Source organism: Pseudofrankia asymbiotica, from assembly GCF_001983105.1.
Classification (GTDB): Bacteria; Actinomycetota; Actinomycetes; order Frankiales; family Frankiaceae; genus Pseudofrankia; species Pseudofrankia asymbiotica.
In genome coordinates, this window is record NZ_MOMC01000066.1 from 1 (window position 1) to 56,448 (window position 56,448).

Sequence of the window (56,448 nt, forward strand, 5' to 3'; positions counted from 1 at the left end):
GCGTCGCGGATGTCGTTCTTCACCCGCCGATAGGAATACGCCTTCACCCCCAGCGGATGGGCCAGATGCACCCGGGCATCGAGGTCGCCCAGCGCGTCGACCGCCCAGTACCAGCCGTAGGTCGCCTCCAACACCACCTCGGCGTGCGCACCCGCCTTCGCGACCTCCGCCGCCAACGTCTCCGGATCGTTGGCGATCCGGACCGTCGAGAGCGGAACACCTTCCGGCGTCATCCGCACCACCACACTCCGGCGACGATGCAGATCAATACCGACTACCTGCGAACCCTCGTACCCTTGAGTCACAGGGGCCTCCTCGTCCAGTGACGATGGCAACAACCCCCGGCCTACCCGGGGGCCGTCACCAAGGAGCGGAGGCCCCGCTCCTTCATCGCATCAGATGGGGTGTGGGGGTAACCGGGGGTGTAACTCGTGGGTTACACCCCCGGCTGGCGGTTACCCCCCGCCGCCGCTGGTCCGGCGCTGGTGGGCGTCTCGGATCGCGGCGACGCGGGCACCCTTTTGGACCTGTCCGTCACGGCGGACGGCGACGCTCGGGACACCGAGGGCGCGTAGCTGGGCGCTGATCGCGTCGGCGGTCACGTCGCGGTAGTGCTCCGGGTAGGCGGTCGCGAGCCGGGCGGCAAGGTCGGGCCAGTGCAGCCCGACAGCGCCGTCCGCGAACACGGACACCGCGTCCGCCAGTACGTCCCGCTCGTCGCGGCGGATCGTCTGGCCGGCGGCCTGCCCGGTGAGCGTCCCGGCGTGGTGGCGCAACGTCCGCCCAAGGGCGGTCAGGTGCTCGGTGTCCTGTGCGTCCGCGAGGAACGTCCRCACGGTCGGGCTTTCCTCCGTCGCCCCGCGTAGGATTCCCACACCCTTGTGGTCGGCGGTCAGGGTGGAGGAGTCGAGCCCTTCACTGAAAGCACCCGCGCCGAGAACGAGGTCTGAGACCTGCCACGAACCCGTGCGCAGAGAGAACCGCACGATGTGGTTGTCGCGGTAGTCCGTGAACTTCTTCGCGACCTCGCCGCTCCCGATCCCGGACGGCCGTTGCGTGGCGCTTCCGATGATGACACCGGCCGCCGGGGCAACCCGGATGAGATAGACAAGTAGCGTCGCGATCTCGGTATCCGCCGCCGCCGTCCCGGTCGCGAAGAACTCTTGGAACTCGTCCAAAAGAACCATGCGGACAGGCATCCGGTAACGCGGGTCGCGGGCGATGTCGCGGGTGAGCTTCCCCTCGGGGACCAGCTCGGTGGGCAGGTCCGACAGGGTCAGGTACCGGGCCTGCACGTCGTCGCGGATCTCCCGCAACGTGTCGATGAGAATCTCGATCGGATCACCGTCGCGGCTCGGCGCCAGACCGAACACCGTCCGATCGGCGATGGCGCGGAACGGACGCCAGTCGGGCTTACCGCCCCCATCCGCAACAGTGATCTTCACGTAGGGGTCGAGTGCGGCGAACAACCCCAACGAGCGGAGGGAGAACGTCTTTCCCTGCCGTGGCTGGGCACCCACCAGGATCGATTGCCACAGAAGGTCGAAGGTGACAAGCCGTCCGCGTTCGTCCAGCCCGAAAGGGGCAGGCGTCCAAATATCAGTAGGCTGACCGCGTAGGAGCGGGGTACGTCCGGCGGGGATGGCGAGCGGGTCACGGTCGGCCACCCAGAGAACGTGTCGGCGGTGCGAGGTGGGGTCGCGGGTGAGAAAGACCTGACTGACCGCCACGTCAAGGCCGGACGCGATCGCGCCGTGCGCCTTCACCGCGTCGGTGAAGCCCTTCCCGTAGGGAAGATCCACCGCGACGCGGGAACCGTCGCCGTCGCGGGCCATCGGCGAGCCGAACGTGACGCGCTGGTCGTCCTTGTCCGCGCCCAGCTTCGCCGCGTAGTAGGCCCGGAGCACGACGTCTGCCGACAGCTTGCGAAACCGGGGCGCCACGACCGCCGCGCCGATCAGGGGACGCCCCACCGGCCGACCCGCATAGGCGAGCCCTGCCACGAGCGGCAGCCACACCAGCAGCCACCCCGGGCGCGTCGGTGGACCGAACGCCGCGCCAAGCACGGCCACGGCGGTCAGCGCGCCGGCGCCGGCGCCGAGGGCGATCAGGGAGCGGGTGCGCCGGGTGGCCCGAACCTCGCGGTCCAGACGTAGCCAGACGGCGGTGTCGCGGCTTTCTGCGGCGGCCTGGCGGACGGGGGCGGACTCGGCGTGCGTCCACCACCGGGCGAACCACACCGCGACCCGTCCGGCACCGATCACGGCCGCCTGTGCGATCACCACGAGGTAGAAGGGGACGCGGACGGCGTGATAGGCGCTGGCATGCGCCCACCGGCCGCCCACGTGCCGCGCGGTCGCGGCGAGCTGCCCCCGGCGCAAGGTCGGCGGGATCACCGGGCGCCGGGCGACGTCGGCCGCGCCGGGTGGGGCGGGATCGACGGCTACCGGCGCACCGTCCGGGGTCGGATCGAGTGCCCATTCAAAGCTACGGTCACGCCCGGCCAGGGTGTCGAGTTCGGCGAGTACGGCGGGAATGTCGGGCACCCAACCCGACCGTTCGGCGGGCACGGGAAGGCGGTCATCGGACGTCGGGGATGGGTCTTCGGGCATGGCGGAACTCCGCAGCAAAAGAAGGGGGGTGGGGCGCGCCCCACCGTGCGGGGACACGGCGGGGCGCGCACGCCAGCGAAACAGCGGGTATTAGCTCCAGTGGATGGGCAGCGACTGGAAGAAATCCCGGATAGCCGTCCCGACGTCGGTAAGGGTGGGGACGAACCCGGAGCCGGCCCAGAACCAGCCGAGGAGAATGCACACGAGCGGCACGAGGCTACGAGCGCGTAGCCGGGGCGCGAGCAGAGAAACCACGAGCAGAAGCCCGAGAAGAATGACAATCGTCGTCTGCATAACGGTTTAGACCTCACTCTCGGCGTCGTCGGTGTCGTCGGCTTCGGGGGTGGTCTCGGTCATCTCCGGCGGGATCTCGAACCCGGCGGCCGTGGCCCACGCGCGGTAGGCCGAGCGCCATTCCGTGTAGGTCTTCTCGCGGTACTCGCGGATGAAGCGGCACGCCGCGTCGACGAGGTCGTGAGCTTCCTCGTCGTAGGCCGGCATGGACATGAATGCCTCGTGCAGAACCGTCGCGGCCGTGTAGGTCGCGAGGTGCTCGGCGTGGGCCTTGTCGGACCGCAACGCCAGGTCACCCACGGTCAGCGGCCCGAGATCGACGGCCGGACGCGGATCGCTCGTGAAGGACATGACTTTCCTTTCAAAGCACTGAGAAAGCAGAGAGATGGTTAGTGGGTGGTCAGGGTGAGAATCTGCGGCGTGAACCGCGCGACCGAGGCGAGAACCCACACCACGACGAGCCACACGACCGTGCCGACCCCGCGCGGCTTCACGCGCGGCCAGGAAAGACCGAGTACCAACGCGGTCTCCAGCAGCCACCACGCGACATCCGGGAACAGCAGAACCCACCCCGAATGCGACCCGGTCGTGGCGCCCGTGAAGAACGGGTCAAGCCCAATGGCGAACATCACCGGCCCCGGCCCCGGCGCACCACGAAAACCGCGCCATAGATCAGTCCGGCGACGACCAGAAACGGTCCGAAGTGGCTGAACAGATACGACAGGAAATACAGGGTCAGATACAGCGCGGCGACCGCCGCGGACCAGCGGAAAATCGTCCACAGCAGCGACGGGCGGTACACGTACCGAGGCATAGCAAACTCCCGACATGCGAAGAGGAAAGAAACAKGCTCGGCGTCGGCTCCGGGGGCTTCCCGGGCAGCGTCGCCACGACCACTTTCCCCAACCCGCCAGAAAAAGTCACGGGAAATAGCTCGGCGAATTCACGGCGTCATTTCGGCGTGAATATGAAACAAAAGCGGCGCMCATTCGGCGCGGTCACGGCGCGGACACGGTGCCCACTCGGCGCCCGGCACCCGCCCGGCGCGAACTCGGTGCGGACTCGGCGTGGACACGGTGCGGGCTCGGTGCGGACGCGGGCCGCTACGGGCTCGGCGCCCACTCGGTGCGGACTCGGCGTGGACTCGGTGCCGACACGGCGGCCCGGCGCGGCGAGGCGGCCAGCGCAGGCAAACGGAGGCAAACTGCGTCTACGGACGCAAAACCATCTGTACAGGGGGCAACCTCATGAGCGACGATGCAGATCAGCCGCACACGCGACGATCACCAGACCCACTAGCCCAGGAGGCGCAGCAGCCAACCATGATCACGATCCTGTCCCTCAGCCCCCGGATCGTGGACGAACTCGTCGGCCTGATCCGATTCGGCGAGGCAAGCCCCACCCAACTCGCCCGCCGAGCCCCGGCACTCGTCGTCAGCCTCGCCGGCCGACGCGCCCCCACGGCCGCGACCGACGCGCACGCCAAGCTCGTCGACGCGGTGGACTCCCTGACCGGCGACGCCAAGTACGCGGCCCGCGTGCTTCTCGCGCTTGAGGGGAAGCCCCGAACCACCCTCACCAGCCGACGCGCCCTTATCGCGAAGCGCTACGGCATCAGCATCGACCGCTTCGCCCGCACCCGCGAAAAGGACGTGATCATCGAACTCGCACTTGCACTCGCCGAACGCACCGACCCTGACGCCACCCTCCCCGCGACCTACGCACCCACCCGCCGACCCCCGGCCCTACGCACCTTCCGACGGCACGCACCCTCGGACATACATGAGGCCCTCCGCACCATGGCCAACCAGACCATGCGCGCGGAGGGCCTCACCTATGCCCGACCGGCGCGCCGCCCCCGCACACACCGACGCACCCCACGACAGCCCTAACCAGCGCTAGCAGGCTGCTTGCAAACGCAAGCGGCAACACGGAACGGCGATAGCCATCTCTGGCGGGCGCTTGCAGGCCGCTTGCAAAAACAAGCGAATCGTAACCGAGAGGCGCCTACACGGCGATCTTCATCTCGGACGCGAGATCGGCAAGGCCAGAGTTGCGAGCCCACCGCACTCCGCGCGAGTCCAGAAGATCACGAACCAGGCTGCGTGCCAGACGCTGATTAATCAGCCACTCGGACGCGAGATCTCTCGCACCATTGAGGGTTTCGAGTGCACCCTGAAAATCCCGTAGCGACAATTGCGCTTCCGCCAGCGTTAGCAGGTGCCGCTTTCCAGAGGTACCGGCAAGCCGTACTGTGCGGCCAACTCGCAACGCCGTCTCAGGATCTCCGACTACGATCGCATTCTCGGACTCGGCCATGGCGACGCGAGCGGAGCCAAACTTTGAGGAGTAAAGATCACCACCCCCGAGTCTCCCGGCTACCGCCCGAGCCACCGAGATATGTTCCTCCGCAAYGCGGAGATTGTTGTCTCTGCTGGCTGCCGCAGAAGCCTGTACACGCAGACGGCCGTAGGTGTCTAGTAGCTGACGATCGGTGGCGGCAAACGACGGTTCAATGGTCCCGGCAAGGTGTGATGCGGTGGCTTCGGCGTCGACAAAACGACCATGAAGCATCATGATCCACGAAAAATTCTCGCCGCATCGTGCATAGAGAACGGGATCGCTCGCGCCTTGTGCGCTCACTAGGGAACGACGTACGGCTTCCTGTGCTAGATCGTCATGACGAGTCTGAATTAGAGTCTCAGCGAGTGCCTTGTAAGCGAGGCTGGCAAAGCGTTCCATCTCTGTCGATGTGGCCGAGGCAAGGGCAACCTCAATGGCGGGGAGAAGCTCCGAAAGTTCGCCGAGCGTGGCGCGGTAAGCTCCGCGTGCATAGGCGGCCCGTATGTTGTTGACGCTTCCCCGTATTATTTCTACGTCGGTAGCGGGCCGATCGGGGTGTCGATCTCCCATTGACGGGAAGAGAAACCTCCGGATGTCAAGCAAAAGTGCCTTGTCGCCATTCTCTGGCGGGTCAAGATCGACGTCGGGCGTCAAAAGCTCAGACGTCCGTACCTCTAGGGCGCGCGCCAGCGCATTTAACGTGGATAGCTTCGCCCCGCTTCGCCTGCCTTGTTCCAGTTTGCGGACGACGTCCGCGCTTATTCCAGCCCTGCTGGCTAGTTCTTCTTGGGTCATGCTCCGCCGCCGTCGGAGCTGCCCGATCCGGTCACCTAGCGTTGAGTCGGACACCGGCACACCTCCCGGGCAGAGCGTACAGCCCGACTAGGGCACGCTGTCCCACCTGGCGTCTGGAGCCACCTCAAAGGTGGGGCCGTGCGCCCATTCACCGCGTGGACGCTGATTGACAGGCTCGCCGTCAGACCCTCCGACCGGTGGGCGCCGTACCCACCGGTTCGGGGTGGYGGTCCGTTTCGATGAGTAGGAGCGGCGCGATGATCGTCGAGCTGAGCATGGCGGAGGATGGGACGTGATCGTGAGACTCACGGATGCCCGGGGGAACGATTCGGAGGTGGCGGTCAGTACGTCGCCGTATCCGAACCTGACCCCTCACGATCTCGCCACGGCGATCATGGCTGGACTACCCGAGGTAGCGCGTATCCGGGTATGGGACATGGGACGCTCGTTCCTAGACCCACCCGACGCTGACCTAAACCGCGCGGAGATGCCGGTGGTAGTCATGTCACCCGATCTCATCGACATCGCTACCGCCGTGAAGCTGCGTACCGGTGAAGGCTTGGACGGCATACCGAATCACGCGATCTCTGGTCCTGTGGCGGTCGCGGAGCGGCGGGAGTCGTCACGCGACTTCCAAGCGCCGGTATGAACGGCCGCCGATGACGGCCATCGGTCCGCCCGGTACTCCGGCCGTCACGCGCCTTCCCCCGACGCGCGCAGCGGTCCCGGTGGTGCGCAAGCGGACGGTTCAGACTCTCCGGTACTGGTCGGTTGCCCCGGAAGCCATCGAGACGGCGGAGCTGATCGTGTCGGAGCTGGTGACCAACGCTGTCAAGATCAGCCGGCCGGATGACGAGTTCATCGCTGTCCGACTTTCCGCGACCGGCGACACCGTCGTGGTGGAGGTTTGGAGCCGGCCGGACGCCACTGAGCTGCACGCGATTCACCCCGCTGACGACGTTGAGAGCGGTCGCGGCCTTTCGATTGTTGAAGCTCTCGCTACCCGGTGGGACGCCTACCGGGCCGAGTCCGGCGGAGTGGTCGTGTGGGCTCGGTTTCCCGGCGCGATCGTTCCCGCCGCACGTGCCGACCGTGACGCCACGCCGCTACCCACACGGGAGGCCCGACCCGTGCCCGAACCTCTGTGGCCCGCACCCGACCCGCAGCTTCCCTCCGACCTGCCGTTGATCGAATTCAGCACCGATCCGGCGGTGGTGGCGCGCGTCGCGGAACGGTTGCGTGCGCTGTTCCCCTGGCACGAACGTCACGCCACCGATGCCCACGATGCCGCGCGGATGGTCGCGGCACTGCACAAACCCCACGGCGCGACCGATCGTCAGCGCCTACCGACTGGCAGGGATTGATAGTAGTGGCGCTACAACCGCGATGGGTCGTGATCGGCGAAAAGGCGGATGGTCTCGGAATCGTCCCCCCGGTCTGAGGCGCCGTGATCGGTCGTGAGCTAATGGAATGGCATGTAGAGGGTCCGGGTTACCCGTCCATTGAGATCGTCGATGAGGAACCGCCGGAATGGTTCCGTGCGGCCGTTGCGGAGGAACGGGCCGAACTCGACGCGAGCCGATCGCTTCGAGAGCACGGCGAGAACCCCGAGACTCAGACGGCGGGCTGATGCAACCGAACGGGACAAGGGATGATCGTACGCATTGACTACGACTTGGGTATTCAGGTGGAGGCGACCGGGCCGGAGCCGGACGGAGTCATGACCTATGAGGAACTGGTCTTCGGCCTACTCATGATCTTTCCTAATGTCAACAGGGTTCGACTCTGGGAGCGTGGCCGGACCGTCGATGACCGRCCGTCGGCTGACGCCTTTCGGATGTGGCCGAACCCGGATGATGCGGCCCTAGGTAAGGACCTATCGGATGCACACGCGGATTTCCTCGCCGACCTGGCAAGCGTGCTGGACCTGGATTCGGGACTGGCGAGAATCGTGCATGATAAACCTGACTGGGACGAGGAATTACGCGATGGTCCGAACATCGTCCCGCCGGTGTAGCCGTGGAATCAGCAGAGACACCCCCGGACGAGGAATACCCGTGGCCCGATGGGGGAATCGCGGACGAGTCGCACCGACTACCCGAGGGTAGACGCCTGTTCGCGCACTATCTGATCACCGAGCAGTACGCGACGCGACAGCGCGCCCTGCCGTCCGGGAGCGACGGCGACGGCGACGGCGACGGCGAATCGCCGTTCGCGGACGTCTCCATAGGAGACGGCGGCGCGTGGGAAGCCTGACGCCGAGCTGGTGGCCGGGAAGCCGGTGACGCTCGGCGGGCAGGGTAACCGCCGGCCGAGGGTGTAACCCGCTGGTTACACCCCCGGTTACCCTCCGCACCCCTACCGACCTGCATTAACGCGGTGCGGTAACGGGTAACCGCCGATCGGCCCGAGGGCCCGGAATCGGCCCGGAACGTGGCTTCGGGGGTCGGGCGCGTGGTTACCCGTTACTCCTGTCGGCGGCCACGCCACCGACGAGGCGACAACGATGGTTGTCGCCGTGGGGTGCGGGCTGTGYGGCGACGGTCGGTGTCGGGTGGCTTCCCCCACGGGTCACAGCGGACGTGGCACGACCGAGGCTCGCCCGCACCGCGCGGGGTCGGTAGCGCACGCTGACGGCCGCTTGCAGTTGCGCGCACGCTGCAAGCGCAGGTCGTGCGCTGTCTAAGTGCGGGGAGCATCTGGTGGCCGGACGTGGCGGCGGCCGGTAACCCTGGTGGGTTACCGGCCGCCGGATTGGGTGCCGTCTAGCGCGGTGGGTCACTCATGGCAGGTGCAGCGGCCGTGGCGAGCCGCGTGCAGCATCTGCCCCAACGCGACCACGGCGGCGGGGTGCGCGTGGGTGACCAGGTCGAGGATGCGGGTACCCGTGGCCACGTCGGGCGCCGCTGTGATGAGGTCGTACATGGCCATCTGGTGGGGTGTCAGGCCACGGTCCGGTATGCCGTCCGTGCTCGGCGCCCAACCGGCCGGCTGCCGTAGGGGCGCTTCCGGCCCGGCTGGGTTCTCCCGGAAGACGAGCACCACGTCCGTGGCTGACGGCGATCCGGCGCGGTAGCGCAGGTACACCGCCGGGGGCATCGCGTCCACCAGCGTCATGACGTCGCGCGCCGTGGCACCCGACCGGACTGTCAGCTCATACATGCCGCCGCCGGGGGCGGCCAGCTCTACCGGGTTCCACCGCCGCTCCGGCCACGTGGGTAGGTCATCGGGCGGGATACTGGGCACGGGTCGCCCTCCTGTCTCATACACAGGTGTGTGATCAAGGTCCCGGTATGGGTGCTCGCAACACCCGACCGGGACCGCCAACCCCACTATTCTGGCACACTGCGTGCCATATTTCTTGGGGTTGGGGACGTCCTGAGCGCTTGCGCCAGCAAGCGGAAAGGTGGGGGCAGGGGATGCCCGATGACCCGCTCATCGGCTACGCCGAGATGGCGGAGCGAGCCGGAGTCAAGGCGAGCACTCTGCGCTCCTACCGCCGCAAGGGCCTGTTGCCCCCACCGGATGACGAGTCGGTGCCCGACCGGCCGCGCTGGCGCACATCCACCTATGAGGCATGGATGCGGGCCCGCCCCGGCCACGGCGGACGCCCACCGAAGCCGGGCACCCCGACCTAGCCGCCGCCGGGTCGCCACGCGCCAGCGTGGCTCTCAGACGCCCTCACGGACAACGACGAAAGCCCCCGACCGGTGTCGGGGGCTTGTCGTGGTCGGCCGACCCGAGGAATCGGCCGATGGTCGGTCAGGCTGCTTCGGTGTCGGTCGCGGACTGTCGGCGGGGGTCGTGCCACTGGTGGTCGACGCGGCGCAGGTCGAGCGCGCCCCGGACCCCCCGTGCCTTCATGGGCTCCCCGGTACGGGGGCTGGTCCCGACAACCGGAGCCGGAAGGATCTTGAAATAGTCGAGCAGGGAGCGGACCGCTTCACGCCGCGCCGCGACCGACATACCCTCCCAGTTCGCCCGGACCGCATCCTCACCGCCGTGGACGTCGCGGGCCAGTTCCCGCAGGCTCGCGGGGACCGTGAGCTGTTCTAGCCGTGCCCGCGCGGCGCCGAGCTTGATCTCAAGATCGTCGATGGCGTCCAACGCGGCGAGCCGCGACCGGCCGGAACGGGTCTTGACCGTGTCTTCGAGTTCCGCCAACTCGGCTTCGAGACCTTCAATGTCGGCGTTCGCCGTCCGGATCACGTCATCGTCCGCAGCGGTGAGGCTGGCTACCAGGTCCGGCCGAGCCATCCGCGCCACGATCAGCCGAGCGACATAGGCATCCGTGTCCGCCTGGTTGATCACCACATGGCCGACGGGGCACTTGTACATCCCAACCCCACGGACCTTGTGCGCCCGGACCGACCCGCCGCAGATCCCGCAGGTCGCGATGAGCGACAGCAGATGGCTATACCCACCCGGTGCGCGCCCCCGGACCGCATGCACCGTCGCGATCGTCGCAAGGGCGGTCTGAGCCGCGGTCCACTGCGCCCGGCTCACGAGCGCGGGCCATCTGGTCGGGACGACGGTGGGCGCGTCGTCGCCCGCGAACGTGTGGACCCGCTCGGCGACGTAGGCGCGATCCTCACACGCCGTGCGCACGATCCGCGCATCCCACCGCTTCCCGGCACGCGCCACCGGCGCACCCTTGTTGTTGAGCCACCGGGCGACGCTCGCCAGCGAGTCACMCCGCCCGACCCGATCGAACATGTCGACCGCGACCGCCGACCACGCCGGATCGACCACCCGACCCGTCAACTTCCGCGTCCGCCGGTCGTAGGTGTTGCGGTAGCCCAGCGGCGCCGCGCTCAGCGGCAGGCCCGCCCGGACGTTGTCGTCCACCCCGTCCTTGACCCGCTTCGACTTCTTCGCGGACTCATCCGCGTTATCGATCCCATCCTCAAGCAGCGTCTTGTGATCACGCCACACCGACAGGTCATACAACCGCCGGTCGGCCTGCACATACAGCGCCACCCCGCGACGGCGCAGCTCATCCAGGAACGGCGCCCACGTCGCCATCTGCCGATCCGCTCGCGACGTCTCCCGCACCCACACCACATCCACCGCGCCCGACGTCACCAACGCCAGCACCTGAGCCCAACCGGCGCGCGGCTTACCATCCTTGCGGTACATGCTGGCGGACTGCCCAGACTCCGCCAGCTCAGCCGCCACGACCCACGACTCACGGTTGGCATCCTCGTGACCCATCCGGACCTGATCCGCCGTCGACGTCCCCCCAGACGCCGACCGCCGCGCGTAGATCACCACCCGCAGCGCCGCACCGTCCGCAAACGTCCTGGTCACAGGTCTCTTGATCGCCATGACCATGATGCTAGGCTTGTATGTGCCGAGAAGCACCCCCCTATAGGCAGGCCCATCCGACACAGTTCCCCAGCCCCCTGATGCTCTGTGTCGGATGGGCACGTCCATGGGCTTGCTCATTTGACACGGTTCAGCGTTGCCGCCCGGGGGAGGTCAGCGACCGGGCGCGGCGGTGGCGGCATCGGGAGCGAGGGCCGAGCCGTAGCGCCGAGGAGCAACGGCGGGACCGTCCTGGCCTACCAGCACCTCGAACGCGCCCGGGGCGTCGACGGCGTGGGCCAGCAGCGGGGTCAGTTCCATCTTGACGTCGAACCGGCCCAGCGCCCGCCGCCAGGCACCCGGGCCGTCCCACTCGGTGACCAGCACCCACTCGTCCGGGTCGTCGACCGCCCGGGCGAGCCGGCCGGCGCGGTAGCCGTCGGCCTGCCCCAGCGCCGTCAGCGCCCGGTCGGCTCCAGCCGCGAACTCACCGGCCGCGGCCGTCTCCCCGGATCCGGCCGGCAGCCGGAACCGCACGATCGCGAGCACGGGCGCCGCCACCTGCCGGCCGGGCCGGGCCACCATGCTTCGGCCGGCCTCGGGCTCGGGCTGGGCCTCGAATCCGGGTTCGGGCATGTCAGGCACTCGCGGCGACGCCGCCGTAGCGGCGGTCGCGGCGGGCGTACTCCTCGCAGGCGGCCCACAGGTCGCGGCGGTCGAAGTCGGGCCAGAGGGTGTCGACGAACGCGAACTCGGCGTAGGCCGCCTGCCAGAGCAGGAAGTTCGACAGGCGCTGCTCGCCGGAGGTGCGGATGAGCAGGTCGACGTCGGGCATGTCCGGCTCGTCGAGGTAGCGGGCGACGGTGCGTTCGTCGATCTTGTCCGCCCGCAGCAGGCCGTCCTTCACATCCCGGGCGATGGCCGCGGCGGCGTCGGCGATCTCGGCCCGGCCGCCGTAGTTGATGCACATCGCCAGCGTGAGGCGGTCGTTGGCGCGGGTGCGCTCCTCGGCCTTCTCCAGCCGGCGGATGACGCTGTTCCACAGCCGGGGGCGCCGGCCGGCCCAGCGGACCCGCACCCCGAGCGCGGCCATGTCGTCGATGCGCCGGCCGAACACGCCGTCGACGAAGCGCATCAGGAAGGCCACCTCGTCCGGGGAGCGCTTCCAGTTCTCCGTCGAGAACGCGTACACCGACATCCACCGGACGCCGAGCTCGATCGCGCCCTCCACGCAGTCGAACAGCGCGTCCTCGCCCGCCTCGTGGCCCTTCGTCCGCGGCAGACCGCGCAGCGTCGCCCACCGTCCGTTGCCGTCCATGACGATGGCCACGTGGCGGGGCACCAGTTCCTCCGGCAGAGCCGGCGGACGCGCCCCGGACGGGTGCGGATGCGGGTCCCGAAGGGGCCTGACTCCGCCATCCTGCAGGCTCACCGGAAGTCCACCTCCCCGCTGATCCGGCCCGATTCCGACGCGCATTGCCTCCCCCATCCTCATGCCTGGTCCTTGACCGTTCCCACCGGGGTGCCGGGCCGTCACCCGCCGCCTAGTCTCGGCCCACGCCGCCGACGGCGCAGGCCAGGCGTCGGCCAACGGCCCGGTACCGCCGTCACGCTCGTTCGAGATGCGGCAGCGCGCGCAGTCCCCGTTCAAGATGCCACTGCAGGTAGGCGGCGACGAGCCCTGCCGACTCCCGCCGCGTCCTGGCATCGGTGGCCTCGGCGCCGGCCCAGTCACCATGCAGCAGGTCCGCGAGCAGCCCGACCGCGGCGAGCGACGCCGACGCGGCCCCGCGCGGCCGGCACCGTGGGCAGACTATGCCGCCGGCCGCGACCGACACGGACGGGTGCGGGCCCGGTTCCCCGCAATGGACACAGTCGTCCAGGGCCATCCCGTACCCGCTGACCGCGAGCGCACGCAGCAGGAACGCGTCCAGTACCAGGCCCGACGGGTGCTCGCCCGACGCCAGCGTGCGCAGGCCGCCGACGAGCAGCAGGAACAGTCGCAGCGCCGGCTCGCGCTCCTCACTGGTCAGCCGCTCGGACGTCTCCAGCATCACCGCGGCGGCGGTGTGCCGGCCGTAGTCGCCCGCGAGGACGGCGCCGTACGGCGCGAGCAGGACGGCCTGGGTGACGGTGTCCAGTGACGAGCGGCCCTGATGCAGCTGCAGGTCGACGTACATCGCCGGTTCCAGCCGGGCGCCGAACCGCGACGACGTGCGACGTATCCCCTTCGCCACCGCACGCACTCGACCGTTACGCCGAGTGAACAGGGTGACGATCCGGTCGGCCTCGCCGAGGGGCATCGTGCGCAGCACGACACCCTCGTCGCGGTACACCGGCATGTGTCMATGGTCGCATAGCCGCGCGGCTGACCCACGGTTCGGCCCGCCCCGTACCGTTCCGTGCGGTCCGGGCCGCCACGCTCCGTGCGCGACCGGGCGAAGGCCACAAGGCCAGGTCAGAGCGCTCGCGGCCGGCGGCCACGGCACCGCCCACACCCCCGCCGGCCCGGCCGCTTCCTCAGAAACCGAGGCGGCGCAACTGCTTGGGGTCGCGCTGCCAGTCCTTGGCGACCTTGACGTGCAGGTCCAGGAAGACCGGGGTGCCCAGCAGCGCCTCGATCTGGCCGCGGGCCTTGGTGCCGACCTCTTTCAGACGTGAACCGCCGGCGCCGATCACGATCGCCTTCTGGCTGGACCGCTCGACGAACACGTTGACGTGCACGTCGAGCAGCGGCCGGTCGGCGGGCCGGTCCGGGCGGGGCAGCATCTCCTCGACGACGACGGCGAGCGAGTGCGGCAGCTCGTCGCGCACTCCCTCCAGCGCCGCCTCGCGCACCAGCTCGGCGACCATCACCTGCTCCGGCTCGTCGGTGAGCTCACCGTCCGGGTACAGCGCCGGCCCTTCCGGCAGCCGGGCGACCAGCAGGTCCGCGAGCACGTCGAGCTGGTAGGTCGCCGCGCCGCCTCCGGAGGACGGCCCCCGGGACCCGGAGGCCGCGCTCACCGGAATGATCTCGGCGAAGTCGCCGAGGGCGGCGAGCTCGAGCAGCCGGGCGCCGAGCCGGTCCGGCTCGGTGACCTTGTCAGCCTTGGTGAGGATGGCGATGACGGGCGTGCGTTTGGGCAGCCGCGACAGCTCCTCGGCGATGAACCGGTCGCCGCGGCCGACCGGCTCGTCGGCCGGCGCGCAGAAGCCGACCACGTCGACCTCGGACAGGGTGGCGCGGACGACGTCGTTGAGCCGCTGGCCGAGCAGGGTGCGCGGGCGGTGCAGGCCCGGGGTGTCGACGAGTATCAGCTGGGCGTCGGACCGGTGCACGATGCCGCGGATCGCGTGGCGGGTGGTCTGCGGCCGACCGCTGGTGATCGCGACCTTGGTGCCGACCAGGGCGTTCGTCAGCGTCGACTTGCCGGCGTTCGGCCGCCCGACGAAGCAGGCGAAACCGGACCGGAACACCGGGGTGGACTCCTCACCAGCGGGCTGGGCGCCGCCTGTCGGTTGCGCGGTCATGGCCCGGGAGCCACCGCGCCCGCGAGCGGTGGTGGCCGGGCGGGATCTCTCGGCCGGGAACTGGCGCGGCACGTCAGACCGTCGTCCTGGTACGCGCGACGCCGTCCGGCCCGGCGAGGAAGACCGGAGTACCTTCGCCGAACTCGGCGAGCACGGCCAGGTCGTCGGCGGCGAGCTGCCCGGCCTCCGACACCACCGCGGCGGCCTCGAACCGGCGGGCGCCACTCGCGGCGGCGGCGGCGACGGCGGCACGCAGCGCCGCGGTCGCGAGCTCCGGACGGGCATGCCCGACGGTGGCCGCGGCATACGTCCGCCCGTCGGTGTCCCGCACCGCCGCGCCCTCGGGCCGCTCGCCGCGCGGGGTGTAGGCCCGCAGCCGGGCGGAACGCGCGAGCACCACCAGCTTGGCGTCCTCGGCGGCCAGTTCGCCGGTCACCGGCTCACCGGCCAGCATGATCTGGTTGGCCTCGCTGCCCATCGCGCTCGTCACCCTTCTCCCTGCCGGCCTCCCGGCCGCTCGCCGTCCCGGCATCCCGGTCCCGGCCACCGGCCGAGCCGGTTGACCTCGCCGCCGAGCGGCTGGTGGTCTCCGCCTCGCCGCGGTCGTCCACGCCGTCGGCGTCGGCGGCCACCCGGTGTACCACGACGGTACCGATCTGATTGCGCCGGCCCGCGGCTCGTTCCGCGACCAGCGACAGCCCGCCGACCGTGGCCATCGCCCCCGGGATCGGCACCCGGCCGAGCGCGCTGGCCAGCAGCCCGCCGACGGTCTCCACGTCGTCGGATCCCGGCAGGTCGTCCTCGGCGACACCGAACAGCTCCGCGAGATCCTCCACCTCGAGCCGGGCGGTCACCCGGGCGGTGTCGGCGTCGAGCCATTCCACCCGCGGGACCGCGCTGTCGTACTCGTCGACGATCTCACCGACGATCTCCTCGAGGATGTCCTCGATGGTGACCAGGCCCGCGGTACCGCCGTACTCGTCGATCACCACCGCCATGTGGGTTCGCGACGCCTGCATCTCGCGCAGCAGGTCATCGGCCGGTTTGCTCTCCGGCACGAGCACCGGCGCGCGCATCACCGACCCGACGGGCTCGTCACCGCCGCCGGCGCGCTCGCGGCCGACGAGGWCCTTGAGGAAGGCGATGCCGACGACGTCGTCGACGCTCTCCCCGACCACCGGGATGCGCGAGAAGCCGCCACGCAGCGCCAGCGAGATGGTCTGCTCGACGGTCTTGGACAACTCGATGAAGACCATGTCCGGGCGGGGCACCATGACCTCGCGCACCAGCGTGTCACCGAGCTCGAAGACAGAGGCGATCATGTCGCGCTCCTCCGGCTCGATGACCTCGTTCTCCTCGGCGAGGTCGACGAGGTCACGCAGCTCGGCCTCGGAGGCGAACGGGCCGTCGCGGTAGCCCTTGCCCGGGGTGACCGCGTTGCCGAACGCGATCAGCAGCCGCGGCAGTGGGCCGAAGACCCGGGCGAGCCTGACCGTGAGGCCGGCGCTGGCGAGCGCGACCGTGGGGGCGTGCTGACGGCCGAGCGTACGGAACATCACGCCGACGAGGACGTAGGAGATCAGCGTCGCGATCGCCGCGCCGAGGAACACCGCGGCGAACCCGGTGCCGTAGGCGTGCGCGGCGACGATCGTGACGCAGGCCGCGGCGATCATCTCGCCGATGATCCGTAGCAGCAGGAGCAGCGCGAGGTACCGGCCCGGGTCCGCGACCACCGTCGCCAGCCGGCGCGCGCCCGGCCGGGACTGGCGGGCGAACTCCTCGACCGTGACCCGGGAGACCCGGGTCAGCGCGGCGTCGACACCCCCCAGGGCGGCCGCGGCCAACGCGGCGACGACCGCCAGCAGGATGAGCGGCACATCCGCCGAGCTCATCGAGACGCCCTTCTCATCGAGGCGTCCCTCGTCGGGACGTCCTGTTCATCAGAATGCCCGGAACCCGGATCGGTGACGCGGGTTACCGGATGGAACAAAGCCGGATGGAGCGGGAACGGCAGGCACGGCGTGGACCCGGCCGGCGCACGCGGCGCACGGCGCGCGCTGCGCCGGTCGCCTCAGCCCGCGGAGCCGGTGGCCTGGCCGGCGGTGCTGGCGGTGTCCCAGCGGGCCAGCAGGTCCTCCTGCAGGCGGAACATCTCGCGCTCCTCCGCCGGCTCCGCGTGGTCGTAGCCGAGCAGGTGCAGGATGCCGTGGGCGCACAGCAGGTGCAGCTCGCGCTGGGCCGAGTGACCGGCGCTCGCCGCCTGGCGGCGGGCCACCTCGGGGCAGAGCACGACGTCACCGAGCAGCGTCGTCGGGTCGGAGTCGGCCGAGTCGGCGTAGCTCGACTCGAACGCCTCGTCCTGCGGGAAGGCGAGCACGTCCGTCGGGCCGTCCTCGCCCATGTAGCGGACGTGCAGCTCGGTCATGGCCGCCGTCTCCACGAGCATGACGGACAGCTCAGCCAGCGGGTTGACCTTCATCGCGTCCAGCACGAACCGGGCCAGCGCGGCGAGCGTGACCTCGTCGACGTCGGTCTCGCCCGCCTCGTTGGCGATGAACACGGACATGTCGGTGTCTCTCCTAAACAGCGTTCGCGACCGCGCCGGCGCCCGCGGCGCCGCCGGTACCACCGGCGGACGCCGCCGTCACCGGCGGTCCCCGCGGGCGGCGGCCCTGGCCGTGGGGCGAGGGCGAGGGGAACCGGGCGGCGCCACCGGAGCCTCGCCACCGCCGGCCGCGTCCCAGCGCGAGTACGCGTCGACGATCTCACTGACGAGCCGGTGGCGGACCACGTCGGTGCTGGTCAGGTTCGCGAAGTGCACGTCCTCGATGCCGTCGAGGATCTCCCGGACGACGCGCAGCCCGCTGCGGGTGCCCGACGGCAGGTCGACCTGGGTGATGTCACCCGTGACGACGATCTTGGCGCCGAAGCCCAGCCGCGTCAGGAACATCTTCATCTGCTCGGCCGAGGTGTTCTGCGCCTCGTCGAGGATGATGAACGCGTCGTTCAGCGTCCGGCCGCGCATGTAGGCCAGCGGCGCGACCTCGATCGTGCCGCTCTGGATCAGCCGGGGGATCGAGTCCGGGTCGACCATGTCGTGCAGCGCGTCGTAGAGCGGGCGCAGGTACGGGTCGATCTTCTCGTAGAGGGTGCCCGGCAGGAAGCCGAGCCGCTCCCCCGCCTCGACGGCCGGCCGGGTCAGGATGATCCGGTTGACCTTCTTCGCCTGCAGGTACTGCACCGCCTTGGCCATCGCCAGGTACGTCTTGCCGGTGCCCGCCGGGCCGATGCCGAACACGATCGTGTGMGTGTCGATCGCGTCGACGTAGCGCTTCTGGTTCAGCGTCTTCGGGCGGATCGTCCGGCCGCGGCCGGACAGGATGCTAAGGGTGAGCACCTCGGCGGGGCGCTCGTCGCCGCCGCGCAGCATCGACAGGGAGTGGTCGATGTGCTGGGTGGTGAGCACCGTGCCGGCGTCCAGCAGCGCGGACAGCTCGGTGAACAGCCGGACGGCGAGGTCGTTCTCCGCAGGCTCCCCGGTGATGGTGATCTCGTTGCCGCGGACGTGGATGTCGGAATGGAGGGCCTGCTCGATGACCCGCAGGAGCTCGTCCTGGTGGCCCAGCAGGCTGACCATGCTGYGCGGGCCGGGCACCACGAAGCGGGTGACCGTCTGGGCGCTCTGCGACGTGGCGCCGGTGGAGGTGGCAGATTCGGGCATGAGGACGGCCACGGCGGGCCGGGACACCTCTCGTCGGTCATGCGTCTCGTCGGGCGCGGGGCTGGTACCACGCGTGTCTCGATCTCTGAACTTCGATATCTCTGAACTTGATATCTCTGAACTTCGATCTCGAGACGCGCACGGACAACACGTACGAACTTCCAGGTCGAGTCTAGCCGTCCCAGCGACCGGTGACCGCGAGCAGCACGGCGGCGGCCGCGACGCCGGCCGTCGACGTGCGCAGTACGGTCGGGCCAAGCCGCACGGCCGTCGCGCCGGCCTTCTCGAAGACGGCGAGCTCCTCGTCGGCGATCCCGCCCTCGGGCCCGACGACCAGCACGATCTCGCCGCCGGGAGGCCAGGGTTCGTGCCTGCCCGGCAGGGCGGCCAGCGCGACCGTCGCCGTCTCGTGCAGCACCAGGGCCAGGCCCGCCGTGGCGAGCCGGTCACGCACAGCGGCGGTGCGGGCCGGCTCGGCGACGGCCGGCCAGCGCGCCCGGCGGGACTGCTTGGCCGCCTCGGCGGCGGTGGCCACCCAGCGTGCCCTCGCGCGCGCGCCGCGCTCGCCCTCCCAGCGTACGACGCTGCGGGCCGCGGGCCAGGGCACGATCTCGTCCACCCCCGCCTCGGTGAGCATCTCGACGGCGAGCTCGCCGCGGTCCCCCTTGGCCAGGGCCTGGACCACGACGATCCGGGGTGTCGGCTCGGGGACGCGCGCGCGGCCCAGCACCCGGCAGTCGAGCTCGTCCCGGCGGACGGCGGCGACCTCGCAGTGAGCCAGGCCGCCCGCGCCGTCGGTGACGTCGAGCCGCTCCCCCACCCGCAGCCGCCGAACCGTCGCCGCGTGCCGCCCCTCCGGGCCGTCCAGCGTGAACACGTCCGCCGCCGGAACCGGCGCCAGGTGGAAGACCGGGGTGGTCGTCAAGTCTTGCGGCGGCCGCCGCGGCGGCGGTTGAACAGGCCCGAGGAGGCCGTGGCCGCGCTGACGACCGTCGGCTGCTCCTCGGCGCGCAGCCGGGACAGCTCGCGCATCAGCCGCTCCTGCTCGGCGTCGAGCTTGGTCGGCGTCTCGACCAGGACGTGGACGTGCAGGTGGCCGCGGCCGACGCCGCGCAGGTGCGGCACGCCCCGCCCGGACAGCCGGATCACCTCGCCGGGCTGGGTGCCCGCCTTGAAGGTGATCGTCTCGTTGCCGTCCAGCGTCTCGATCGTCGCCGACGTGCCCAGCGCCGCCGCGGTCATCGGCAGCCGCAGCTCGCAGTGCAGGTCGTCGCCCTCCCGGGTGAAGACCGGGTGCACCCGCTCGGAGACCTCGACGTAGAGGTCGCCCGCCGGGCCGCCGCCGGGACCGACCTCTCCCTCGCCGGACAGGCGGATCCGCATGCCGTCCCCGATGCCGGCCGGGATCTTGACGGTGAGGGTCCGACGCTTGCGCACCCGCCCGTCACCGGCGCACTCGCGGCAGGGGTGCTCGATGACCGTGCCCGTCCCCGAGCAGCGCGTGCACGGCCGCGAGGTGACCATCTGCCCGAGGAACGAGCGGGTGACCTGCTGGATCTCGCCCCGCCCGCCACAGGTCTGGCAGGTGGTCGGCGCGGTGCCGGGGACGGCGCCGGAGCCGGTGCAGATCTCGCAGACGACCGCGGTGTCGACCATGATGTCGCGGTTGGTCCCGAACGCGGTCTCGGCGAGGTCGAGGTCGATCCGCAGCAGCGCGTCGTTGCCGCGGCGCACCCGGGAGCGCGGCCCGCGGCTCGCGCCGCCCCCGAAGAAGGCGTCCATGATGTCGCCGAGGCCGCCGAACCCCGGTCCGAACGGCGAGCCGCCGCCGGCGCCGCCGCCCGGGGCGAGCGGGTCGCCGCCGAGGTCGACGATCTGACGCTTCTCCGGGTCGGAGAGCACCTCGTACGCGGCCGTCACGGTCTTGAACCGCTGCTGCGCTTCCGGGTCCGGGTTGATGTCGGGATGGAGCTCCCGGGCGAGCTTGCGGTACGCCCGCTTGATCTCGTCCCCGGTCGCCTCACGGGAGACGCCCAGCACCGCGTAGTAGTCCACTGCCATTTAGAAGCCCACCGCTAGAAGTCACGACCCTTTCGCGATCCCGGTGACAACGGCGCCAGGCGCGCGCGGGAAGATCCTTCTCGCACGCTCGCTGGCCCGCTAGTCGGCACCCAGGAGTTCACCCACGTAGTTGGCAACGGCCCAGACCGCCGACATTGTCCCCGGGTAGTCCATCCGCATCGGACCGACCACCCCCATGCCGCCCAGCGCCGCCGCGCCACGGCCGTAGCCGGTCGCGACGACGGCGGTGGACCGCAGCGCGTCAACGTCGGTTTCACGGCCGATGCGTACCGTAACGGTACCTGGCTCGCGAGCCCAGCCGATCAGCTTGAGCAGGACGACCTGCTCCTCGAGCGCCTCGAGGATCGCCCGCAGCGAGTCGGAGAAGTCCAGCGCCGAACGGGTCAGGTTCGCCGTTCCCGCGAGCGCGATCCGCTCCTCCTGCCGCTCGACCAGCGTCTCGATGAGGACGGTGGCGAGTGCCGTGAGCTGCGTGCGCAGGCCCGGGCCCGCCTCGTCCGGCAGGATGGCGGCGGCCTCGGCGGCGTCGGCGAGCCGGCGACCGCCCAGCGCCCGGTTGAGCACGGTGCGCAGCTCGGCGACCGTCTCCTCGTCGATCGGCTCGGCGATGTCGACGACCCGCTGCTCCACCCGAGCCGCGTCGGTGATCAGGACGATCAGCAGCCGGCCGGGGCTGATCTGGACGACCTCGATGTGGCGCACCCGGCTGGTGGTCAGCGACGGGTACTGCACGACGGCGACCTGCCGGGTCAGCTGGGCGAGCAGCCGGACCGAGCGGCGCACCACGTCGTCGAGGTCGACCGCGCCCTCGAGGAAGTTCTGGATGGCGCGGCGCTCCGCCCGCGACAGCGGCCTGACGCCGGAGAGCCGGTCGACGAACAGCCGGTAGCCCTTGTCCGTCGGGATGCGGCCCGCGCTGGTGTGCGGCTGGGTGATGTAGCCGTCTTCCTCGAGCGCGGCCATGTCGTTGCGGACCGTGGCCGGCGAGACCCCGAGCGCGTGCCGCTCGGCGAGTGCCTTGGAACCGACCGGCTCGTTGCCGATCACGAAGTCCTCGACGATCGCCCGCAGCACTTCCAGGCGGCGTTCCTCGAGCACGTCACGCACCCCCTCGGCGACCACCGGACCGGACACCACGTACCCGGCGAGATCCGCCGGGCCACGGCGGCCCTGGCCACCTCCGCTGCCATGGCGGCCGGAGCGCGGGATCAACGCGCCCCCTCCGCCGTCGAGCCACCGCCGGCCACCGACCGGCTGACGGCGGCGACGTGGCGTGGCCTCGTGAGCCCCACCCGGACCGGCCAGTGGCCGGCGGGACGAGGCTCGCCGGGACCGGTGACCGTGYCGCTGCGCACCCTGGTCGTCCGCGCCGTCTTTGTTCGCATGGTCCATGGTGCGCATGTCGGGCCCGGCGAGTGGCCAGATCGATCCATTTGACCTCGACCCACCTGGCACTCCATCGCCGTGAGTGCCAAGTCTAACCGGCAACCGCCGGCTCGCGCGCGGCACCAGCCGCGCCYGTCAGAGGTCAGGCAGGAGGGCGCGCACGACGGTGTCGGTCAGCAGCCGGCCCTGCCTGGTCAGGCTGATCCGGCCGGCGGCGAGGCCCGCCGGGTCAGCCAGGCCGGAGGCGACCAGGTCGTCGACGGCGGCGAGCCCGCCGGGGGTGAGCTCGACGACCGGCAGGCCCTCGGCGAGGCGCACCCCGAGCATCACCCGCTCGACGTGGCGGTCGGCCGGGGAGACGGTCTCGCGGGCCTGGGCCGGGCTCTGGCCCGCGCGCAGGCGCTGGGTGTACTCGGTCGGGTGGCGGACGTTCCACCAGCGCACCCCGCCGACGTGGCTGTGCGCCCCCGGGCCGATCCCCCACCAGGTCGCGCCGCGCCAGTAGCCCATGTTGTGCCGGCACCAGGCCTCCGGACCGCTGGCCCAGTTGCTCACCTCGTACGCGGCGAGGCCCGCGGCCTGGAGGGTCTCGTCCGCCTGGATGTAGCGGTCGGCGAGCTGGTCGTCGTCGGTCTCGAGCAGCTCGCCCCGGCGGACGCGGCGGGCGAGCTTCGTGCCTTCCTCGACGGTGAGCGCGTAGGCGCTGACATGGTCGGGAGCGAGGTCGACGGCGGCGTCGAGGCTCGCCGCCCAGTCCCGTTCCGACTCCCCGGGGGCGCCATAGATCAGGTCGACGCTGACCTGCTCGAAGCCGGCCTTGCGCGCCCAGTCGACGACGTCGGGCAGCCGGCCGGGGGTGTGCTGGCGGTCGAGGGCGGCGAGCACGTGCGGCCGGGCGCTCTGCATCCCGAAGGAGACCCGGGTGAGGCCCGCGGCGCGCAGCTGCTCCAGCGCGGCCGCGTCGACGGACTCGGGATTGGCCTCGGTGGTGACCTCGGCGCCGGGGCGCAGGCCGAACGCGTCGTCGACGGCGCAGACCAGCGCGGCGAGGTCCGCCGGAGGCAGCAGGGTCGGGGTGCCGCCGCCGAAGAACACCGTGTCCACCGCCGGCGCGCCGGGGCCGAGCACCCGGGCGGCCAGCCGGATCTCGGCGGACGCGGTGGTGGCGAAGGTGGCGGCACTCGCGCCGCCACCGAGCTCGGCCGCGGTGTAGGTGTTGAAGTCGCAGTATCCGCAGCGGGTCGCGCAGTACGGCACGTGGATGTAGATCCCGAACGCGTGCCGGGGGAGCTCGGCGAGCGCCGCGGCCGGCAGCGTCCCGTCGGCCGGTGGGGACTGACCCTCGGGCGGCTTGGCGGACATGTCCTCCAGTGTGCGCCCGCCGGCGGGGTGTCCCGCTTCCCCAATCCACGTAATAGGCATGGTTCCTGTAGGTTCCGCGTGGTCTTACCGACTGGCGCGAGCGTGGGCCCGTTACCCCATCGCCGAATGTTTACCTGTGGTTGGTATGCGTTGCAGCCATGATGGGCGTGTCGTCATGGCTTTGTCGCGATCCGTACGGAAGGATCGGACATATGGACGAAGACGTCATGGATCTCCCCATCGAGGCGGACCTGCTGGAGGAGGGCCTGGCGCTGCTGCCGCCGCGGACCACCGAGTWCCGCTCCGGCACCGTCTCCTACCCCTGGGCCGAGGAGCCGATCACCCAGCCCATCAGGCTCCCGCTGGCCGCCCCCACCGCCCTCGCGTCGCCGGTGGTCGAGCTGTAACCAACGCCAGCGCGACGCGGACGGGCCGCCCGGGGCGATCGCGAAGCGGCGCGGCGACGCCACACCGCGAGACCAACCGCGGGCGCGGTACTCATCGAGGGCACAGCAAAAGCCGGGACGCGGATGCGTCCCGGCTTTTCGCCAGCTTCCGGTATGGAGCTGCCAGCTTCCGATATGGGAGCCGGTTCAGGAGCTGGTGATGCTCGCGTGCTGCTTGGCCATCGCCGACTTGCGGTTGGCGGCCTGGTTGGCGTGGATGACGCCCTTGCTGACGGCCTTGTCGAGCTTGCGAGAGGCGATCTTCAGCGACTCGGTAGCGGTCTCGACGTCACCGGCGTCGGCGGCGTCACGGAAGCGGCGCACGACGGTCTTCAGCTCGGACTTCACGGCCTTGTTGCGCAGCCGCGCCTGCTCGTTGGTGCGAATACGCTTGATCTGCGACTTGATGTTGGCCACGCGGAGAAACCTCGTCGTCGAGTCGGGACTAGATCTTCGGTCTGGGTGCCGCATCCAGGGTGCCGTGCCCGCGGGCGGGCGCCCGTGAGCCGTGTACCGCGGGTCGGAGTCGGACCATGGCGGCCCGAAGCGCCGTCAGCCAACCACAGGTCAGCCGACAGCCCGTCCACCACGATCGCCCCACCACGTCAGCCGTGCTGTGTCTGCTCGCGCGGCGCACGGTGGACCCGATGCAGCGCGGTCAACATTACCGCACCTATGACCAACAGTTATGCCGGGCTGACGCCGACAGGGCGTGACGGTCCTCTAGCCGTGCCGCTGGAGGGCCGCCGGGACGCCGCTGGGGCGTCACGGAGGTGTCGCCGGCCACGCCATGCGTGGCGCGCGGTCCAGCCTCGCCCGGGATCCTGGCACGATGGAGGGGAGCCCGCGCCCGCGCGGGCGGACCACCGTCCGGCGCCGCCGGCCGGCGGGGCGGGTCCGTGGGCCGGACCCGCCCGCCCGAACCGTCGGCGTGCCCATCCAGAAACGAGACCTGCCCGCGTGTCCTCAGCCCCGCAGGCGCCCGGTGTCGACCAGGCGTTGATCCGTAACTTCTGCATCATCGCGCACATTGACCACGGCAAGTCGACCCTCGCCGACCGCATGCTCGGCGTGACCGGCGTGGTCGAGGCGCGCAACATGCGCGCCCAGTACCTCGACCGGATGGACATCGAGCGCGAGCGCGGAATCACGATCAAGGCGCAGAACGTCCGCCTGCCCTGGAAGGCCGACGACGGCAGGGACTACGTCCTGCACCTCATCGACACCCCCGGGCACGTCGACTTCACCTACGAGGTCAGCCGCTCGCTCGCCGCCTGCGAGGGCGCCGTCCTGCTCGTCGACGCGGCCCAGGGCATCGAGGCGCAGACGCTGGCGAACCTGTACCTGGCGATCGAGAACGACCTGACGATCATCCCCGTCCTCAACAAGATCGACCTGCCGGCGGCGCAGCCGGAGAAGTACGCCGAGGAGATCGCGCAGATCATCGGCTGCGAGCCGAGCGACGTGCTGCGGGTCTCCGGCAAGACGGGCGTGGGCGTCCCCGAGCTGCTCAACGAGGTCGTACGGAAGGTCCCCCCGCCCGCGGGCGACCCGAACGCCCCGGCCCGTGCGATGATCTTCGACAGCGTCTACGACATCTACCGGGGCGTCATCACCTACGTCCGGGTGATCGACGGCTCGATCACCACCCGGGACCGCTGCCTGATGATGTCCACCGGGGCGGCCCACGAGACACTCGAAGTCGGCGTCATCTCGCCGGAGCCGGTGGTCACCGGGTCGCTGTCGGCCGGCGAGGTCGGCTACGTCATCCCCGGGGTCAAGGACGTCCGGCAGGCCAGGGTCGGCGACACGATGACCTCGGCGCGGCGCCCCGCGACCGAGATGCTCGGCGGCTACCGCGACCCGCTGCCCATGGTCTACTCGGGCCTCTACCCGATCGACGGCAGCGAGTACCCGGCGCTGCGCGAGGCGCTGGACAAGCTGCAGCTCAACGACGCGGCGCTCACCTTCGAGCCGGAGACGTCGGCGGCACTCGGTTTCGGCTTCCGCTGCGGCTTCCTCGGCCTGCTGCACCTGGAGATCGTCCGGGAGCGGCTGGAGCGCGAGTTCGGCCTGACGCTCATCTCCACCGCGCCGAACGTCGTCTACCGGGTCGTGATGGAGGACCTCACCGAGCACACCGTCACCAACCCGAGCGACTGGCCGAGCGGCAAGATCTCCGAGGTGTACGAGCCGATCGTGAACGCGATGGTGCTGCTGCCGACGGACTTCGTCGGCGCGGTGATGGAGCTGTGCCAGTCGCGGCGCGGGGTGCTCAAGGGGATGGACTACCTGGCGGCCGACCGGGTCGAGCTGAAGTACACGATGCCGCTCGGTGAGATCATCTTCGACTTCTTCGACGCGCTGAAGTCGCGGACCCGCGGCTACGCGAGCCTGGACTACGACCCGGCCGGCGAGTCGCAGTCCGACCTGGTGAAGGTTGACATCCTGCTGCAGGGCGAGACCGTCGACGCTTTCTCGGCGATCGTGCACAAGGACAAGGCCTACGCCTACGGCGTCTCGATGACCGGCAAACTGCGCGAGCTGATTCCGCGCCAGCAGTTCGAGGTGCCGATCCAGGCCGCCATCGGCAGCCGGATCATCGCCAGGGAGAACATCCGCGCGATCCGCAAGGACGTGCTCGCCAAGTGCTACGGCGGTGACATCACCCGTAAGCGCAAGCTGCTGGAGAAGCAGAAGGAGGGCAAGAAGCGGATGAAGACGATCGGTCGGGTCGAGGTCCCGCAGGAGGCCTTCATCGCGGCCCTGTCCAACGACGCCTCCAAGAGCAACCGCTCCGGCTAGCTCTGGCTGGCCCCGGCCAAAGGCGGTGCCGCCGGGGTTCCCGCCGGATCCGCGGAGCTCGCGGAGGCCGCGAACCACCCGCGGGCTGAAATCGCGATCATGCCTGCGGCGAAGCGGGTCACCTCGCCAGAACCAGTACCGGGCGTGGAGGAGACGCTTGGAGGTCAGGGGCGGGTGATGCGGTCGAGGGTCTCGAGGTAGGCGACGGCGATCACCACGGCGAGCGGCAGGGCGAGCAGGACCCAGGCGCTGGTGAGGTCGGAGAGCGCGATCAGAACGGTGAGGACCGCCGTGACCGTGAACAGCAGGCCGCGCATCCAGCCGGCGGGCAGGGTCCGGAAGCCGAACCCTTCCCGTCCCTCGATGTCCCCGGGCGGGCCGATGTCGCCCGGGCTGACGGCGCCGTTCGGGCCGGGACTGGCGGCGGCGGCCGGGTGGCCGGGTTCCTGGCCGAGGGCGGGAGCCGGGCGGGCGGCCTCGTGCCGGCCTGCCTCGTGGCGGCCGCTCATCGGGCACCCGCGCCGGCACGGCCGCGGCGTCCGCGGGCTTCGACGACGGTGTGGATGAGTGTCTCCAGCGCGTAGGCGGGGTCGGCGGCGCCGCCCTTGACGCCGGCGTCGGCGGTGGCGGCGGCGCGCAGGGCGCGGGCCAGGCCTTCGTCCGACCAGGCGCGGGCGGTGCGCTGGGCACGTTCGACCTTCCAGTCCGGCATGCCGAGCGCGCGGGCGAGATCGTACTTGGAGCCGCCGCCGGCGCCCGCGACCCTGGTGAGGTCGCGCAGGCCGCCCGTCACCGCGCTGCCGATGAGCACCGTCGCGGTACCAGCCTCGAGGGCCTGGCGCAGCAGGGTGAGCGCGCCGGCCAGGTCGCCGGCGAGCGCGGCGTCGGCGACGGCGAAGCCGCTGGCCTCGGCACGGCCGCGGTGGAAACGGTGGACGGCGGCCTCGTCGATCGGGCCGTCGGTGTCGGCGACCAGCTGTTCGCAGACGGCCGCGATCTCGCGCAGGTCGCTGCCGACGGCGTCGAGCAGGGTGGTGACCGCGGCGTCGGCGATCTTCCCGCCGGCGCGGCGCACCTCGGCGACGACGAAGTCGTGCCGCTCCCGGGGCCGTGTGATCTTCGAAACAGCGATCACCCTGGCGCCCGCGGCCTTCATCGCGTCGGCGATCTTACGGTTGCGGACCGCGCCGTTGTGGACGACGACGAGCACGACGTCGTCCATCGGATGGGCGACGTAGGCGATCAGCGCGTCGCGCAGCTCGTCGGTGAGCTCCTGGGCGGCGCGCACGACCACGGCGCGCAGCCCGCCGAACAGCGACGACGCGCCGAGGTCGACGACGTCGGACTCGGTGAACTCACCCGCCGCCCGGTCGGCCACCTCCAGATCCAGGTCGGCGGCGCGGGCGGCGACGAGCGTCTCGCGTACGGCCCGGGCGACCAGTAGCTCCTCGTCTCCCTGGACGAGGACGAGCGGTGGGACCGTCGGTGGCACGGCACCGAGCATGGCACACCGCGGCCGGTCCGGCCGATCACGCCCGCCGCGCGCCTGTCGTTCCGTTCGCGTCGTCGTCGGCGGCGGCGACGGCGGCGGCGACGACGGCGGCGACGGCGGCGGCGGCGACGGCGGCGGCGGCGTCGTCGCCATCAGCCAACCCGGCCCATGTGCGCGCGACGATGGCGGGGCCTCACGCGCCGGGAGTCACCAGGCCGGAAGTCACCAGAGCTGTCACTGCCCATGGGCGCAAGGCGATGGCGGAGCCTCGCGCGTCCGAAGGCGACCAGACCATCAGGCGTCCTGGTGCTGGCGGCGCGCGACGAGGGCGGGGACGCCGTCGGGGGTGACGACGACGGCCGTGGCACCGTCCGTGTCGGTGCGGGCGTAGGGGATTCCGGCGGCGGTGAGCGCGGCGAGGGTGCCGGGTGCCGGGTGGCCGTACTGGTTGCCGGCGCCGACGCTGATCAGCGCGGCCTGGGCGCCGGAGGCGCCGAGCAGGCCGGCGTCCTGGCTCGCGGAGCCGTGATGGGCGACCTTGAGAACGTCGATGCGGGGCGCGGCGGCGGCGACCGCCCCGGCGGTCAGCAGCTGGCGTTGCTCCTCGTGTTCCGCGTCGCCGGCGAGCAGGATCGTCAGCCCGCCGGTGTGGGCGACGGAGATCAGACTGTTGTTGTTCGGGTCGCTGTCGGTGCCGCGCAGGGGACGCACCGGCCCGATGATCTGGAGGGTGACCGGCCCGACCGCGCGGCTGCCCCCGGCACCGGCCTCGACGAGCGGCACGCCGGCTGCCTCCGCCTCGGCCCGCAGCGCCGCCCACCGGTCCGCCGGCTGGTGTAACGGCCCGACGAGGACCTCGCCCACCGGCAGGTGCCCGAGCACGGACGAGAGCCCGTCGACATGGTCGGCGTGCAGGTGGGTGAGCAGCACGACGGGCAGCCGGCGGATCCCCAGGTCGTGGAGGCAGGCGGTGAGCGCGCCCGGGTCCGGCCCGGCGTCGACCAGCACACCGGCGCCTGGCCCGGCGGCGAGCACGAGGGCGTCCCCCTGGCCGACGTCGCAGGCGACGAGCAGCCAGCCGGGCGGCGGCCAGCCGGCGAGCCGGTCGACGAGGACGCACCGGGCGAGCAGCAGCCCGGTCGCCGCGGCCGCGCACACCCGCCGCCCGCGCGGTCGGCGCAGCGCGGCGAGCGCCGTAGGCAGGGCCGCGAGCGCGGCGAGCGCTCCGAGCGGTCCGCCGGGCCAGCGCACGGTCGCGCCGGGCACGTCCGCCGCCGTCCGCGCGACCAGGACGAGCCATCGGCACGGCCAGCCCGCGAGCCAGGCGGCCAGCCGGGCGGGCCCGCCGCTGACGGGCCCCACGGCCAACGCGACGACGCCGAGCACGGTGACCGGGGCGACCGCGACCGCCGCCGCGACGTTCGCCGGTATCGCCACCAGGCTGACACCGCCGCCGATCCAGGCGATCACCGGCGTGCAGGCCAGCTGCGCCGCCGCCGCCACCGCGGCGCCGTCCGCTAGCCAGTGCAGCCGGGGCGGCAGCCGCCGGGCGAGCCGGTCACGCCAGCCGGGCGCGACGATGACGATGCCCGCGGTGGCCAGCACCGACAGCGCGAACCCGGCCGAGAGCGCGAGCCGTGGGTAGGCCAGCACCAGTACGGCGACCGTGGCCGACAGCGCGGGCAGCACCGAGGCGCGCCGCCCGGTGCCGGTCGCCACCGCCGCGAGCAGCCCCATCGCGGCGGCCCGCAGCACGCTCGCGGACGGCCGGGCGATGACGACGAACCCGACGATCGTCGCGGCGGCCCACAGCGCCCTGGACCGCACGCCGACGCGGGTCCGCCGCATCGCCGCCAGCAGCGCACCGGTGAGGATCACGACGTTCCCACCGCTGACGGCGGTGAGGTGGGTGAGCCCGGCGGCGCGGAAGTCGTCGCGCAGGCCCGGGTCCAGCGCGCTGACGTCGCCGTCGACCAGCCCGGGGAAGAGCCCGCGGGCGGGTTGTGGCAGCACGCTGGCGGCGGCGCGCAGGTCGGCACGCATCCGGCCCGCGACCCGCTGGTACCAGACCGGCCCGGCCACGGGTCTCGGCGGGCCGCGGACGAACAGCACGGCGCCGACCTGGTCGCCCGGCCGCGGCGGCTCGAGCCGCGCGTCGACGGCCACCCTGGTGCTCGGCAGCAGCCCCGACCAGCCGTCTCCCGGTGCCAGGACCAGAACCGGTACGTCCAGCCGCGCGACCACGCCACCCGGCGCCGCGCCGGTGACGCCACCGGCGCTCGCCGTGGTGCCAGCGGTCGCGGCGTTGGACGCCACCGCGCGCGTCCCGGCGGCGCGCTGCCTCGTGGCCAGCACGACGAGCCGCGCGGGGACCGCGACGTTGCCGGAACCACCGGCCGGGCCGGCGAGACCGCCTCCGATGGGGTGCGGGTCATCGGTGACGACGAGCTCGACGCCGACCGTCGCCCGCGCGGCGGCCAGCTGCGCGAGCACGCCGGACCGGCCGTCCTGGCCGCCGACCCCGGCCACGAACACACCCGCCGCGAGCCCCGCCACCGCTGCCACGGCGGCGGCCAGCCACCCCCGGCGCCCCGTCCCGGGCCGGCCTCGCTCGGCGACCAGCAGCGCCCCGCCGACCAACGGTGCCATCCCGCCGATCACCGCCGCCGCGATCAGCACCGCGGCCGATGGCCCCCATCGCCCCGCGAGCGCCGCCCCGCCCCACACGGCCACGGCCGGGACCGCGAGCCGCAGATCCAGCGGCGGGCGCTCCGTCTCGACGTTCCCATCGCCGCTCGCCGCGGGTCCGCCACCGGGCACCCCGCGATCCGACGTCACCGCATGATCCGACGTCACCGCCTGGCCCGCCGGCATCCGGTTGGGCCGCCCGCTCACAGCGCGATCAGCGGGAGCAGCTCGGCCAGGCGCTGGTCCCCGACGCCCGGAACCTCGGCGAGCTGGTCCGGCGAGGCGAACGGACCGTTCTCCTCCCGGTACCGCACGATCCGCTCGGCGAGCACCGGGCCGATGCCGGGCAGCGTGTCCAACTGCTCGGCCGTCGCCGTGTTCAGGTGGACCGGGCCCGCGGTCCCCGATCCCCCGCCTGGTCCGCCACCGGCACCGCCGGGCCCCGCATCAGCCGCTGGCCCGGCGGTCGCGCGGCCCGGTTTGCCGTCGACGAGGATCTGCTCACCGTCCACGAGCTGGCGGGCGAGCGCGAGGCCCGTGGTGTCGGTACCCGGCAGCACTCCCCCGGCCCGTTCGATCGCGTCGATGACCCGTGCCCCGGCCGGCAGGCGTACCACCCCGGGCTCGCGCACCAGGCCGGCGACGTCGACGACCACCTCGGCGGCCGGGGTGGGGCTTCGGCTCGCCCCACCGGACGCGCTCACCGCGGCGGACGCCGCGCCGGCCCACGCGGCGCCGGCGGGCGCGCCGGTCCCGGCCGTCGCGCGCACAGTCCCGCCGCCGGCCGCGGTGTCGATCCGGACCGGCCGGCCATGCCAGGCGAAGAAGGCGGCGACGGCCGCGGCCACCAGTGCGACGAGCGCGAGCACCATCGCGCCGCGGGCCGCCGGGTCGAGCACGGCGCCCCGCAGCGCCGCTGGCAGCCGGGCACCCAGCTCCCGCCCCCGCCGGTGCCCCGCCGGCTCCGGCTCTCGCTCGAACGAGGCGCCGTGGTCCAGCGCGCCCAGGTACGCGCCGTCAGGCTCGCCGAGCGGTGGCCCGCCGTCCTCCCACGGCTGCGCACCCGCCGGGCCCCCTGGCGCCCAATCATGATCGTCCGCCGGGTGGGACCCCCGCCGCGTGGCTCCGAGTCCGGAGTCCACCGAGCGCAGCCCGAGCAGGGCGCCGATGTCCGGCGGAACCGCCCGCCTGGAGGCGGCCCAGCCGGCCGGATCTCCACCCCGATCCGCCGGCTCCTGGCCGGGCGGACCATCCTCGCCGGGCAGGAAGCCCCGGTCAGACGCGGCCCACGCCACCGGTTCCTCCTCCTCGCCAGGACCCGTCAGGAGGAGGTCGGAGCTGGCCGGGAGGGCGGTGAGGGAGAACTCGGAGAGGTCGGGCAGGTGGGCGCGGCCGGGCAACGTCCGGTCCGCGGAGGCGTCGATCAGACCGCGCCCGGGGCCGGTAGCGGCGGCGCGACCGACACGGTCAGGGCGGTCGAGATGCTGATCGGTCATGGGCCGGACCGTAGGCCGGTGCGGCGCCGCCGCGGGCCCGGCGGCGAGCAGCTGTGGACAGCGATCGCCCGTCCACAGCCCTGTCCGATCCAGGCCGAGGCCCTGTCAGCATGGCGAGGACGGCTGGGACGAGCGGCACACCATCCGGACGCGGAGCGGCGGGGGGAATACGCAGGTCGCTCTATATAGTTGCTCAGGCAACGATCGGCGGCAACCAGCGCCAGTCGAGACGTCCACCGCCACCGGCGGCGGTGGAGATCCGCGTTACCGGGAGGACCACATGTCCGAAGCCACCGTCACCACGACCGACCTGTCCGCGCTGACCGGCACCTGGGCCGTCGACGCCGCGCACTCGCGCATCGGCTTCTCGGCCAAGCACGCGATGGTCACGACAGTACGTGGCTACTTCAACCAGTTCGAGGGCACCCTTCAGCTGGACGGCTCCGCTCCGGCCAAGTCGGCCGCCAACGTGACGATCCAGACGGCCAGCTTCGACACCGGCGTTCCGGACCGTGACGGCCACGTCCGCTCGGCCGACTTCCTCGACGTCGAGAACTTCCCGACGCTTACCTTCGYCAGCACCGGCGTCAGCCAGGACGGCGACGAGTACACGTTGCGCGGCGACCTGACCATCAAGGGCGTCACCAAGCCGGTCGAGCTGGCGATGGAGCTCGAGGGCAGCTCGCTGGACCCGTTCGGCAACACCCGCGCCGGGTTCACCGGCACCACCACCATCAGCCGCAAGGACTTCGGCCTGACGTGGAACGCCGTCCTGGAGACCGGCGGCGTCCTCGTCAGCGACAAGGTCAAGATCCAGCTCGACATCTCCGCCATCAAGCAGGCCTGACCCACCCGGACGACTCACCACCCGTCGCAGGCCCGCCTGCCACGGCCCCCGCGACGCAACCTCGCCGTCGGCCCATGATCTGGTGGGCTCGCCGCCCAGCGGCACAGCCGCGATGCGGACGAGCCCACCAGGTCATGGGCCCTCGCGGGCCTCCGACAGGAGCTTCGTCACGCACATGCCACCCGGTCGCTGCGCCGGCTCGGAACAGCCTCTCCCTGCACGGCACTGGTGCACTGCGTAAAGATGATCAAGACGCTCGTGTCCGCGACGACCTCGACGCTCTGACTGTGCCCGGTATAGGTGATCTTCGTCCTGTCCTGGGAGATGGACTGCTGGAAGAACGCGTAGCCGGCGGTGGGCATCGCCTGCCGGTAGTACTCCACGGCCGCGGCCGGAGTCACGCCCCTGACGACGAGGGTCGCGTCGGTGCGCTTGTCGGAGGACAGATCCCAGGTCGCTCCCGCGGGGAACGGAAAGTTCTCGGGAATGATCGTCCCGTCCAACGATTCGCCGCCGGCCGACGCCGACACAGATGCCGCCAGGGTCGCGGGCATGGGGCTGACACCCAGGTCCGTGTGCAGATTGTTGAACATGTCGGGAAGCGGCTCGGTGCGTACCGGGACGGGCACGTCGGTTGGCTGATCGGTAGGCGATGCCGATGTGGCTGACGCGGCCGTGGCAGAAGTGTCGGAACTGGTCCCGCCGCACGCGGTGACCAGGAACATCAGCCCTAGGCCGACACTTGCCATTATCGGCCGAAAAACCGACTTTCCAGTCCCCATCGAATCCCCCGTTCGGTCGCGCGAGATGCGCGCCTTTTCAGTCAAATTTCTCGACCGCGCTCACCCGAAAGGCCGCCCGTACCGCGGGCCCCGGATGGGGCCGGCGCACGACTCCGACGACCAGGACATACCAGGTCAGCACACTCTTTTCCGCCGACCGGATTAAAGCATCGCATCCTCGACGGACAACCACGCGGGCCCATGAACCGCCAGCGTCGAGGTGGACGGCCGTCGGGACAACCCCGTCGTCGCCACGGCAGACATCACCATGTGTGATCAATCGTTTCGGATTACCGCTCCCCGGGGCAGTAGCGGCGGTCATCCCCGGCCCGGGCAACCGTCCGGCGGACCTCGTCGAGCGTGCCGACGCCGCCCGCTACCGCGCCAAGCGCGCCGGCCGCCACCGTGTCGAGGTGGCCGGCCCGACAAGGCCCCCGGCGAGCTCCCCACGGCACCACCAGCCAGCGGCGCTGACCAAACGGCGCCAGYCAGCGGCGCTGACCAACGGCGCCGGCCAACGCTCAGCCGGTCGCCCGTCAGACGTGGCCGGACAGATCGACAGGAGCCTCGGCCGCCGTCGGGGACGAGAGGTCGGGGGCGGTGAAGAGATCGATGGGCTCGCCCGCCACCGGGGCGGAGGCGGGAGCGGTCTCCCGGGGATCGGGGACGCCCGGCGGGAGCTCGATGCGTTCGACCAGGGTGGGGCCCTGGTTACGGACGTCGCCGACGGCGGCGTCGACGGGGTGGAGCTCGAACACGCCCGCCGGCGCTGGGACGAGCAGCGCGCGCAGGGCGTCGGCGTCGGCGTAGCTCGGGTCGAGCCAGCGGTCCCAGGCCGCGGCCGGCAGGACGACCGGGGAGCGGTCGTGCAGGAACTCCAGGCCGACGGCCGGGCCGGTGGTGAGGATCGTGTAGGTGGTCAGTGGCTCGTCACCACCGCGCCACACCTCATACAGGCCGGCGAAGGCGAGCAGCGGGCCGGCCGGGCCGATGCCCGGGTGCTGACCTCGGTGGATGTAGTACGGCTGGCCGCGCTTCTTCTTCTCGGGCCGGTGCCACTCGTAGAAGCCGGTCACGGGGACCAGGCAGCGCCGCGCGGCGAACGGCTTGCGGAACACCGGCTTCTCGGCGATCGTCTCCGACCGCGCGTTGATCATTCGCGAGCCGATGGAGACGTCCTTCGCCCACGACGGCACCAGCCCCCAACGGGCCAGCCGCAGCACGCGGGCGCTCGCGGCGGGAGGCTCGGAGGAGCCGTCGGCGTCGCCGGAGGAGTCCTCCGGCGACGGCTTCGGGCGCTCGGCTGTCACGATCGGCTGGGTGGTGGTCGGGGCGACGTTGTAGCGCTCGCGCACCTCGCCGCCGGTGTCGTCACGGGCCGACATCGCGTCGGCGAGGTCGTCCGCGCTCAGCGTCTGGGTGTACCGGCCGCACATGTGCTCAGCCTAGAACCGCCCTACGACGATTCGGAGCGCGCGCCGCTACCAGACGCCGGCGAGCAGCGCGGTACCGCCGGCCAGGCAGGCAAGGCTGGACACGGCGAAGACGGCGATCCACAGGCCCGCGGGCATGCCGGTGAGGCGGGCGAGCTGGTCGGGGTCGGAGCCGCCGCCGTGCCGTCGGCGGCGGGACCGTGACACCTCGTACACGGGCCGCACGCCGCCGATCAGCAGGAACCAGGTCACGCAGGCGGCGAACCCACCTCGCAGCGCGTCCGGGGCGACGATCGAGACGGCGAGCACGACCAGGATGCTCACCACCACCGACAGCAGGCCGAACCCGTTGCGGATCACCACCAGCACGCCGACCAGCAGCACCACGAACAGCTGCAGCAGCAGCGCGGTGCGCCCGGTCGACACCAGTGCCGCCGCGCCGAGGCCGAGCAGCGCCGGCGCCGGGTAGCCGGCGACGACCGTGCAGATCACCCCGGGCCCGGTAGGCCGGCCCGAGGAGATCGTCACCCCGGAGGTGTCCGAGTGCAGCCGGATCCCGGCCAGGCGGCGCCCGGCGCACAGCGCGACGATGGCGTGCCCGGCCTCATGGACGATCGTGATGACGTGCCGGGCGATGGGCCAGGAGCGGTTGCTGGCGACGGCCAGCAGGGCGAGCAGGCCGGCGGCGGCGAGCACCGCGCGGCTCGGCGCCGGCTGGACGACGAGCGCCCGGTGCAGCAGGTCGGACAGGGCCGTCTCCTCGATGGGGTGTCTCGGGACCGGCGACAGCGTGGCGGTGTCACCGCGGCGGCCGTCCCGATGACGAGCCATCGCGGTGATCACACGGCCGTCGGCCGTATTCCCCTACCGCCCGTTCATACCGGTTTCCGCGGAGAAGCGGCACCCGGCCGCCGTCGCCCGGCCGGCGTGGGCCGAGAGTGTCCGCCGGTGGCGGTAATGTTGGCCGGCCGGCGACGGCCGCGGTGGCCTACGCCGAAGCGGCACGCGGGCACGCGGGCACGCCCCGGCTCGCGGCCTGACGTGGCCTCGCTTGGCCTGGCCTCGGAAGGTCGCCGAAGCCACGCCCGCCCGGCTGGCGCTGGGCGAGCCGGCGCGCTCCGGGCGGACGAYTGGACAGGACGGAGGCCACAGGTGGCGGAGTACGTGTACCGGCCGGTCATCAGCGTCGCGCTCGGGCTGTTCCGGGCACTCGACCTGAAGCTCGACGTGCGCGGCAAGGAGAACATCCCGGCGACCGGCGGCGCCGTGGTGCTCATCAACCACATCTCCTACCTGGACTTCGCGCTCGCGGGCGTGCCGTTCTGGCACGAGCGCAAGCGCATGGTCCGGTTCATGGCGAAGAAGTCGACCTTCGAGAGCAAGGTGACCGGCCCGCTGATGCGCGGCATGCACCACATCCCGGTCGACCGGGCCGCCGGTGCCGGGTCGCTGAAGGTGGCGATCGACGCGCTGCGCGCCGGCGAGCTGGTCGGCGTGTTCCCCGAGGCGACGATTCACCCGCACTACCGCCTGGCTCCGTTCAAGTCCGGCGCGGCGCGGATGGCCAGCGAGGCCGACGTCCCGGTGATCCCGCTGGTCATCTGGGGCAGCCAGCGGATCATGACCAAGGGCCAGCCGCGCAACCTGCGCAAGGCACGGCACACTCCGGTCTCGCTCACGGTCGGCGCCCCGATCCCGCCGGCGGAGCTCGCGGACCCGGCGGCGGGCACCGCCCTGCTGTTCGACGCGATGAGCAAGCTGCTCGACGAGGACCAGCGCCGCTACCCGCCGCCCGCGCCCGGCGAGCCTGACTGGTGGCAGCCGGCCCACCTGGGCGGTTCCGCGCCACCACGCCCGGACGCCGCCGCCGCCCGTCCCGGCGACGCACCCGCCGGGGCGCCCACCGCTCACCCACTGCCCGGCCAGGCCCCGCGGGAGAAGACGCTGGTGGAACGGGTGCCACCGGAACAGGCGCCGACGGCCGGCGAGGGCACGGCGACGGCACCGGCCGGGCAGCCGGCGCCCCCGGCGGTCTGACGGCTTTCTGTCAGGCTGTTTGACGGGAGCCGGCCGCGCGGCGGATCGTCCGAATCGCCAGGCTTCGACGCCCCGTCGACGACGACGGACCGTACCTCGCTCGCCGCCATCCGGGCGGCCTCGGCGAGGCTGGCTCCCGCGATGCCGCGCCGCGCGCGGCCGAGAACCCGGAGAGTTGTTGATGGTGTCGCACCCGGACGTCGCCGACAGCAGCACGATCAGGGACAGGGCGGTCAGGGACAGCGCCGCGGCGGGCGGCGCGGTCAGCGACGAGGAGTTCGTCGACGCGCTGCCCAAGGTCGAGCTGCATGTCCATCTCGAGGGCTCGATGCTGCCCGGCACGGTGCTCGCGCTCGCCCGCCGCCACCAGGTCGAGGACATCCCGACCTCCGAAGAGACGCTGCGCGAGTGGTACGCCTTCAAGGACTTCAACCACTTCCTGCGCGTCTACCGGACGGCGGTGCGGGTGCTGCGCGACGAGGACGACTTCGCGCTGCTCGCCCGCGAGACCGCCCTCAACCTCGCCGCGCAGAACGTCCGCTACGCGGAGATCTACTTCACCCCGTACATCCACACGATGCGCGGCGTCCCGATCGAGGACGTGTTCGCCGGCATCAACCGCGGCCGGGCCGAGGCGCGGGCGGCGACCGGCATCGAGATCCGCTGGATGGCCGACATCCCCGGCGGCCTGCCCGACGTCGACATCCTCGAGGTCGCCGACCTCACCGTCGGGTACGCGATCGACCACGGCGGTGACAGCGTCATCGGCCTCGGCGTCGGCGGCGCCGAGGCGGGCGTTCCCCGGCCGCAGTTCGCCAAGGCGTTCGCGGCGGCGCGGGCGGCCGGCCTGCGCAGCATCCCGCACGCCGGCGAGACGACCGGTGCCCGCACGATCTGGGACAGCGTCGAGTACCTGGGTGCCGACCGGATCGGTCACGGCATCCGGTCGTTGGAGGACTCCGCGCTGGTCGCGCGGCTGCGCGCCGACCGCATCCCGCTCGACGTCTCGCCGACGTCCAACCTGTGCACCGGCGTCGTCGCCGACTACCCGAGCCACCCGCTGCCCAGGCTGATCGCCGAGGGGCTGCCGGTCACGCTGAACAGCGACGACCCGCCGATGTTCGGCACGACCCTGCGCGAGGAGTACCTGCACGCGCTGCGCGACCTGGGCCTGTCCCGCGCGGCCGTCGCCGGGCTCGCCGCGGYGGGCGTCCGCCACTCGTTCCTCGACGAGGACCGCAAGGAGGCCCTGGTCGCCGAGCAGCGCGCCGTCGTCGACGCGCTCACCGCGCGCTGACGCGTCGCAGTCATGATCGCCGGTTCAGCCCGCTGGCGGTTGGGCGTCTTCTGGCGGTGCTCGCAACACCCAGGCTTCTGGGGGTTGTGAGGATCGTGGCGTCGTCGCCGTTCCGTGACCACCGGAGGTCTCAACCGGCGATCATGCCAGCCGGCTGAACGTGGCGGTCGCCGGTTGACGCGTATCAGAACCTCCGCGCGTCGGAACTACTCGTGTCGGAACTAAGGGACAGCACGGATCCGCCAGCGCTCCCGACGGGTTACTCTCTGGCGCAGGCCGACCAGGCGCGGACGCGCGGCCATCGCGCTGGATACCCGCCGGGCCTCTCAGGACGGGGCCGGGCCGCCCGAGCATCCCTCGGACGGCCCGGTTACGGGATTGGCAGTCCGTGTTACGGGTCGATGGCCGGCGGTGGCGCGGCACGTTCGTCAGCCGCCGCGAGCGGCGCGGATCATCCGGAGCCGGAAGATTCGGCTGACGGCCAGATGGGCGATGAAGATCGCCCCGGCGAGCCAGTAGTTGCCGGCACCGAACGCGCGCTGGCCGGGCAACGGCACGAGGGTGTATGTGATCAGCACCGCGGCCGCGGCGTAGAACAGCCCGATCGTGACGGCCCCGTACCAGGGCGGCGCGCCGGGCAACCCGGCGGCACCAGCCGCGGCGCTCCCACCAGCACCCGGACTCACGGGCGCGCCGGTCCTGTCGTCCATCCGCTGTCCTTCACCGAAGTTGGCCGCCCGAGCAGGACCGATCTCGCCCGTCCGGACGGGACTGCCCAAGCGGGGCCTTACATCAATCGCGAATCTTGTCAGCTTTTATGACATGTGAAACAGTCTGTGTCTAGCGGCAGCCCTCGGCGGCCCGGCCGGCGCCCTTCTGGCCAGGCGCCTCAGCCCGCCGCGCCTGGTTGTCCCGCGCCTGTCCCTGGAGGTCCGCGATGTCGGCTCCCGTCCTGGCCGCCCCCGGTGGCGTCGTCTGGCGTGACAGCCGCCGGTACCTGTGGCTGACCGGCCTGGTGCCGCCCGTGCTGCCGATCGTGGGCTACGGCCTGTGGCACCGGACCGGCAGCGACATCCCGTGGTGGATCACGCCGCTCTTCGTCTTCGTCCTGCTTCCTCTGCTCGACGGCACGACCCCGGTCGATCCCACCAATCCGCCCGCCGGAATCGGCGACCGCCTGCAGGCCGACCGTTACTACCGCTGGGCGACGTTCCTCTACCTCCCGCTCACCGGCGTCTGCCTCGCCCTGGGTTGTCAGGCGTGGGCCGCCGGCGAGATCGGGCCGATAGGCCGGGCCGGGCTCGTGCTGTCGGTAGGCACGGTCTCCGGCGTCGGGATCAACGCGGCCCACGAGCTGGGGCACAAGCGGGAGCGCGTCGAACGCTGGCTGTCGAAGCTGATGCTGGCGCCGACGGCCTACGGCCACTTCTACGTCGAGCACAACCGCGGCCACCACGTCCGGGTGGCGACGCCCGAGGATCCCGCCAGTGCCCGCCTTGGTGAGGGATTCTGGCGATTCTGGCCGCGGACCGTCGCTGGCAGCGCGCGATCGGCCTGGCAGCTGGAGGCGCACCGGTTGCGGCTGCGGGGACGCCGGATCTGGTCGGCCCGCAACGAGGTACTGCACTCATGGGCGCTCACGGCCGTCCTGTTCGCGGCGCTGGCGGCGGCGTTCGGGCCGGAGGCGCTGGTGTTCCTCGCGCTCCAGGCCGTTGTCGGCTTCTCGTTCCTGGAGGTCGTGAACTACATCGAGCACTACGGCCTGGCCCGGCAGCGCACCGCCGCCGGCCGCTACGAGAAGGTCGACCCGCGGCACAGCTGGAACAGCGACGCGGTCGTCTCCAACCTGGCGCTCTACCAGCTCCAGCGCCACAGCGACCATCACGCCAACCCGACCCGCCGTTACCAGGCACTGCGCTCGTTCGACGGCTCACCGCAACTGCCATCCGGATACTCGACGATGATCCTCCTCGCGCTGGTACCGCCGCTGTGGCGCCGGACCATGGACCGCCGCGTGCTCGCCCACTACCGCGGCGACGTCACGCTGGCCAACCTCGCGCCGCGCCGCCGCGCCGATCTGCTCACCCGCCACGCGCGCAACGCCGACGAGTCAGCCTCGACCGAGCCGGCCTCGACCGCATGACGGGCGAGAGCCCGCGGTTCGCGGACGCGACCCGCGACCGGCTGCGCGAGGCCCTGCTCGACGCGGCCGCCGAGATCCTGCGCGAGCAGGGCGCACGCCAGGCGCGGATGGCCGACGTCGCGCGCCTCGCCGGCGTCAGCCGCCAGACGCTCTACCAGCACTTCGGCTCGCGAGACGCTCTGGTGCGGGCGCTGCTGCTGCGCGAGACCGGCCGCTTCCTCGACGCCGTCGGCGATGCCGTCGTCAGCCATGCCGACGACGCGCAGGCCGCCGTCGCCGCCGCCTTCGAGGTGTTCCTGGCGGCTGTCGCCGAGGACACGCTGGTGAAGTCGATGATGACCGGCGCGGACGGGCTCGCCGGCCTGCTGGCCCAGCACGGCCCGCCGCTGCTGGGCGCCGCCCGCGAGCAGTTGGTGACCTGCTTCCACCGGGCGTGGCCGGACGGGGAGCCGGCCGACGGCCAGCTCGTCGCCGACTGTGTGGTCCGCCTGGCGATGAGCTACCTGACCCTCCCGGGCGGCGCGCCCGAGCTCACCGGCCAGTCCGTCGCCCGCATCCTCGGCCCTTTCGTCCTCGCCGCCACCAACACCGCCCACCGGCCGGCCGCGACGCCCGCCCAATGACAGCCAGTGCGGTTGATCGCTCGCTACGAGCGTCTTCCTGGCGTCGACGTCGGCATTGAACCCTTGAGCCGGCCAACGGTTTTAACCTGGGCTCGACGGGCTGAATCATTGACTAAAGCGCTCGGCGAGCGCTCGCTTTATTTTGATGACCTTTCCGAGTTACCATTTTCCACGCCGATTTGCCGTATCCTGACCTACTTGATTATGGTAGGCGCCATGCCGAGCGGAGAACACGAGGCGTCGATCGAGCTGGCCATGCTTGCCCCGAACGTGGTGCTCGACCTGCTGTCGGAAATCTTTCGGGTCAAGGCCCCGAGCTTTCACGAGGTCACGGAGCCGAGCACCGACATGCGGATGCTTGCTCCCCGCACCTACCATGCCGACGGGGCACTGCTGTTCAAGGATGCCGATGGCCTGCCGGTGCTGGGTGTCGTGCTGGAGGTTCAGCGTGGCTGGGATTCTCGCAAGCAGTGGACATGGATGCTCTACGTGGCACACATGGCCGTGCGTCTGCGGGTCAGGACACTTCTCCTGGTCTATTGCCCCGACCCCACCGTGGCTCGGCGTTATCAGCGGTTGTATGAACCTCGCGACCGCTACTCGCCGCAAGAACCGCTCATCTTCTCGCCACCGGACGTGCCTCGGATCCTCGACGTCGACCAGGCTCGCGCGAACCCCGCACACGCGGTGTTCTCCGCGATCTGCCACAGCCACGATGCCAACATCGACGACCACTTCCCCGCGCTCGCGGAGGTGTTGCGAACGGCCGACCACGAGGCGGCGGCCTCGTACGATGACATATTGATGGCCGGGCTGCCCCAGGCGGTTCGGATCAGATGGGAGGCCTACATGAAAAGCGCCGTCGGGCACAGGTACTACAGCGACTTCTACCGCCAGCTTGACGCCCGAGCACGCGCCGAGGGCGAGGCCGCGGGCCGGGCCGAGGGCGAGGTGCGCTCGGTGCTGACGGTGCTGGATGCTCGCCGCGTCACGGTTCCCGACGCCGCCCGCGAGCGAATCCTCGCGTGCACCGACCTCGACCAGCTCGACACCTGGCTACGCCGCGCCGTCACCGCCACCACCATCGACGACGTCCTCCAGCCCCAGTCAGATATGGCCGTGCGCGCGTCGAACTCCCGTTGACGCAGTCGCCCGACGGCGCGGAACGAGTGGCCTGGCTGCAGCGGCAACGCTAGGGCTCCGCGTCACGGACGCCACGCGTGCCGGCGATGTGAAGCACCGATCCGGACGGGTGCGCATCGTCAGAGCTGCGCCGAATGGCGCCTCGGAGTGGGGCGAATGGCTTGAAAGCGGGCGTCACTCCCCCTAACCTGCGCACACGCCGTCGATCGCCGGATCTGACGCCACGTCAGCGACAGGACCCGCCATGAGTGCAACCGCCACCAGCGCTTCTCCGCGAGACCTCCCGCCCGGCGGGACCGGCGACAGGACCGGGCTCGGGGTCAGCCGGCTGTGGCGGCGGGAACTGGTGCATTACCCCGCGCTCGGGCCGCGGCTGGCGGCTCTGTCGATCGTCGTCCTGACGACGATCTTGTTCTACTACCAGTACTACCTGATCAGCGGCGTCAGCGAGCAGGTACTGACCAGCACCGGCATCTCGTTCCTGTTCTTCGTCAACATCAACGTGGTGTCCGCGCTCGCCAGCGCCCTGGCATCGCTCGCCGGCGGCGTGTGCGACCGATACGGCCGGGCGAACATCGTGACCGTCGGCGTGCTGCTMTGCGCGCTCATCTGCCTGTTCGGCTTTCCGAACGTCGAGTCGGGCTGGAGCGTCGGCGTTCTCTACTCGCTGCTCGGCGCGATCGAGGGCACCGTGCTCGTCGCGACACCGGCTTTGATCCGTGATTTCAGCCCGCAGGTGGGCCGGGCGTCCGCGATGGGCTTCTGGACGATCGGCCCCGTGGCCGGCAGCCTGGTCGTCAGCGTCGTGGTGAGCAACACCGCCGATCACCTCACCGACTGGCGGGACCAGTACGTGATCGCCGGCTTCGCCGGGCTCGGCGTGTTCCTCGTCGCCCTGCTTTTCCTGCGCGAGCTCTCGCCGCGGCTGCGGGACCAGGTAATGGTGAGCGAACACGACCGCGCCCTGGTCGAGGCCAGGGCGCGGGGCCTCGACGCCGCCGACCTCGAGGCGGCGCTGCGCCGGCCGTGGCGCCAGATGCTGCACCTCGACATCGTCGGCTCGGCCCTCGCCATCAGCCTGTTCCTGTTCATCTACTTCGTCGCCGTCGGCTTCTTCCCAATCTTCTTCCAGACCCTGTTCGGGTTCAGCACCTCGCAGGCCAACGCGCTCGGCAACTGGATGTGGGGCTGCGAGGCGGCGGCGCTGATCCTGATCGGCTRGGTGTCCGACCGGCTGCGGGTCCGCAAGCCGTTCATGGTCGTCGGCGCGGTCGGCGCGATCGTCTGCACACTGCTGCTGATCGGCCGCACCAGTCACGCCGACACGAGCTACTACACGTTCGTCGGGATCCTCGTCCCGCTCGCGATCTCACTCGGCCTCGCGTTCGCGCCGTGGATGGCGAGCTTCACCGAAACCGTCGAGYGGCGCAATCCCGCCCTCACCGCCACCGGGCTGGCGCTGTGGGGGCTGACGATCCGCGCCGTCGTCACCGTCTCGACCTTCCTGCTCCCCTACATCGTCACCACCGTCACGCCGCTGGTCCAGGACGGCCCCACCGTGYAGGCCGCGGCGAGCGGGCAGGACCCGACGCTCGACGCCATGCAGAACGCCGTCGTCAAGGCCGTCGCGGCGGACCCGACCATCGTCGACAAGGTCCAGACCCTCGCGGCCAGGTACGAGACGCAGCTCGCCACGGCCGCGAAGCTGACCCCGGCCACCCAGAGCGCCCTGTCCAAGGACCCGGCGAACACGGCGACGCAGGCCGCGGCACTCAGCGAGATATCCGGCAAGCCGGCCGCCGACGTCGCCCGGGTCATCGATCTCAGCGGCCGCTACGGAGCGGAGCTCGCCACGGCGGAAACGATCGACGACCAGACGATCGTCACGGTCCTGACGAACCCCGCGGACACGGCGGCGACGGCCACGGCCGAAGGCGAGATCGCAGCGAAACTCGGCGTCGCCCCGGATGTGGCCCGCCAGAGGCTCACGGACCTGCGCGCGGTGCCGCTGCCCGATCTGCTCTTCATGGATGCCAACGGTGCCCCCGTACAGGCGGCGGCCGACCAGCTCACCGCGCTCGCCGCCGTGCCCGCGGCGGACCTCGGCTATCTCGACAAGTACGGCACCCCGCTGCAGAACCCGAAGGTCCAGGCGGTGCTGATGTACCTGGACAAGAACGGGGCGAAGGTACAGAAGGCCGCGGCCGACTCCCCCGGTCAGTGGCAGACCTACTTCTGGATCGCCGTCGCGGGCGAGCTGGTGTTCATCCCGCTCATCTTCCTGATGGCCGGGCCGTGGCGCCCCAGCACCGCCCGACGCCAGGAGCAGGAGCACCAGGCGCTGGTCGACGCCGAGCTGGCCCGCCTCAACGCCCCCGCCACCGCCAGCCCAGACGCCGCCGTCCCACACACCGCCGTCCCACATGCCGCCACCAGCGCGGACACCTCCGCCGCCGCGGAGACGCCCGTCGAACCGTGACTCATCCGCGACGTGGCCGGTCCAGGCCAGTTCCGACCCCCAGGTCCAGGTGATCCGCGACCAGGAATCGCATATGTCGTGAACTAAAAAGACATTTCATTTTCCGCCGAGGCGCGTGACGATGGTCACAGGCCAGACGCCAGCTTCCTTACGGGCCAACGGGAAATGCACAGGGTCAGCGATCGTGCTCGCGTTTGGTGACGCCGGGAATTGTCCCGTGCCCGGGATCCTGTCTAACGTTGCAGTCAGTCCGGCCGGGAGCAGAAACCCGCCGGGCGCGCACGCCGGACCGACGCCGAATTCTGCCCACGGTTCCGGTCAATGTCATCTAATCTGTTCGTGGGGCAGAGACGGAGAACCCGCGAGGGTCGCCGGGCGGGTGCGAAATGGCATTCCAATCGTAGCGTGGCCGGCCAGCCGGCCGTGGTTTCATTCGCCCGGTTTCCGGGTTCCGTAGGTGTCGCGGGAAAGCATTTCTCTTGTCGATCCCCGCCAAGAGCACCCTGCATGACGGGTCCGGAGGCGCGCGGCCCGCCGGCGATCGGACGGGCGAGGCCCGCCGGGTCGAACACGTGCGTGACCGGTCGCCGAAGGCCGCGCGGGACGGCACCAGGCGCGGCGTCCGATCTCGGCTCATGCCCTGGATCGTGGCGGGGGCCGTCGGGCTGGCGTCGGCGGGCCTGGTCGAGTCCGCTCAGCCCGCCCTGGCGGCCGGCACAGCGACGGCGGTGCCCACATCGACAGCGACGACGGCGCCGACGCCGACGCCGACAGCGGCGCCGGTACCGACGCAGCGGACGACGTCGTTATCCGTACGGCAACAGCCCGCCTACACCGTGCATCAGATTCTTCCGAACGCCCCGGCGAACGCGGTCGCGCTGACCATCGACGACGGACCGGACCCCACCTGGACGCCGCGAGTGCTCGCGCTGCTCCGGCAGTACAACGTGCACGCGACCTTCTGCCTCGTCGGGAGGCAGGCGCAGGCCCACCCGGATCTCGTCCGGCAGATCGTCGCCGCTGGTCACGCGATCTGTAACCACAGCATGACGCATCCGCAGCCGTTCGCTCACCGGCCCGCGGCCGAGGTCCAGCAGCAGATCAGCCGGGCCCAGTCCGCGATCACGAGCGCCGCGGGCACCGCGCCGCACCTGTTCCGCGCGCCGGGCGGCGACTGGTCGCCGACCGTCTTCGAAGCGGCGGCCAAACAAGGGCTGGCCCCGATCGCCTGGAATGTCGACCCCAGAGACTGGTCGCGCCCCGGTACGCAGAAGATCGTCGACAGCCTTCTGGCGGCGAAGCCCGGAGACATCCTGCTCTGCCATGACGGGGACGGGGACCGGCCGGACAACGCCGGCACGGACCGCTCGCAGACGGTGCAGGCCCTGCGGACGGCGCTGCCCCAGCTGAAGAGCAAGGGCTACACGTTCGTGACGCTGTGACAGCCGGCCACGATCCGGCCGCTTGCCCCGCCAGGCCCGCCGGCGAGGCGCTCAGCTGGCCTTCTCCCCGCGGTCGCGCTCCCCGCGGTCGCGGCGCAGGACCGTGAGCGCGGTCAGTGCGGCCGCGTCCGCGGGTTCGGACACGGTGAAGCTGTAGTCGGCGGGGGTGCCCGTGGCGAACAGCCGGTCGCCCGCTCCGACGACCGTCGGAAAGGTGATCAGTCGGTACTCGTCGATCAGGTCGGCCGCGGCCAGCGCGTGTACCAGGCTCAGGCTGCCGATCACGACGACGTCGCGCCGCGCACGCTCGGCGGCGACCCAGGCCACCGGGTCGCCATCGATGGCCGCCGAGTTCGACCAGGCACTCGCGTCGATGCCGGCCCGGGTGGCGACGCGCTTCGGTACGGCGTTCATCAGCCCGGCGAAGTCCCCGGCGCGGGCCGGCCAGAGCTGGGCGAAATGCTCCCAGGTCCGCCGACCGTAGAGCTGCACTCCCTGCTCCATCCGCGCCCCGAGGCGGAACTTGTCGCCGTCGACCGGTCCCGAGCCGTGCCGGAAGGCCCAGCCGCCGTGGCCCGTCCCCCAGCGCCCATCGGGGTCGGAGACCACGCCGTCCAGGGTGACGAACTGGATGACGATGACGTCGCTCATCGCGGATCCCTCCTGCGGTGGCGGCTCTCGTCCGGCCACCCTCACCCGACACATACCGAGCCCGGGCGGCGAACTCATCGCCGCTCAGCGCGGGAAAATCCGGCCGTGAGCGGGGCGTAGGCTCGCCGCGTGTCCGAGCCGACGACGGCGCCCAGCCGCGACGAGGGTCACGAGGCCTACCGCGGTGAACTGCTCGCGCACTGCTATCGCATGCTCGGCTCCTTCGATGAGGCCGAGGACCTGGTCCAGGAGACGCTGCTGCGAGCCTGGCGAGCCGCTGACCGGTATGACCCGCAGCGCGCGTCCCTGCGCACCTGGCTGCACCGGATCGCCACGAACGCCTGCCTGACCGCGTTGGAGGGGCGCGCCCGCCGACCGCTGCCAAGCGGGCTGGGGCCAGCCGGCGACGACCCGCACGCGCCGCTGGTACCGAGCCCGGACATTCCGTGGCTGCAGCCCTTCCCCGACACCCGGCTCGGTGATCCCGCGGATGCCGCGCAGCAGCGCGTCGGGCTGCGGCTGGCCTTCGTCGCGGCGCTGCAACTGCTGCCCGCGCGGCAGCGCGCGGCGCTCGTTCTGCGCGAGGTGCTCCAGCTGCCGGCCGCCGAGGTGGCGCGGGCGCTGGGCAGCAGCGTGGCTTCGGTGAACAGCGGCCTGCAGCGAGCCCGGGCCACGCTGCGGGATGCCGGGCTGTCGCTCGAAGGGCTGCGCGAACCGGCCGAGCCCGCCGAGCGGGCCGTGATCGAGCGTTACCTGGCGGCGTTCGAGGCGGCGGACGTGCCCGGCCTGACCCGGTTGCTCGCCGACGACGTGGTGCTGGAGATGCCGCCAGTGCCGCTCTGGCTGGCCGGCCGGGCGCATTACCGCGAGTTCATGGACCGGGTCTTCGCCATGCGAGGGCCCGGTTGGCGCCTGCTTCCCGTGCGGGCCAACGGAAGCCCGGCTCTGGCGGCATACGCCCCGGACCCGGCCCGCGGCGGGGTCCGGGCGCACTCACTCCAGGTGTTCACGGTGACGGGCGGCCTGATCCGACACTGCGTGACGTTCGCCGACCCGACGGTCTTCGACCTGCTCGGGCTCCCGCACGTCCCGTCAGATGCGGAACTCCAGCGCGTTTCTCCTCTCGTCGATCACGCCCGCAGGCTCGGCAAGGTCTCCGTCTCGAACCAGGAGTAGACGTGCCGCTGCGGGCCGGGCCCGAAGGTGACTCGGGCGACACCGAGACCGGCCAGATCCGCGATGGTCAGCGGTCCCCCTACGCCACGCCCGACGTTGACCGGCCCGTCGATCGCCTTCACGAGCGCGGCGATGGCCTTCGGGTCGCCCACGCCCAGCGGATACACGCAGTCGGCGCCTGCTTCGAGATAGCGGTTGCCGCGTTCGACCGACGCCGTGAACTGCTCCTCTGGCGTCCCGGCGTGGTGGAGGAAGGAATCAGTCCGGGCGTTGATCACCAGGTCCGCGCCGACCGACGACGCGGCCGCGCGGATCCCGTGGATGAACTCGACCTGCTCGTCGATCGTCACCATGGAACCGGTCGACGGAAAGGAATCCTCGAGGTTCAGACCCACCGCTCCCGTCGGCACGAACCGCTCGACCAGCTCCTCTGGCGGTAGCTGGTAGCCACGCTCGAAGTCCACCGTCACCGGAACCGTCACCGCGCGCGCGATCCGTGCCGCCGCCTCCAGCATCGCGTCGGCAGGGGCCGCCTCGCCGTCATCGAACCCCAGACAGGCCGCGACGGCGGCGCTGCTCGTCGCCACGGCCGCGAAACCAGCACGGTCGATGATCTTCGCCGAGGCCGCGTCCCAGGCGTTGGGGGCCACGAGCGGCCGTCCCGGTACGTGCAGCCCCCTCAGCGCCGCGGCCTGCCGGTGGTTGTTCTTGATCGTTACCTCGTCCATGGCACTCTCCCTGGCCTCTTGGTGCCTGAGCACCCCACTCGCCTACCAGGTAGGACTCGGAAACCGGCCACAACGGATCGGCGCCCTCGTGCGGGCTGGCCTTCGTCGGCGCTTCGTCGACTTCGTCCGGTCCCGGCGGATGCGTGGCGCTCCCTCGGCACCAGTTGTTCAGCGGAAAGACGTCGCAGCCACGGAATCGGCCGGCCGGGCCCTGCCCACACCCGGGGGGCGAAATCGCGAGTTCAGACGCCGAAGCTCATGCCTCGGCTTCGGGTCTACCTCTGGCGCAGAGGCCGGAAGAATGCCCGCACGTCATCCACGAAGATGTCCGGCACCTCCATCGCGGGGAAGTGCCCGCCGCGGGGGAGCTCGGTCCAGTGCACGATGTTGAAGAATCGCTCGGCGTGCGGCCGGAGCGATCGGACCAGTTCTCCCGGGTAATTGGCCACTCCGGTCGGCACGGAGACCGGTCGTCGCGGCACCATCGTCTCCGGGGCCTGGCGTCGCTCCCAGTACAGGCGGGCTGACGACGCTCCGGTGAGGTTCACCCAGTAGACCATCACGTTGGTCAGCATCTGATCCTCGGTGAGGGCAATGGTGCCGTCGGACCGGTCGATCCATTCGTAGAACTTCTCGATGATCCAGGCCGCCAGCCCGGCCGGCGAGTCGTCGAGCAGGTAACCCATCGTCTGCGGTCTGGTCCCCTGGATCAGGTCGTAGCCGCCGCCGGCGCGTCCCATCCGCCGCGCCCACGCGGTCGGAGGAGCGGCCGCCTCACCTTTGGGCGGCGGCACGTTCATCAGGTTGACGTGCAGGCCAAGGACGCGTTCCGGGCGCAGCTCGGCCATGTTGTAGGAGACGATCGCGCCCCAGTCCCCGCCCTGGACGCCGTAGCGCTGGTAGCCGAGCCGGTCGGCGATCTCACCGAAGGCGGCGGCGATCCGCCTGGGGTTCCAGCCCGTCTCCGTGGTCGGACCGGAGAATCCGTAACCGGGCAGCGAAGGCACCACCAGGTGGAACGCGTCGGCGGGGTCAGCCGGATCGGAAAGCGGGTCGATCACGTCGAGGAACTCGACCACGGAACCAGGCCAGCCGTGGGTCAGGAACAACGGGACGGCCGTCGCGTGACGCGACCGAATGTGCAGGAAGTGGAAACGCTGGCCCTCGACCGTCGTGGTGAACTGCTCGTAGCGGTTCAGGCGGGCTTCGTGAACTCGCCAGTCATAGGAATCCAGCCAGTAGCGGATGATCCCCTGGAGTACCTCCAGGGGGATGCCCTGCTCCCAGCCGATGCCCGGTATCTCATTCGGAAGCCGCGTCCGCCGCAGACGCTCGGCCAGGTCGGTGAGAACAGCGGCCGGCACGTCGACCCGGAAAGGATCCAGCGCTGTCACGCCCGCGATGCTACCGAAGACGGCGGAGGTCGGGTCTCGCACAGCCAGCGACGACGGACGGGCCTGTAACCAGCGGAAACGGTAGGCCGAGTCACGATTTGCCTCCGCTCCGGGAGCGGCTCCGAAGACCTACCACTCCCGCGCCATGCGTCGCGGCCCGGCCGGGCGCGGCCAGCCGCGACCGGCGTGCCGGAGCCGGCGGACCAGGGCGGGGCGGGGCGGGGCGGGGCGGGGCGGGGCGGGGCGGGGCGGGGCGGGGCGGGGCGGGGCGTCGGAAGGCTAGCGCCGGTCACCATAACGGAGGGAAGCAGCCTGAACACGACCTCTGGCGGCATCACAGGGCGACTCCTCGCGGCGCGACAGCCCCGTTCAGCGGTTCTCGATGAACGCCTTGAACCGCTTCAGATCGGCCTTGACCCGCCACTCGTCCGCGCCGATCACCGAACCGACCTTCTCGGCGACGCCCGCGGGCTGCCAGTCCAGCCGGATCGTTACCCGGGTCTCGTCGCCGTCGAGCCGATGGAAGGTCACCGCTCCGGCGTGGGTAGGACCTTCGGTGCTCGTCCAGGCGACCCTCTCGTCCGGCAGCCGCTCGGTGATGACCGCGTCGAACTCACGGCGCTGAACGCCCGCCGTGATGTGCCAGCGCAGGTGGGTGTCATCGAGCTGCTCGACAACCTCCACCCCCTTCATGAAACGCGGCAGGGACTCGAACTGGGTCCACTGGTGGTAGGCGGTACGGACCGGCACGGCCACGTCGATCGACTCCACGACGGTGTTGGCCATCAGATCCCTCCTCCCAGCGCTCACGCGACCACCACGACCTCCCCGCCCCACCACCGACAACACCGGCAGCCATCGATCGAGCAGACGAGGCGACACGGCCGCCTGACACGCCAGCCGCTCGACCGGCACACGTGGGACAGGCTGCCGGTCCTCCGGTCCTCCGGTCCTCCGGTCCTCGGGTGCCGCGGGTGCCGCGGGTGCCGCGGGTGCCGCGATCCTCGCGCTCTCCTGGCAGGTCCGAACGGGAGGATCGATGAGAAACGGCGGCGATGCCAGTCTGACTACGGTCCGCTAGATGTCTGTGGCCTCGGCAAGGGAGAACAACCGATGAGACCGCTTCGATACTCGATCAACATCACCCTCGACGGCTGCTGCGACCACCGGGTGGGGATCGTGGACGACGAGTCGCATCGCTACTGGGCCGCCAGCCTGGAACGAGCCGACGCCCTTCTCTTTGGCCGGGTGACCTACGAGATGATGGAGGAGGCGTGGCGGCAGCCGGCGACGGGAACGTGGCCCGACTGGATGGYCGACTGGATGGTCCCCTTCGCCCGGACGATCGACGGGGCGAAGAAGTACGTCGTGTCAAGCACCCTGGATCGGGTCGACTGGAACGCGGAACTCGTGCGGGGCGACCTGGGGAAAGCCGTCGAGCAGCTCAAGCAGGAGCCTGGCAAAGGCATCTTCGTGGGAGGCGTGACCCTCCCGCTGGCCTTGGCGGACCTGGGACTGATCGATGAGTACGAGTTCGTCGTGCAGCCCATCGTGGCGGGTCACGGGCCGACGTTGTTCGCCGGCCTCAGCGAGCGRCTCGAGCTGAAGCTCGTGGAACGCCAGGAGTTCCGGTCGGGGGCGGTCGCTCTGCGGTACCAATCCAGTCGAGTCACGGCCTGAAGGCCCGCCGCCCCCGGGTGCGCGGGCTGGCGACTCCTCCGAGCCCTCGCATCAGTCACCACGTCAGACGGCTGATGGGTCACGAGTCGGTGCCGTGCCCGCCAACGTTGGCCCGCCATGCATCATCGCTGATAGCGCCCTCTGACGGTCGTAAACAGGGGGCGCTCGCGACCTTCCGCCTTCCAGGTGTAGGGGCTGAGCACACCCCGGTCCATCGACACCCGTCGAGCCAGCGCCGACCCGCCAGGTAGTCCATACATGTCCAACGTGGGGTCGAATCTGCCCCTCGACCACCGGTGACGGTCGAACGCGCCGACGGCGTGCCGCGTCCGGTGGCGGTCGACGGCGCCGAACGGCACGCCGTCGACGCCGTCGTCGTCTGGTCGCGTCACGCCGGCGACAGTCGCTTGGCTCCACCAGGACAGGACCCCGCCGGACAGCCGGTCCGGGCTCACCCGCTGACGTGGACCCCGCCCAGGATTCCGAACGCCCGCAGCCGCACGACCACCGCGTCCGGGCCGCCCTCGTCGGACAGGTCGACACGCCGGCCGCCGAGCAGGTTGAAGCCGCTGATCTCTACCCGCACCCCCGGGGGGAGCTTCAGTCGAACGCCGCCGGCGAGCGACACCTTCGTCACCGTCACCTCCGGCGTGGAGAACGCCGCCTCCCGCATGTCCAGGTCCAGCCCGCCGACGAGCGTCACCACGACGATCCGGCCGCGCGGCCGCCACCGGCCGGTCTGCCTCATCCCGCCGAGCGGAGTCACGTGCCACTGGGTCGTCCGACCATCGTTAGCGCTGACCGAAGGCTGTGCCGATGCCGATGCCGGCGCCGGCGCCGGCGCCGCGTCACTCGGCGTCGGCTCGCCAGCCGCCGGCCCGTCCTTCTCCATCTCCACACCGTCCATTCGGTTCCCTCCGCCAGATCCGCTCGTCGTCGATGACGCTCCGAGCGTGACATCCACAGGCCGCCTCGGAGCCGTCGAGTCCGAGTCTGGCGCGGTGGACTCGATCGCGGCCGGYCCAGGTATGAGCGATGGTGGGGCGGGCGGACAGTGCTCGGCACGGCGTCGGCAGTCCTGGGGGCCGCATCTACCTGGCCAGTCCGGCAGCCCTCTGACCCGGTCCGATGTGAGTACCTGGCGAATCGCCGTTCCTAGCGCCGCCAGAAGAAGTGGTGCACGAAGCCGCTCGGCCGCGGCACGCGCTCCAGGTGGAACCGGTCGGTCAGCTCGTCCGGGCTCTCCCAGAGACGGCCACCGCTGCCCAGCTCGAACGGAGCGACCGCGATGTGCATCTCGTCGATCAGGTCCGCGTCGAGGAACTCGCGAACGGTCGCGACGCCGCCACCGATGCGCACGTCCCGGCCGTCCGCGGCGGCCTTCGCCCGCTCAAGCGCTTCGTGGGGAGTCGCGTCCAGGAAGTGGAACGTCGTGTCGCTCAGCGTGAACGACGGCCGAGGGTGATGCGTCAGCACGAAGACCGGCGTGTGGAAAGGGGGCTCGTCTCCCCACCAGCCCTGCCACTCGTGGTCCAGCCAGGGGCCGCGGACCGGACCGAACTTGTTCCGCCCCATGATCTCCGCGCCGATGTTGTAGGTGAAGTCCCGGGCGATGTAGTCGTCGAGCCCGCGGGTGCCACCCGGTTCGGTGCGGTTGACCCAGTTGGCCGTCGCGCCGATCCAGCTCATCAGCTCAGCGGGGTTCCCATGGCCGAACGGGCGCTCGAGGCTCTGCCCCTCGCCTGTCCCGAACCCATCCTTCGTGACGGTGAAACAGTGGACTCGAGCCCGCTGCGTCATGGCCTACCTCCTTCAACGTGGAGGCGCCTGCCGTGGCCCTCCACCACGTAGTCGTAGTCGACCCGCCCCACTCGACATCGCTGTCCAAAAATCTCGGCGCGTCCCGTCAACCGCATCTGAGCTTGGCGCCGCTCCGTCCGCCAGGGACTACCCGCTCCTGCGGCGCACCGCCCAGGGAGGACCCTGCTGACGGCGACRCGCCGCTCGTCCGTCGTGCGGCGCGTCGAGCACGCAGCGGATGTCCGCGTTCACGTCGTCCCCTGGCTACTTCCAGGCCCTTGGCGCCCGAGGTGCGCCCAGCCAATGCCTCAATGTCGCACGTATGGCCCAGTACCTTTGCGCGAACGGTGCCCTGAGCGCGGCCAGAGTCGGACGCTCCCACCAGGCATGGACGTGCTGATCGCATTTCTTTCGAGACGCGCGTCGATCGAATAGGAGCCGGCGCCGGCGATGAGAAGGAACAGGCTGCCGCAGAGCTGTGCGAGATCGACGCGGGACTCATGAAGGAAATCACCCCAGCCGGACTCACCGCCAAACAGCGGCGCTCCGCCCCATAGAATCGGGAGCTTGGTGATCAGTAGCGCGCAGACCATGTCGACGATCATGGGAACGGCGGCGAGCCGGGTCAGCAGCCCGACCAGCAGCAAGATGCCGCATACGACCTCGAACACGCCGGTGAGCGGAGCGAAGAAGCCCGGAGCGGGGATACCAGCCTTGTCGAACCGGCCAGTGCCCAGCTTCTCGGGACGAGTGAACTTCAGGATGCCCTCGACGAGGAAGACGACTCCCACGTAGATACGGATGAGGATGGTCATCGCCGGTGCATCCGTCGCGACCAAGCGGATCTTCCGGTCCTGTGGCGACGTCACGGCCGTTTTCCCCTCCCACCTGCTGTATCGGTATCCACCCGTCGGGTAGCAGTCGAAGACCATCTGCGAGGTGGTGAGAACCGCTGGCGAGGCACACCGGCGCGCTTGGAGTGCCTGGAGTGCCTGGAGTGCCCAGCCTTCCCGCGCACCAGCCACGGCCATCCTCACTCGGCCCCGGGTCCCGCGCTCGTTGGGTAAGAAATCCTGGATAGCGGTCGCAGTGGTCACCGCTCCGGTCGGGGTGTCGGCCGCGGTGTTCCGGCCACTCACTCGCCACGCCACAGCCGCTGACGCGGATGCCTGCGTCGGCCAGGACAGTCGCCTACCCGTCCCTCGCGCTCCCATCCCGGCATTGACCGATACCCCCCAGGGGTATAAACATGACCATCAGATACCCAGGCGGGGTGTCCGACGCAGGATGGAATGAGCGCGATGACCACGAGCGTGTACCAGGTGACGGGCATGAGCCGCGGCCACTGCGAGGCCACCGTCCGCAGCGAGGTCTTCAAGATCGTCGGAGTCGAGGACATCCAGGTGAGCGCGCGGACCGGCCGGCTCGCCGTCACCGCCACCGAGTCGCTCGCCGTCACCGCCACCGAGTCGGTGGATGACGCGCGGGTGCTGGCCGCGGTGGACGAGGCCGGCTACGAGGCGGTCCGGGCCCGATGAACGTCCCGACCCGGCTCGGCGGCTACGCCGTCGGTCTGGCGGTCCTGTTCGGCGGCGCCTTCGCCGCGGGTGCCGCCGTCATACCTGATTCGACGGTCGCCTCGTGGACGGCGAGAGCACAGGAGACCTCGATGGACCACACGTCGACGACACGTGCCCCGGCCGGGCCCGGGCCCGGGCCGGGGCGCGGGCTCTCGCTCGAGCAGGACGGATACCTGCTCGACGAGGTGACCGCGCCCGACCGGGTCGGGAAGGCCGGTGCCCTGTCGTTCCAGGTGCGCGACGGCGACGGCGACCCACTGAGGGCGTACACGACGTCGCATGACAAGGACCTTCACCTCATCGTGGTGCGTGCGGACGGCACCCAGTTCCGCCACGTCCACCCGACGCTGGGCTCCGACGGGACCTGGTCGATCCCGTGGACGTGGAATGCCGCCGGCACCTACCGGGTGTTCGCGGACTTCGTGCCCGCCCACCAGGACGCGTCCGAGGCCCCTGATGTGACCCTCACCAGCACGATCGACGTCGCCGGGGACTTCGTCCCAGCTCCGGCCACCCACAGGGCGACCACCGCGCACGTCGACGGGTTCGCGGTGGCTCTGCGGGGCGACCTGCGCGCCGGCTCGATGTCCGACCTGACCGTCGAGATCGCCCGCGACGGCAAGCCTGTCACCACGCTGCAGCCCTATCTCGGCGCCTTCGGCCATCTGGTCGCGCTGCGCGCGGGGGACCTGGCCTACCTACATGTCCACCCCGAAGGCGCGGAACCGGCCGCGGGTGACCTGTCCGGCCCGGAGATCGGCTTCATGGCCGAGATACCCACCGCGGGCCGCTACCTGCTCTACCTCGACTTCCAGGTCGACGGGCGGGTCCACACCGCCGCCTTCGTCGTCGACACCGTCTCCGACGCCGC

The 56,448-nt window shown here is 71.2% G+C and carries 58 protein-coding genes (1 of these 58 only partly in view); 20 read left to right on the forward strand and 38 right to left on the reverse strand.

Going from position 1 to position 56,448, the window contains the following annotated elements:
• From BL253_RS29225 to BL253_RS29250, 6 genes are all read right to left on the reverse strand, one after another.
• A partial coding sequence (locus BL253_RS29225) for an IS110 family transposase (RefSeq protein WP_158230443.1) occupies positions 1 to 305 on the reverse strand: 305 nt, incomplete at its 3' end.
• Positions 306 to 455: 150 nt separating this feature from the next.
• Positions 456 to 2,612 carry a cell division protein FtsK gene (locus tag BL253_RS29230; protein ID WP_076820535.1) on the reverse strand — a complete coding sequence of 719 codons (2,157 nt, stop codon included), beginning with the start codon at positions 2,610 to 2,612 and terminating at the stop codon, positions 456 to 458.
• 90 nt (positions 2,613 to 2,702) lie between these two features.
• A complete protein-coding gene (locus BL253_RS29235) occupies positions 2,703 to 2,906 on the reverse strand; it encodes an ABC transporter permease (RefSeq protein ID WP_076820536.1) in 204 nt (67 codons plus the stop codon).
• 6 nt (positions 2,907 to 2,912) lie between these two features.
• A complete protein-coding gene (locus BL253_RS29240; RefSeq protein ID WP_076820537.1) occupies positions 2,913 to 3,257 on the reverse strand; it encodes a hypothetical protein in 345 nt (114 codons plus the stop codon).
• 38 nt (positions 3,258 to 3,295) lie between these two features.
• Positions 3,296 to 3,535 (reverse strand): hypothetical protein, encoded by a 240-nt coding sequence (locus BL253_RS29245; RefSeq protein WP_131831603.1) that lies wholly within the window; start codon positions 3,533 to 3,535, stop codon positions 3,296 to 3,298.
• On the reverse strand, positions 3,535 to 3,720 hold the full coding sequence (locus BL253_RS29250; RefSeq protein ID WP_076820539.1) for a hypothetical protein: 186 nt from the start codon (positions 3,718 to 3,720) through the stop codon (positions 3,535 to 3,537). The genes BL253_RS29245 and BL253_RS29250 overlap by 1 nt, the downstream gene beginning before the upstream one ends.
• Before the next feature lie 508 nt (positions 3,721 to 4,228).
• Between BL253_RS29250 and BL253_RS29255 the strand changes: the two genes are divergently transcribed.
• On the forward strand, positions 4,229 to 4,798 hold the full coding sequence (locus BL253_RS29255; protein ID WP_076820540.1) for a hypothetical protein: 570 nt from the start codon (positions 4,229 to 4,231) through the stop codon (positions 4,796 to 4,798).
• A 115-nt stretch (positions 4,799 to 4,913) separates the two neighbouring features.
• Here the strand turns inward: BL253_RS29255 and BL253_RS29260 are convergent, their stop codons facing one another.
• Entirely contained in the window at positions 4,914 to 6,104 is a 1,191-nt protein-coding gene (locus BL253_RS29260; protein WP_338013757.1) for a helix-turn-helix domain-containing protein, read from the reverse strand.
• A gap of 232 nt (positions 6,105 to 6,336) precedes the next feature.
• Between BL253_RS29260 and BL253_RS29265 the strand changes: the two genes are divergently transcribed.
• The 4 genes from BL253_RS29265 (at position 6,337) to BL253_RS29280 (ending at position 8,300) form a co-directional block, all read left to right on the forward strand.
• Complete coding sequence (locus tag BL253_RS29265) at positions 6,337 to 6,693, forward strand: hypothetical protein (RefSeq protein ID WP_076820542.1); 357 nt, start codon at positions 6,337 to 6,339, stop codon at positions 6,691 to 6,693.
• A gap of 10 nt (positions 6,694 to 6,703) precedes the next feature.
• Positions 6,704 to 7,408, forward strand: a complete 705-nt coding sequence (locus BL253_RS29270; RefSeq protein WP_076820543.1) for an ATP-binding protein — start codon at positions 6,704 to 6,706, stop codon at positions 7,406 to 7,408.
• 287 nt (positions 7,409 to 7,695) lie between these two features.
• A complete protein-coding gene (locus tag BL253_RS29275) occupies positions 7,696 to 8,061 on the forward strand; it encodes a hypothetical protein (RefSeq protein ID WP_076820544.1) in 366 nt (121 codons plus the stop codon).
• Positions 8,062 to 8,063: 2 nt separating this feature from the next.
• On the forward strand, positions 8,064 to 8,300 hold the full coding sequence (locus tag BL253_RS29280; RefSeq protein WP_076820545.1) for a hypothetical protein: 237 nt from the start codon (positions 8,064 to 8,066) through the stop codon (positions 8,298 to 8,300).
• Positions 8,301 to 8,822: 522 nt separating this feature from the next.
• On the opposite strand, the gene BL253_RS29285 is transcribed toward BL253_RS29280, so the two are convergent.
• Complete coding sequence (locus BL253_RS29285; protein ID WP_131831604.1) at positions 8,823 to 9,290, reverse strand: hypothetical protein; 468 nt, start codon at positions 9,288 to 9,290, stop codon at positions 8,823 to 8,825.
• A gap of 173 nt (positions 9,291 to 9,463) precedes the next feature.
• Between BL253_RS29285 and BL253_RS29290 the strand changes: the two genes are divergently transcribed.
• The gene (locus BL253_RS29290; RefSeq protein ID WP_076820547.1) at positions 9,464 to 9,682 is read left to right on the forward strand and encodes a helix-turn-helix transcriptional regulator; all 219 of its coding nucleotides are present in this window, start codon (positions 9,464 to 9,466) and stop codon (positions 9,680 to 9,682) included.
• A 124-nt stretch (positions 9,683 to 9,806) separates the two neighbouring features.
• Here BL253_RS29290 and BL253_RS29295 read toward each other — a convergent pair whose 3' ends face one another.
• From BL253_RS29295 to hemW, 13 genes are all read right to left on the reverse strand, one after another.
• Positions 9,807 to 11,354: a recombinase family protein gene (locus tag BL253_RS29295; RefSeq protein ID WP_158230444.1), complete on the reverse strand. Its 1,548-nt coding sequence runs from the start codon at positions 11,352 to 11,354 to the stop codon at positions 9,807 to 9,809.
• Between the two features lie 171 nt (positions 11,355 to 11,525).
• On the reverse strand, positions 11,526 to 11,987 hold the full coding sequence (locus BL253_RS29300; RefSeq protein ID WP_241835258.1) for an antibiotic biosynthesis monooxygenase family protein: 462 nt from the start codon (positions 11,985 to 11,987) through the stop codon (positions 11,526 to 11,528).
• 1 nt (position 11,988) lies between these two features.
• A complete protein-coding gene (locus BL253_RS29305) occupies positions 11,989 to 12,783 on the reverse strand; it encodes an isoprenyl transferase (protein WP_076820549.1) in 795 nt (264 codons plus the stop codon).
• 175 nt (positions 12,784 to 12,958) lie between these two features.
• The gene (gene recO, locus BL253_RS29310; protein WP_198946446.1) at positions 12,959 to 13,693 is read right to left on the reverse strand and encodes a DNA repair protein RecO; all 735 of its coding nucleotides are present in this window, start codon (positions 13,691 to 13,693) and stop codon (positions 12,959 to 12,961) included.
• 178 nt (positions 13,694 to 13,871) lie between these two features.
• On the reverse strand, positions 13,872 to 14,864 hold the full coding sequence (gene era / locus BL253_RS29315) for a GTPase Era (RefSeq protein WP_076820586.1): 993 nt from the start codon (positions 14,862 to 14,864) through the stop codon (positions 13,872 to 13,874).
• A 73-nt stretch (positions 14,865 to 14,937) separates the two neighbouring features.
• On the reverse strand, positions 14,938 to 15,342 hold the full coding sequence (locus tag BL253_RS29320) for a cytidine/deoxycytidylate deaminase family protein (protein ID WP_081438810.1): 405 nt from the start codon (positions 15,340 to 15,342) through the stop codon (positions 14,938 to 14,940).
• Positions 15,305 to 16,756 carry a hemolysin family protein gene (locus BL253_RS29325; RefSeq protein ID WP_076820550.1) on the reverse strand — a complete coding sequence of 484 codons (1,452 nt, stop codon included), beginning with the start codon at positions 16,754 to 16,756 and terminating at the stop codon, positions 15,305 to 15,307. The genes BL253_RS29320 and BL253_RS29325 overlap by 38 nt, the downstream gene beginning before the upstream one ends.
• Positions 16,757 to 16,935: 179 nt before the next feature.
• Entirely contained in the window at positions 16,936 to 17,430 is a 495-nt protein-coding gene (gene ybeY, locus BL253_RS29330) for an rRNA maturation RNase YbeY (protein WP_076820551.1), read from the reverse strand.
• A 78-nt stretch (positions 17,431 to 17,508) separates the two neighbouring features.
• Complete coding sequence (locus BL253_RS29335) at positions 17,509 to 18,585, reverse strand: PhoH family protein (protein ID WP_076820588.1); 1,077 nt, start codon at positions 18,583 to 18,585, stop codon at positions 17,509 to 17,511.
• A 172-nt stretch (positions 18,586 to 18,757) separates the two neighbouring features.
• Positions 18,758 to 19,510: a 16S rRNA (uracil(1498)-N(3))-methyltransferase gene (locus BL253_RS29340; protein ID WP_076820552.1), complete on the reverse strand. Its 753-nt coding sequence runs from the start codon at positions 19,508 to 19,510 to the stop codon at positions 18,758 to 18,760.
• Positions 19,507 to 20,646: a molecular chaperone DnaJ gene (gene dnaJ, locus BL253_RS29345; protein WP_076820553.1), complete on the reverse strand. Its 1,140-nt coding sequence runs from the start codon at positions 20,644 to 20,646 to the stop codon at positions 19,507 to 19,509. Before dnaJ ends, BL253_RS29340 begins: the two co-directional genes overlap by 4 nt.
• A gap of 99 nt (positions 20,647 to 20,745) precedes the next feature.
• Positions 20,746 to 21,765 carry a heat-inducible transcriptional repressor HrcA gene (gene hrcA, locus BL253_RS29350; protein WP_076820589.1) on the reverse strand — a complete coding sequence of 340 codons (1,020 nt, stop codon included), beginning with the start codon at positions 21,763 to 21,765 and terminating at the stop codon, positions 20,746 to 20,748.
• Positions 21,766 to 22,188: 423 nt separating this feature from the next.
• Complete coding sequence (gene hemW / locus BL253_RS29355; RefSeq protein ID WP_076820554.1) at positions 22,189 to 23,415, reverse strand: radical SAM family heme chaperone HemW; 1,227 nt, start codon at positions 23,413 to 23,415, stop codon at positions 22,189 to 22,191.
• Positions 23,416 to 23,627: 212 nt separating this feature from the next.
• Between hemW and BL253_RS29360 the strand changes: the two genes are divergently transcribed.
• Positions 23,628 to 23,822, forward strand: coding sequence for a hypothetical protein (locus BL253_RS29360; RefSeq protein WP_076820555.1), 195 nt, complete (start codon positions 23,628 to 23,630; stop codon positions 23,820 to 23,822).
• Positions 23,823 to 24,008: 186 nt separating this feature from the next.
• Here the strand turns inward: BL253_RS29360 and rpsT are convergent, their stop codons facing one another.
• The gene (gene rpsT / locus BL253_RS29365) at positions 24,009 to 24,278 is read right to left on the reverse strand and encodes a 30S ribosomal protein S20 (RefSeq protein WP_076820556.1); all 270 of its coding nucleotides are present in this window, start codon (positions 24,276 to 24,278) and stop codon (positions 24,009 to 24,011) included.
• 543 nt (positions 24,279 to 24,821) lie between these two features.
• Here rpsT and lepA point away from each other — a divergent pair.
• On the forward strand, positions 24,822 to 26,666 hold the full coding sequence (gene lepA, locus BL253_RS29370) for a translation elongation factor 4 (RefSeq protein ID WP_076820557.1): 1,845 nt from the start codon (positions 24,822 to 24,824) through the stop codon (positions 26,664 to 26,666).
• Positions 26,667 to 26,830: 164 nt separating this feature from the next.
• Here lepA and BL253_RS29375 read toward each other — a convergent pair whose 3' ends face one another.
• The 5 genes from BL253_RS29375 to BL253_RS43065 all read right to left on the reverse strand — a co-directional run bounded on the left by BL253_RS29375 (position 26,831) and on the right by BL253_RS43065 (position 32,342).
• Positions 26,831 to 27,175, reverse strand: coding sequence for a hypothetical protein (locus BL253_RS29375; protein WP_076820558.1), 345 nt, complete (start codon positions 27,173 to 27,175; stop codon positions 26,831 to 26,833).
• Positions 27,172 to 28,170 (reverse strand): DNA polymerase III subunit delta, encoded by a 999-nt coding sequence (gene holA / locus BL253_RS29380; protein ID WP_076820590.1) that lies wholly within the window; start codon positions 28,168 to 28,170, stop codon positions 27,172 to 27,174. Before holA ends, BL253_RS29375 begins: the two co-directional genes overlap by 4 nt.
• A gap of 25 nt (positions 28,171 to 28,195) precedes the next feature.
• On the reverse strand, positions 28,196 to 28,318 hold the full coding sequence (locus tag BL253_RS44895; protein WP_274535269.1) for a hypothetical protein: 123 nt from the start codon (positions 28,316 to 28,318) through the stop codon (positions 28,196 to 28,198).
• Positions 28,319 to 28,452: 134 nt separating this feature from the next.
• Entirely contained in the window at positions 28,453 to 30,996 is a 2,544-nt protein-coding gene (locus tag BL253_RS29385) for a ComEC/Rec2 family competence protein (protein ID WP_198946447.1), read from the reverse strand.
• Between the two features lie 53 nt (positions 30,997 to 31,049).
• On the reverse strand, positions 31,050 to 32,342 hold the full coding sequence (locus BL253_RS43065; protein WP_198946448.1) for a ComEA family DNA-binding protein: 1,293 nt from the start codon (positions 32,340 to 32,342) through the stop codon (positions 31,050 to 31,052).
• 280 nt (positions 32,343 to 32,622) lie between these two features.
• Here BL253_RS43065 and BL253_RS29395 point away from each other — a divergent pair, with 280 nt between their 5' ends.
• Entirely contained in the window at positions 32,623 to 33,189 is a 567-nt protein-coding gene (locus tag BL253_RS29395; protein ID WP_076820559.1) for a YceI family protein, read from the forward strand.
• A gap of 167 nt (positions 33,190 to 33,356) precedes the next feature.
• On the opposite strand, the gene BL253_RS29400 is transcribed toward BL253_RS29395, so the two are convergent.
• The 3 genes from BL253_RS29400 to BL253_RS29410 form a co-directional block, all read right to left on the reverse strand.
• A complete protein-coding gene (locus tag BL253_RS29400; RefSeq protein WP_241835259.1) occupies positions 33,357 to 33,818 on the reverse strand; it encodes a hypothetical protein in 462 nt (153 codons plus the stop codon).
• 689 nt (positions 33,819 to 34,507) lie between these two features.
• The gene (locus BL253_RS29405) at positions 34,508 to 35,407 is read right to left on the reverse strand and encodes an SOS response-associated peptidase (protein WP_076820561.1); all 900 of its coding nucleotides are present in this window, start codon (positions 35,405 to 35,407) and stop codon (positions 34,508 to 34,510) included.
• A gap of 45 nt (positions 35,408 to 35,452) precedes the next feature.
• Positions 35,453 to 36,100, reverse strand: a complete 648-nt coding sequence (locus BL253_RS29410; RefSeq protein ID WP_241835264.1) for a M50 family metallopeptidase — start codon at positions 36,098 to 36,100, stop codon at positions 35,453 to 35,455.
• 456 nt (positions 36,101 to 36,556) lie between these two features.
• On the opposite strand from BL253_RS29410, the gene BL253_RS29415 reads away from it, so the two are divergent.
• Together BL253_RS29415 and add are read left to right on the forward strand one after the other, a co-directional pair.
• On the forward strand, positions 36,557 to 37,441 hold the full coding sequence (locus BL253_RS29415) for a lysophospholipid acyltransferase family protein (RefSeq protein WP_076820562.1): 885 nt from the start codon (positions 36,557 to 36,559) through the stop codon (positions 37,439 to 37,441).
• A 181-nt stretch (positions 37,442 to 37,622) separates the two neighbouring features.
• Entirely contained in the window at positions 37,623 to 38,738 is a 1,116-nt protein-coding gene (add, locus tag BL253_RS29420) for an adenosine deaminase (RefSeq protein ID WP_198946449.1), read from the forward strand.
• 428 nt (positions 38,739 to 39,166) lie between these two features.
• Here add and BL253_RS29425 read toward each other — a convergent pair whose 3' ends face one another.
• Positions 39,167 to 39,448: a hypothetical protein gene (locus BL253_RS29425; protein WP_241835260.1), complete on the reverse strand. Its 282-nt coding sequence runs from the start codon at positions 39,446 to 39,448 to the stop codon at positions 39,167 to 39,169.
• A gap of 227 nt (positions 39,449 to 39,675) precedes the next feature.
• Between BL253_RS29425 and BL253_RS29430 the strand changes: the two genes are divergently transcribed.
• The 5 genes from BL253_RS29430 (at position 39,676) to BL253_RS29450 (ending at position 46,568) form a co-directional block, all read left to right on the forward strand.
• Positions 39,676 to 40,881 carry an alkane 1-monooxygenase gene (locus BL253_RS29430; RefSeq protein ID WP_076820563.1) on the forward strand — a complete coding sequence of 402 codons (1,206 nt, stop codon included), beginning with the start codon at positions 39,676 to 39,678 and terminating at the stop codon, positions 40,879 to 40,881.
• Positions 40,878 to 41,504 (forward strand): TetR/AcrR family transcriptional regulator, encoded by a 627-nt coding sequence (locus BL253_RS29435; protein WP_076820564.1) that lies wholly within the window; start codon positions 40,878 to 40,880, stop codon positions 41,502 to 41,504. The genes BL253_RS29430 and BL253_RS29435 overlap by 4 nt, the downstream gene beginning before the upstream one ends.
• Before the next feature lie 6 nt (positions 41,505 to 41,510).
• Entirely contained in the window at positions 41,511 to 42,647 is a 1,137-nt protein-coding gene (locus tag BL253_RS29440) for a hypothetical protein (protein WP_241835261.1), read from the forward strand.
• A 244-nt stretch (positions 42,648 to 42,891) separates the two neighbouring features.
• Complete coding sequence (locus BL253_RS29445; RefSeq protein WP_076820566.1) at positions 42,892 to 45,126, forward strand: MFS transporter; 2,235 nt, start codon at positions 42,892 to 42,894, stop codon at positions 45,124 to 45,126.
• A 479-nt stretch (positions 45,127 to 45,605) separates the two neighbouring features.
• Entirely contained in the window at positions 45,606 to 46,568 is a 963-nt protein-coding gene (locus BL253_RS29450; RefSeq protein WP_241835262.1) for a polysaccharide deacetylase family protein, read from the forward strand.
• A gap of 51 nt (positions 46,569 to 46,619) precedes the next feature.
• On the opposite strand, the gene BL253_RS29455 is transcribed toward BL253_RS29450, so the two are convergent.
• The gene (locus tag BL253_RS29455) at positions 46,620 to 47,219 is read right to left on the reverse strand and encodes a dihydrofolate reductase family protein (protein ID WP_076820567.1); all 600 of its coding nucleotides are present in this window, start codon (positions 47,217 to 47,219) and stop codon (positions 46,620 to 46,622) included.
• A 129-nt stretch (positions 47,220 to 47,348) separates the two neighbouring features.
• On the opposite strand from BL253_RS29455, the gene BL253_RS29460 reads away from it, so the two are divergent.
• Positions 47,349 to 48,395: a sigma-70 family RNA polymerase sigma factor gene (locus BL253_RS29460; RefSeq protein WP_076820568.1), complete on the forward strand. Its 1,047-nt coding sequence runs from the start codon at positions 47,349 to 47,351 to the stop codon at positions 48,393 to 48,395.
• Here BL253_RS29460 and BL253_RS29465 read toward each other — a convergent pair.
• The 3 genes from BL253_RS29465 to BL253_RS29475 form a co-directional block, all read right to left on the reverse strand.
• Entirely contained in the window at positions 48,350 to 49,123 is a 774-nt protein-coding gene (locus BL253_RS29465) for an isocitrate lyase/PEP mutase family protein (protein ID WP_076820569.1), read from the reverse strand. The two genes, BL253_RS29460 and BL253_RS29465, sit on opposite strands and share 46 nt — an antisense overlap.
• A 275-nt stretch (positions 49,124 to 49,398) precedes the next feature.
• A complete protein-coding gene (locus BL253_RS29470) occupies positions 49,399 to 50,517 on the reverse strand; it encodes an epoxide hydrolase family protein (RefSeq protein ID WP_076820597.1) in 1,119 nt (372 codons plus the stop codon).
• A 369-nt stretch (positions 50,518 to 50,886) separates the two neighbouring features.
• Positions 50,887 to 51,303 (reverse strand): SRPBCC family protein, encoded by a 417-nt coding sequence (locus BL253_RS29475; RefSeq protein ID WP_076820570.1) that lies wholly within the window; start codon positions 51,301 to 51,303, stop codon positions 50,887 to 50,889.
• Between the two features lie 327 nt (positions 51,304 to 51,630).
• On the opposite strand from BL253_RS29475, the gene BL253_RS29480 reads away from it, so the two are divergent.
• Positions 51,631 to 52,197 (forward strand): dihydrofolate reductase family protein, encoded by a 567-nt coding sequence (locus BL253_RS29480; RefSeq protein WP_076820571.1) that lies wholly within the window; start codon positions 51,631 to 51,633, stop codon positions 52,195 to 52,197.
• Between the two features lie 451 nt (positions 52,198 to 52,648).
• Here the strand turns inward: BL253_RS29480 and BL253_RS40595 are convergent, their stop codons facing one another.
• The 3 genes from BL253_RS40595 to BL253_RS29500 all read right to left on the reverse strand — a co-directional run bounded on the left by BL253_RS40595 (position 52,649) and on the right by BL253_RS29500 (position 54,812).
• Positions 52,649 to 53,104, reverse strand: coding sequence for a hypothetical protein (locus BL253_RS40595; protein ID WP_076820573.1), 456 nt, complete (start codon positions 53,102 to 53,104; stop codon positions 52,649 to 52,651).
• Positions 53,105 to 53,352: 248 nt separating this feature from the next.
• On the reverse strand, positions 53,353 to 53,997 hold the full coding sequence (locus tag BL253_RS29495) for a dihydrofolate reductase family protein (protein ID WP_076820574.1): 645 nt from the start codon (positions 53,995 to 53,997) through the stop codon (positions 53,353 to 53,355).
• Between the two features lie 308 nt (positions 53,998 to 54,305).
• Complete coding sequence (locus BL253_RS29500; protein ID WP_081438817.1) at positions 54,306 to 54,812, reverse strand: DoxX family protein; 507 nt, start codon at positions 54,810 to 54,812, stop codon at positions 54,306 to 54,308.
• Between the two features lie 486 nt (positions 54,813 to 55,298).
• Between BL253_RS29500 and BL253_RS29505 the strand changes: the two genes are divergently transcribed.
• Both BL253_RS29505 and BL253_RS29510 read left to right on the forward strand, forming a co-directional pair.
• Entirely contained in the window at positions 55,299 to 55,535 is a 237-nt protein-coding gene (locus tag BL253_RS29505) for a heavy-metal-associated domain-containing protein (protein ID WP_076820598.1), read from the forward strand.
• A protein-coding gene (locus BL253_RS29510) for a heavy metal-binding domain-containing protein (RefSeq protein WP_076820575.1) crosses the window boundary here: on the forward strand, positions 55,532 to 56,448 show its 5' portion. 28 nt of this gene lie beyond the right edge of the window; 917 of the gene's 945 nt are visible here — the first part of the coding sequence; it begins with the start codon at positions 55,532 to 55,534; the stop codon falls past the right edge of the window. The genes BL253_RS29505 and BL253_RS29510 overlap by 4 nt, the downstream gene beginning before the upstream one ends.

Excerpts from the sequence above, each read along its gene's own strand:
- BL253_RS29235 (WP_076820536.1), bottom strand. The coding sequence starts at position 2,906 with ATGCAGACGACGATTGTCATTCTTCTCGGGCTTCTGCTCGTGGTTTCT.
- BL253_RS29240 (WP_076820537.1), bottom strand. The coding sequence starts at position 3,257 with ATGTCCTTCACGAGCGATCCGCGTCCGGCCGTCGATCTCGGGCCGCTG.
- BL253_RS29245 (WP_131831603.1), bottom strand. The coding sequence starts at position 3,535 with ATGTTCGCCATTGGGCTTGACCCGTTCTTCACGGGCGCCACGACCGGG.
- BL253_RS29250 (WP_076820539.1), bottom strand. The coding sequence starts at position 3,720 with ATGCCTCGGTACGTGTACCGCCCGTCGCTGCTGTGGACGATTTTCCGC.
- BL253_RS29255 (WP_076820540.1), top strand. The coding sequence starts at position 4,229 with ATGATCACGATCCTGTCCCTCAGCCCCCGGATCGTGGACGAACTCGTC.
- BL253_RS29270 (WP_076820543.1), top strand. The coding sequence starts at position 6,704 with ATGACGGCCATCGGTCCGCCCGGTACTCCGGCCGTCACGCGCCTTCCC.
- BL253_RS29290 (WP_076820547.1), top strand. The coding sequence starts at position 9,464 with ATGCCCGATGACCCGCTCATCGGCTACGCCGAGATGGCGGAGCGAGCC.
- BL253_RS29300 (WP_241835258.1), bottom strand. The coding sequence starts at position 11,987 with ATGCCCGAACCCGGATTCGAGGCCCAGCCCGAGCCCGAGGCCGGCCGA.
- recO (WP_198946446.1), bottom strand. The coding sequence starts at position 13,693 with ATGCCGGTGTACCGCGACGAGGGTGTCGTGCTGCGCACGATGCCCCTC.
- era (WP_076820586.1), bottom strand. The coding sequence starts at position 14,864 with ATGACCGCGCAACCGACAGGCGGCGCCCAGCCCGCTGGTGAGGAGTCC.
- BL253_RS29320 (WP_081438810.1), bottom strand. The coding sequence starts at position 15,342 with ATGGGCAGCGAGGCCAACCAGATCATGCTGGCCGGTGAGCCGGTGACC.
- ybeY (WP_076820551.1), bottom strand. The coding sequence starts at position 17,430 with ATGTCCGTGTTCATCGCCAACGAGGCGGGCGAGACCGACGTCGACGAG.
- dnaJ (WP_076820553.1), bottom strand. The coding sequence starts at position 20,646 with ATGGCAGTGGACTACTACGCGGTGCTGGGCGTCTCCCGTGAGGCGACC.
- hemW (WP_076820554.1), bottom strand. The coding sequence starts at position 23,415 with ATGTCCGCCAAGCCGCCCGAGGGTCAGTCCCCACCGGCCGACGGGACG.
- BL253_RS29375 (WP_076820558.1), bottom strand. The coding sequence starts at position 27,175 with ATGAGCGGCCGCCACGAGGCAGGCCGGCACGAGGCCGCCCGCCCGGCT.
- holA (WP_076820590.1), bottom strand. The coding sequence starts at position 28,170 with ATGCTCGGTGCCGTGCCACCGACGGTCCCACCGCTCGTCCTCGTCCAG.
- BL253_RS43065 (WP_198946448.1), bottom strand. The coding sequence starts at position 32,342 with ATGACCGATCAGCATCTCGACCGCCCTGACCGTGTCGGTCGCGCCGCC.
- BL253_RS29405 (WP_076820561.1), bottom strand. The coding sequence starts at position 35,407 with ATGTGCGGCCGGTACACCCAGACGCTGAGCGCGGACGACCTCGCCGAC.
- BL253_RS29425 (WP_241835260.1), bottom strand. The coding sequence starts at position 39,448 with ATGGACGACAGGACCGGCGCGCCCGTGAGTCCGGGTGCTGGTGGGAGC.
- BL253_RS29430 (WP_076820563.1), top strand. The coding sequence starts at position 39,676 with ATGTCGGCTCCCGTCCTGGCCGCCCCCGGTGGCGTCGTCTGGCGTGAC.
- BL253_RS29435 (WP_076820564.1), top strand. The coding sequence starts at position 40,878 with ATGACGGGCGAGAGCCCGCGGTTCGCGGACGCGACCCGCGACCGGCTG.
- BL253_RS29455 (WP_076820567.1), bottom strand. The coding sequence starts at position 47,219 with ATGAGCGACGTCATCGTCATCCAGTTCGTCACCCTGGACGGCGTGGTC.
- BL253_RS29465 (WP_076820569.1), bottom strand. The coding sequence starts at position 49,123 with ATGGACGAGGTAACGATCAAGAACAACCACCGGCAGGCCGCGGCGCTG.
- BL253_RS29475 (WP_076820570.1), bottom strand. The coding sequence starts at position 51,303 with ATGGCCAACACCGTCGTGGAGTCGATCGACGTGGCCGTGCCGGTCCGT.
- BL253_RS40595 (WP_076820573.1), bottom strand. The coding sequence starts at position 53,104 with ATGGACGGTGTGGAGATGGAGAAGGACGGGCCGGCGGCTGGCGAGCCG.
- BL253_RS29495 (WP_076820574.1), bottom strand. The coding sequence starts at position 53,997 with ATGACGCAGCGGGCTCGAGTCCACTGTTTCACCGTCACGAAGGATGGG.
- BL253_RS29500 (WP_081438817.1), bottom strand. The coding sequence starts at position 54,812 with ATGACCATCCTCATCCGTATCTACGTGGGAGTCGTCTTCCTCGTCGAG.
- BL253_RS29505 (WP_076820598.1), top strand. The coding sequence starts at position 55,299 with ATGACCACGAGCGTGTACCAGGTGACGGGCATGAGCCGCGGCCACTGC.